At 69.7% G+C, this 57,671-nt stretch carries 45 protein-coding genes (1 of these 45 running past the window's edge); 20 read left to right on the forward strand and 25 right to left on the reverse strand.

Annotation, left to right across the window (positions count from 1 at the left end):
• The 3 genes from AB4Y80_RS06640 to AB4Y80_RS06650 form a co-directional block, all read right to left on the reverse strand.
• Positions 1–1,398 (reverse strand): HAD-IC family P-type ATPase (locus AB4Y80_RS06640; RefSeq protein WP_442212922.1); only part of this gene is annotated, 1,398 nt, incomplete at its 3' end.
• Positions 1,399–1,401: 3 nt separating this feature from the next.
• A complete protein-coding gene (locus AB4Y80_RS06645) occupies positions 1,402–2,859 on the reverse strand; it encodes a class I SAM-dependent RNA methyltransferase (RefSeq protein WP_442212924.1) in 1,458 nt (485 codons plus the stop codon).
• A 5-nt stretch (positions 2,860–2,864) separates the two neighbouring features.
• Positions 2,865–4,826 (reverse strand): APC family permease, encoded by a 1,962-nt coding sequence (locus AB4Y80_RS06650; RefSeq protein WP_442213067.1) that lies wholly within the window; start codon positions 4,824–4,826, stop codon positions 2,865–2,867.
• A gap of 233 nt (positions 4,827–5,059) precedes the next feature.
• Between AB4Y80_RS06650 and AB4Y80_RS06655 the strand changes: the two genes are divergently transcribed.
• Positions 5,060–5,731, forward strand: a complete 672-nt coding sequence (locus AB4Y80_RS06655; RefSeq protein WP_442212926.1) for a potassium channel family protein — start codon at positions 5,060–5,062, stop codon at positions 5,729–5,731.
• Position 5,732: 1 nt separating this feature from the next.
• Positions 5,733–6,404 (forward strand): potassium channel family protein, encoded by a 672-nt coding sequence (locus tag AB4Y80_RS06660; protein ID WP_442212928.1) that lies wholly within the window; start codon positions 5,733–5,735, stop codon positions 6,402–6,404.
• Between the two features lie 40 nt (positions 6,405–6,444).
• On the opposite strand, the gene AB4Y80_RS06665 is transcribed toward AB4Y80_RS06660, so the two are convergent.
• From AB4Y80_RS06665 to dut, 4 genes are read right to left on the reverse strand one after another with little or no spacing between them, the layout of a single operon-like run.
• Positions 6,445–7,200, reverse strand: a complete 756-nt coding sequence (locus AB4Y80_RS06665) for a DUF3159 domain-containing protein (RefSeq protein WP_442212930.1) — start codon at positions 7,198–7,200, stop codon at positions 6,445–6,447.
• A complete protein-coding gene (locus tag AB4Y80_RS06670; protein ID WP_442212932.1) occupies positions 7,201–7,536 on the reverse strand; it encodes a hypothetical protein in 336 nt (111 codons plus the stop codon).
• A gap of 3 nt (positions 7,537–7,539) precedes the next feature.
• Positions 7,540–8,316: a DUF3710 domain-containing protein gene (locus tag AB4Y80_RS06675; protein WP_442212934.1), complete on the reverse strand. Its 777-nt coding sequence runs from the start codon at positions 8,314–8,316 to the stop codon at positions 7,540–7,542.
• Between the two features lie 34 nt (positions 8,317–8,350).
• Positions 8,351–8,884 (reverse strand): dUTP diphosphatase, encoded by a 534-nt coding sequence (gene dut / locus AB4Y80_RS06680; protein ID WP_442212936.1) that lies wholly within the window; start codon positions 8,882–8,884, stop codon positions 8,351–8,353.
• Between the two features lie 110 nt (positions 8,885–8,994).
• Between dut and AB4Y80_RS06685 the strand changes: the two genes are divergently transcribed.
• Positions 8,995–9,474 (forward strand): DUF3093 domain-containing protein, encoded by a 480-nt coding sequence (locus AB4Y80_RS06685; RefSeq protein WP_442212938.1) that lies wholly within the window; start codon positions 8,995–8,997, stop codon positions 9,472–9,474.
• Positions 9,475–9,538: 64 nt separating this feature from the next.
• Here AB4Y80_RS06685 and AB4Y80_RS06690 read toward each other — a convergent pair whose 3' ends face one another.
• Positions 9,539–9,838 carry a DUF4193 domain-containing protein gene (locus AB4Y80_RS06690; protein WP_442212940.1) on the reverse strand — a complete coding sequence of 100 codons (300 nt, stop codon included), beginning with the start codon at positions 9,836–9,838 and terminating at the stop codon, positions 9,539–9,541.
• A gap of 283 nt (positions 9,839–10,121) precedes the next feature.
• Between AB4Y80_RS06690 and sepH the strand changes: the two genes are divergently transcribed.
• Positions 10,122–11,492, forward strand: coding sequence for a septation protein SepH (sepH, locus tag AB4Y80_RS06695; RefSeq protein ID WP_442212942.1), 1,371 nt, complete (start codon positions 10,122–10,124; stop codon positions 11,490–11,492).
• Between the two features lie 61 nt (positions 11,493–11,553).
• Here sepH and AB4Y80_RS06700 read toward each other — a convergent pair whose 3' ends face one another.
• The 3 genes from AB4Y80_RS06700 to AB4Y80_RS06710 form a co-directional block, all read right to left on the reverse strand.
• Positions 11,554–12,789, reverse strand: coding sequence for an alkaline phosphatase family protein (locus tag AB4Y80_RS06700; protein WP_442212944.1), 1,236 nt, complete (start codon positions 12,787–12,789; stop codon positions 11,554–11,556).
• A gap of 5 nt (positions 12,790–12,794) precedes the next feature.
• Positions 12,795–13,475, reverse strand: a complete 681-nt coding sequence (locus tag AB4Y80_RS06705; RefSeq protein WP_442212947.1) for a DUF5998 family protein — start codon at positions 13,473–13,475, stop codon at positions 12,795–12,797.
• A 120-nt stretch (positions 13,476–13,595) separates the two neighbouring features.
• Positions 13,596–16,271, reverse strand: coding sequence for a bifunctional acetate--CoA ligase family protein/GNAT family N-acetyltransferase (locus AB4Y80_RS06710; RefSeq protein ID WP_442212949.1), 2,676 nt, complete (start codon positions 16,269–16,271; stop codon positions 13,596–13,598).
• A gap of 85 nt (positions 16,272–16,356) precedes the next feature.
• Here AB4Y80_RS06710 and AB4Y80_RS06715 point away from each other — a divergent pair, with 85 nt between their 5' ends.
• Both AB4Y80_RS06715 and AB4Y80_RS06720 read left to right on the forward strand, forming a co-directional pair.
• Positions 16,357–18,963, forward strand: coding sequence for a DNA gyrase/topoisomerase IV subunit A (locus AB4Y80_RS06715; RefSeq protein WP_442212951.1), 2,607 nt, complete (start codon positions 16,357–16,359; stop codon positions 18,961–18,963).
• A gap of 59 nt (positions 18,964–19,022) precedes the next feature.
• A complete protein-coding gene (locus AB4Y80_RS06720; protein WP_442212953.1) occupies positions 19,023–19,541 on the forward strand; it encodes a DinB family protein in 519 nt (172 codons plus the stop codon).
• 70 nt (positions 19,542–19,611) lie between these two features.
• Here AB4Y80_RS06720 and AB4Y80_RS06725 read toward each other — a convergent pair whose 3' ends face one another.
• The 4 genes from AB4Y80_RS06725 to AB4Y80_RS06740 are packed head-to-tail and all read right to left on the reverse strand — an operon-like array spanning position 19,612 to position 26,840.
• Complete coding sequence (locus tag AB4Y80_RS06725; RefSeq protein WP_442212955.1) at positions 19,612–20,598, reverse strand: GNAT family N-acetyltransferase; 987 nt, start codon at positions 20,596–20,598, stop codon at positions 19,612–19,614.
• Between the two features lie 9 nt (positions 20,599–20,607).
• Positions 20,608–24,099: a thiol reductant ABC exporter subunit CydC gene (gene cydC / locus AB4Y80_RS06730; protein WP_442212957.1), complete on the reverse strand. Its 3,492-nt coding sequence runs from the start codon at positions 24,097–24,099 to the stop codon at positions 20,608–20,610.
• Positions 24,096–25,181, reverse strand: a complete 1,086-nt coding sequence (cydB, locus tag AB4Y80_RS06735) for a cytochrome d ubiquinol oxidase subunit II (protein WP_442212959.1) — start codon at positions 25,179–25,181, stop codon at positions 24,096–24,098. The genes cydC and cydB overlap by 4 nt, the downstream gene beginning before the upstream one ends.
• 42 nt (positions 25,182–25,223) lie before the next feature.
• On the reverse strand, positions 25,224–26,840 hold the full coding sequence (locus AB4Y80_RS06740; protein WP_442212961.1) for a cytochrome ubiquinol oxidase subunit I: 1,617 nt from the start codon (positions 26,838–26,840) through the stop codon (positions 25,224–25,226).
• Positions 26,841–26,987: 147 nt separating this feature from the next.
• On the opposite strand from AB4Y80_RS06740, the gene AB4Y80_RS06745 reads away from it, so the two are divergent.
• Together AB4Y80_RS06745 and AB4Y80_RS06750 are read left to right on the forward strand one after the other, a co-directional pair.
• On the forward strand, positions 26,988–27,362 hold the full coding sequence (locus AB4Y80_RS06745) for a BlaI/MecI/CopY family transcriptional regulator (protein WP_442212963.1): 375 nt from the start codon (positions 26,988–26,990) through the stop codon (positions 27,360–27,362).
• Between the two features lie 38 nt (positions 27,363–27,400).
• On the forward strand, positions 27,401–28,351 hold the full coding sequence (locus AB4Y80_RS06750; RefSeq protein ID WP_442212965.1) for a M56 family metallopeptidase: 951 nt from the start codon (positions 27,401–27,403) through the stop codon (positions 28,349–28,351).
• 28 nt (positions 28,352–28,379) lie between these two features.
• Here AB4Y80_RS06750 and AB4Y80_RS06755 read toward each other — a convergent pair whose 3' ends face one another.
• Positions 28,380–30,500, reverse strand: coding sequence for a DNA gyrase/topoisomerase IV subunit B (locus AB4Y80_RS06755; protein ID WP_442212968.1), 2,121 nt, complete (start codon positions 30,498–30,500; stop codon positions 28,380–28,382).
• Between the two features lie 194 nt (positions 30,501–30,694).
• Between AB4Y80_RS06755 and AB4Y80_RS06760 the strand changes: the two genes are divergently transcribed.
• The 3 genes from AB4Y80_RS06760 to AB4Y80_RS06770 all read left to right on the forward strand — a co-directional run bounded on the left by AB4Y80_RS06760 (position 30,695) and on the right by AB4Y80_RS06770 (position 34,233).
• Positions 30,695–30,919: a DUF7455 domain-containing protein gene (locus tag AB4Y80_RS06760; protein ID WP_442212970.1), complete on the forward strand. Its 225-nt coding sequence runs from the start codon at positions 30,695–30,697 to the stop codon at positions 30,917–30,919.
• Between the two features lie 182 nt (positions 30,920–31,101).
• Positions 31,102–31,308, forward strand: coding sequence for a hypothetical protein (locus AB4Y80_RS06765; RefSeq protein ID WP_442212973.1), 207 nt, complete (start codon positions 31,102–31,104; stop codon positions 31,306–31,308).
• Positions 31,309–31,371: 63 nt separating this feature from the next.
• Positions 31,372–34,233, forward strand: a complete 2,862-nt coding sequence (locus tag AB4Y80_RS06770) for an ATP-binding protein (protein ID WP_442212976.1) — start codon at positions 31,372–31,374, stop codon at positions 34,231–34,233.
• 108 nt (positions 34,234–34,341) lie between these two features.
• On the opposite strand, the gene AB4Y80_RS06775 is transcribed toward AB4Y80_RS06770, so the two are convergent.
• From AB4Y80_RS06775 to gcvT, 5 genes are all read right to left on the reverse strand, one after another.
• The gene (locus AB4Y80_RS06775) at positions 34,342–35,613 is read right to left on the reverse strand and encodes an RNA polymerase sigma factor (protein WP_442212978.1); all 1,272 of its coding nucleotides are present in this window, start codon (positions 35,611–35,613) and stop codon (positions 34,342–34,344) included.
• 286 nt (positions 35,614–35,899) lie between these two features.
• Positions 35,900–37,183 carry a DUF4192 domain-containing protein gene (locus AB4Y80_RS06780; RefSeq protein ID WP_442212980.1) on the reverse strand — a complete coding sequence of 428 codons (1,284 nt, stop codon included), beginning with the start codon at positions 37,181–37,183 and terminating at the stop codon, positions 35,900–35,902.
• A gap of 116 nt (positions 37,184–37,299) precedes the next feature.
• Positions 37,300–38,745: an MFS transporter gene (locus AB4Y80_RS06785; RefSeq protein WP_442212982.1), complete on the reverse strand. Its 1,446-nt coding sequence runs from the start codon at positions 38,743–38,745 to the stop codon at positions 37,300–37,302.
• Positions 38,746–38,749: 4 nt separating this feature from the next.
• Complete coding sequence (locus AB4Y80_RS06790; RefSeq protein WP_442212985.1) at positions 38,750–39,715, reverse strand: proteasome assembly chaperone family protein; 966 nt, start codon at positions 39,713–39,715, stop codon at positions 38,750–38,752.
• Positions 39,716–39,812: 97 nt separating this feature from the next.
• Entirely contained in the window at positions 39,813–40,940 is a 1,128-nt protein-coding gene (gene gcvT / locus AB4Y80_RS06795; RefSeq protein ID WP_442212987.1) for a glycine cleavage system aminomethyltransferase GcvT, read from the reverse strand.
• Between the two features lie 127 nt (positions 40,941–41,067).
• Between gcvT and AB4Y80_RS06800 the strand changes: the two genes are divergently transcribed.
• From AB4Y80_RS06800 to AB4Y80_RS06820, 5 genes are all read left to right on the forward strand, one after another.
• Positions 41,068–42,591, forward strand: coding sequence for a leucyl aminopeptidase (locus AB4Y80_RS06800; protein WP_442212989.1), 1,524 nt, complete (start codon positions 41,068–41,070; stop codon positions 42,589–42,591).
• 222 nt (positions 42,592–42,813) lie between these two features.
• The gene (gene lpdA / locus AB4Y80_RS06805) at positions 42,814–44,196 is read left to right on the forward strand and encodes a dihydrolipoyl dehydrogenase (protein WP_442212991.1); all 1,383 of its coding nucleotides are present in this window, start codon (positions 42,814–42,816) and stop codon (positions 44,194–44,196) included.
• 138 nt (positions 44,197–44,334) lie between these two features.
• The gene (gene sucB, locus AB4Y80_RS06810) at positions 44,335–46,083 is read left to right on the forward strand and encodes a 2-oxoglutarate dehydrogenase, E2 component, dihydrolipoamide succinyltransferase (protein ID WP_442212993.1); all 1,749 of its coding nucleotides are present in this window, start codon (positions 44,335–44,337) and stop codon (positions 46,081–46,083) included.
• An 89-nt stretch (positions 46,084–46,172) separates the two neighbouring features.
• A complete protein-coding gene (locus tag AB4Y80_RS06815; RefSeq protein ID WP_442212995.1) occupies positions 46,173–46,523 on the forward strand; it encodes a hypothetical protein in 351 nt (116 codons plus the stop codon).
• Positions 46,524–46,681: 158 nt separating this feature from the next.
• Entirely contained in the window at positions 46,682–47,110 is a 429-nt protein-coding gene (locus tag AB4Y80_RS06820; RefSeq protein ID WP_442212997.1) for an OsmC family peroxiredoxin, read from the forward strand.
• A gap of 87 nt (positions 47,111–47,197) precedes the next feature.
• On the opposite strand, the gene AB4Y80_RS06825 is transcribed toward AB4Y80_RS06820, so the two are convergent.
• Both AB4Y80_RS06825 and AB4Y80_RS06830 read right to left on the reverse strand, forming a co-directional pair.
• Positions 47,198–50,836, reverse strand: coding sequence for a S41 family peptidase (locus AB4Y80_RS06825; RefSeq protein ID WP_442212999.1), 3,639 nt, complete (start codon positions 50,834–50,836; stop codon positions 47,198–47,200).
• 85 nt (positions 50,837–50,921) lie between these two features.
• A complete protein-coding gene (locus tag AB4Y80_RS06830) occupies positions 50,922–52,526 on the reverse strand; it encodes a serine/threonine-protein kinase (protein WP_442213001.1) in 1,605 nt (534 codons plus the stop codon).
• Between the two features lie 103 nt (positions 52,527–52,629).
• Between AB4Y80_RS06830 and lipB the strand changes: the two genes are divergently transcribed.
• From lipB to AB4Y80_RS06845, 3 genes are read left to right on the forward strand one after another with little or no spacing between them, the layout of a single operon-like run.
• Positions 52,630–53,346: a lipoyl(octanoyl) transferase LipB gene (lipB, locus tag AB4Y80_RS06835; RefSeq protein WP_442213003.1), complete on the forward strand. Its 717-nt coding sequence runs from the start codon at positions 52,630–52,632 to the stop codon at positions 53,344–53,346.
• Positions 53,343–54,359: a lipoyl synthase gene (gene lipA, locus AB4Y80_RS06840; RefSeq protein ID WP_442213005.1), complete on the forward strand. Its 1,017-nt coding sequence runs from the start codon at positions 53,343–53,345 to the stop codon at positions 54,357–54,359. Before lipB ends, lipA begins: the two co-directional genes overlap by 4 nt.
• A gap of 48 nt (positions 54,360–54,407) precedes the next feature.
• Complete coding sequence (locus AB4Y80_RS06845) at positions 54,408–55,172, forward strand: DUF4191 domain-containing protein (RefSeq protein WP_442213008.1); 765 nt, start codon at positions 54,408–54,410, stop codon at positions 55,170–55,172.
• Positions 55,173–55,280: 108 nt separating this feature from the next.
• Here AB4Y80_RS06845 and AB4Y80_RS06850 read toward each other — a convergent pair whose 3' ends face one another.
• Positions 55,281–55,718 carry an RDD family protein gene (locus tag AB4Y80_RS06850; protein ID WP_442213010.1) on the reverse strand — a complete coding sequence of 146 codons (438 nt, stop codon included), beginning with the start codon at positions 55,716–55,718 and terminating at the stop codon, positions 55,281–55,283.
• A 181-nt stretch (positions 55,719–55,899) separates the two neighbouring features.
• Between AB4Y80_RS06850 and glnA the strand changes: the two genes are divergently transcribed.
• Complete coding sequence (gene glnA, locus AB4Y80_RS06855; protein WP_442213012.1) at positions 55,900–57,324, forward strand: type I glutamate--ammonia ligase; 1,425 nt, start codon at positions 55,900–55,902, stop codon at positions 57,322–57,324.
• Between the two features lie 228 nt (positions 57,325–57,552).
• Here glnA and AB4Y80_RS06860 read toward each other — a convergent pair whose 3' ends face one another.
• Positions 57,553–57,671, reverse strand: partial view of a glutaminase gene (locus AB4Y80_RS06860; RefSeq protein WP_442213014.1) — the final stretch only. 793 nt of this gene lie beyond the right edge of the window; 119 of the gene's 912 nt are visible here — the last part of the coding sequence; its start codon lies beyond the right edge, outside the window; it ends in the stop codon at positions 57,553–57,555.

Consider the following 57,671-nt stretch of genomic DNA (forward strand, 5'->3'; position numbering starts at 1 on the left):
GGGGTTGCCGGCGCCGCCGGGGTTGCCGGCGCCGCCGGGGTCGCCGGCGGGGCGGGCGAGGACGACGTCGGGCGCCCCGAGGACCCAGGTGCCGTGCAGCTCGCCGGCCGCCGGGCCGAAGGTGACGGCGCTGAACTTGCGGGCGCTGCTGAACGGCACCACCTCCTGCGGCTGCGCGTTGGGCACCTGCGCGTAGTCCGCGGCGAGGGCGGCGGCGGTGGCATTGGCGTTGGGGTGCGCGGCAAACCAGGCCAGGACGGGCTGCCAGCCGGGGACGGCGTCGAACCCGGTGGTGCCGGCGAGCTCCATCCGCCCTTCGGTCAGGGTGCCGGTCTTGTCCAGGCAGACCAGGTCCACGCGGGCCAGGCCCTCCACGGCCGGCAACTCCTGGACCAGCACGTTGCGCCGCGCCAAGGTCACGGCGGCCATGCCGAAGGAGATGCTGGTCAGCAGCACCAGGCCCTCGGGGATCATGGCCACGATGCTGGCCACGGCGCTCACGACGGCCACCCGCCACCTGCCGGAGGCGAGGGATTCGGCCCAGCCTCCGTGGGCGTTCATCTGGCCGTTGATGACCAGGAGGATGATGGGCACCAGCGCCCAGGCGATGTAGAGGATGATCCGGTTGATGGAGTTGCGGATTTCCGAGTTGACCAGGGAGAACCGGCGGGCCTCGGCGGTCAGCGCGCTGGCGTACGAGTCCGGGCCCACCCGGTGCACGCGCGCGGACCCGTGCCCGGCGACGACGGCCGAGCCGGACAGGGCGGTCGCGCCGGGGGACTTCGTGACGGGCTCCGACTCCCCCGTCAGCAGGGATTCATCGACCTCCAGTGCCTCGCACGCCACGATGAGGGCGTCGGCCGGGATCTGGTCGCCGGTGCGCAGCAACAGCAGGTCGTCGAACACGACGTCGGCCACGGCCACGTCGGTGTCGGCACCGCCGCGCCGCACTTTCGCCCGGGGCGCGTGCAGCACGGCCAGCTTGTCCAGGGTCCGCTTGGCCCGGTATTCCTGCACCACCCCGATCGCCGCGTTGGCCACGACGATGAAGCCAAAGAGGGCGTCGCGCGGATCCCCCACCAGCAGCACCAGGACCAGGCAACTGCCCAGCACGGTGTTGAACAGTGTGAAGATGTTCGAGCGCAGGATCGCCCAAAGGCTGCGGCTGCTCTCGTGCCGCACCGCATTGGTCAGCTCGGCGTCGCGCCGTTCCCGGACCTGCTCGGCATTGAGGCCGTCCCGGGCCAGCACCTCGGGGTCGACGGCGGCCAAGCCGGCCCGGGCCTGGGCCAGGGCCGCGCTGCGGCGTTCGTCACGGCGCTCGGCCAGCGCCGTGCGCGAGGGCTTGCTGTGCGTGAGGTCGCGGACCCTGGTCTTGCCGCCGGTCGCCTCACCCACGGCTCAGGAACTCTCCCCGTCCGGCGTCCGGGCCGCCGTCTGGGGCCGGGCCGGCGGTTCCGGGGTCAACAGGGCGACCGTTTCGATGTGGTGCGTGTGTGGGTACAGGTCAAAGGCCCGCACCGCCTGCAGCGTCAAGCCGGCGGCGGCAAAGTAGCGCACGTCGCGGGCAAAGGCCGCCGGGTCGCAGGAAACGTAGGCGACGGCGCGGGGTTGCGTGGCGGCCATCCGGCGCACCACGGCCCGGCCGGCCCCGGCGCGCGGCGGGTCGAGGACCACCGCGTCAAAGCTGCGGCCCCTCCCCCGCGGGGAGGCTCCCGCCAGGATCTTTTCGACCCGGCCCTGGACGATCTCGACCTGGCCGGCCGCGTGCAGGTTCTTGCGGGCGTCCCGGCTGGTTCCGGGCGCCCCCTCCACGGACAGCACTGACCCCTCCGGCCCCACCGCGTCGGCCAGCGGTGCGGTGAACAGCCCCGCACCGGCGTACAGGTCCGCCACGGCCGCGCCGTCGTCCAGGAAGCCGCCGCCGAGCAGGTAGCCGAGGGCGGCGTCGGTGAGGACCTGGGGGGCGCGGCGGTGGATCTGCCAGAAGCCGTCGCCGCTGACCCGGAACTCGTGGTCCCCGGCGGTCTCGGACACCCAGCCGCGGCCGTTCTGCACCACGGTCTCCCCCGTTTCCGGGTTCCACCGCGCCACGGACGGCGGGACGGGGCGGGCCGCCAGCGCCTTGGCCACGCGTTTGAGGGCCTGGCCGGCGGCCTTCTCCCCCAGCCCGGCCGCGGGGGCCAGCAGCACCAGCAGGGCGGTGCCGTTGGCCGGTGCCGCCACGTCGATGCGTTCGATGCCGGTGAGGTCCAGTTCCCACAGCCGGAGGTCGTCCACGGCGGGCACGGCCAGCGGCATTTCCCGGACGGGCAGGACCTGGTGCGAGCGGTGGGCGTGCATCCCGAGCCGGCCGGCGGGGGTGACGGCGAACCCCACGCGGGTGCGCCAGCCCAGGCCGGCCGCTTGGGCGGGCGTGCCGCCGGAGTCCACGTCCTCGACGCCGGCCGCGAACACGGCGTCCACCGCCTCCGCCGACAGGCCGCCGAGTCGCACCAGCTGCTCGCGCACCACCGCCGCCTTTAGGGCCAGCTGCCTTTCGCGGGACACGTGCCCGAATTCCGCACCGCCCACCGGCGCGGCGCCCCGGGCGCCGGCGCGCAAGGCGTCGGCCTCGGGCCAAAAGTGGGGAACCCGGTCCGGGGACGGTTCGAGCACCCGGGTGACGTCCGCGCGCCAAAACTTCGCGCCGTCGTCGTACTCGGTCAAGGCGATCTCCACGACCTCCCCGGGGATGGCGTGCCGGACAAAGATGACCCGCCCCTCGTGCCGGGCCACGCAGTGTCCGCCGTGGGCCACGGGCCCGACGGTGACGGTGAGCCGGCCAAGGCCGGCGGGGTTGGTGCGGGGTTCGCTCATGGGCTCTATTCCTGATATTTCTGGGCTTCGGCGGAGGACTTCAGCTGCCACGGCACGCTGGCCACCACCACGCCCGGTTCAAAGTGAAGTCTCGTCTTGATGCGCAGGGCGGTCTGGTTGTGCACCAGTTGCTCCCACCACTTGCCCACCACGTATTCCGGGATGTACACCACGATCAAATCACGGGGGGAGTCCCGCCGCATGGCCTTGATGTGGCTGATCAGCGGCGTCAGGGTCTCCCGGTACGGGCTGGCCAGCACCGTCAAAGGTACCGGAATGGCCAGCCGGTCCCAGTCGGCGATGGTTTGTTCGGTCTCCGCCGGGTCCAGGTCCACCGTGATCGCCTCCAGCGACGACGGCCGCGACGCCCGGGCGAACGCCAGGGCGCGCATGACCGGCTTGCGCACGTGTGAGACGAGGATCACGGCGTGGATGCGCGCCGGCAGGGCGCGGGTGGAGGAATCGGCGTCGACGGCCAGTTCCTGGGCCACGTTGCGGTAGTGGGCGTGGATGCTCCACATGATGGCGAACAGGACGCCCATGGCCAGCAGCGCAATCCAGGCGCCCTGTTCGAACTTGGTCACCAGCACGATCAGCAGCACCGTCAGCGTCATGCAAAAGCCCAGGCCGTTGATCACGCGCGAGCGCATCATGCGGAAGCGGATGAGGCGGTCCTTCACGGTGCGCAGCTCCCGCGTCCAGTGCCGGACCATGCCGAGCTGGCTGGCGGTGAAGGAGATGAACACGCCCACGATGTAGAGCTGGATCAGCCGGGTGACGTCGGCGTCAAAGGCGATGATCAGCACCAGCGCCCCGGCGGCCAGCAGCAGCACGCCGTTGCTGTAGGCGAGCCGGTCGCCGCGGGTGCGCAGCTGCCGGGGCAGGTAGCCGTCGCGGGCCAGGATGGAGGCCAGCACCGGGAACCCGTTGAAGGCGGTGTTGGAGGCAAAGACCAGGATGACGCCGGTGGCGGCGACGACGATGAAGAACAGGATCGAGCCGTTGCCGAAGATGGTCGCGGCGATCTGGCTGATGGACGGGTTTTGCACATAGCCGGCGGGCAGCGGCTGCCCGTTCGCCAGGAATTCGGTGGCCGGATTCGCCACGATGTGCACGCCGGTGGCGCTGGCCAAAAACAGGATGCTGGCCATCATGCCGGCGGCGATGGCGCCCAGCAGCAGCAGCGTGGCGGCGGCGTTCTTGCTCTTGGGCTTTTGGAAGTTGGGCACGCCGTTGCTGATGGCCTCCACGCCCGTGAGCGCCGCGGCGCCGGAGGAGAAGGCGCGCAGCAGCAAGAACGCCCCGGCCAGCCCCACCAGCCCCTGGTTGAACGCGGCCTCCGGGATGATCTCAAAGTTCGCCGACGGCGCCCGGCCCAGCGAGCCGGTGGCCGACTGGAAGATGCCCACGGCCGTCATGGCGAAGATGCTGAACATGAAAATGTAGGTCGGCACGGCAAAGACGCTGCCGGCCTCCTTGATGCCACGCAGGTTCACCAGCGCCAGGAGAATGACCCCGACGACGGCGACCCCGGCCTGGGTGCCGTGCCAGCCGGGCACCGCCGTGGCCAGGTAGTTCGCCGCCGAAGACATCGACACCGCGACGGTCAGCACGTAGTCCACCAGCAGCGCCGACGCCACGGTCAGCCCGGCGGTCTTGCCCAGGTTGACGTTGGCAATCTCGTAGTCACCGCCGCCGGACGGGTAGGCGTGCACGTTTTGGCGGTACGAGGCCACCACTGTGAGCAACACCACCATGACGGCCAGGCCCACCCACGGCGCCAGGGAGACCGCCGCGACCCCGGCCAGGGCCAGGGTGAGCAGGATTTCATCCGGCGCATACGCCACCGACGACAACGCATCGGAGGCGAAAACGGGCAGCGCAATGCGCTTGGGCAACAGCGTGTGGGCCAGCCGTTCGTTGCGGAAGGGCCGCCCCACAAGAACCCGCTTGACAGCGTTGAACATATTCAGCACGCGGGTAACGCTAGTCCCTCCGGGGACTAAAGTCATGACGGGCTATTCTCAAGACACCGGCCCCGACTTGACCTGCGGCCCCGCAACACGTCAGATTGGTAGCCGCACGGTATTTAGCGCCGGTCGGCGGCGGCCCCGTTTTGGTGGCGGCCAGCTGACGCGGCGCGCGGGACCACAGCGCCAACCCAGGCGAACCGTCATGGCCGCCGTATGAAGGAGCATCAGTGGCACATTTTGTGATCATGGGTTGCGGACGCGTGGGCGCCACATTGGCCCACACGCTGGAGGACTCGGGCCATTCGGTGGCCATCATCGATCAGGATGAGCGGGCCTTCCGGCGGTTGCGGACCGGGTTTGGCGGGCGCAAGGTCACCGGGGTCGGCTTTGACCAGGACACGCTCAAGGCCGCCGACATCGAGAACGCCTACGCCTTTGCCGCCGTCTCCAGCGGGGACAACTCCAACATCCTCGCCACCCGCGTGGCCCGGGAGACGTTCCATGTGGAGCACGTGGTGGCCCGCATCTATGACCCGGGCCGGGCCGAGATCTACCAGCGCCTGGGCATCCCCACGGTGGCCGCCGTGCGCTGGAGCGCCGACCAGGTCCTGCGTCGCATCTTGCCGGAGTCCGCCATCAAGGGCGATTTCCGGGAACCGTCCGGGCGGCTGATCCTCACCGAACTGTCCCTGGACCCGGGCTGGATCGGCCGGCACATCGTGGACATTGAGAACGCCGCCCGGGTCCGGGTCGCCTACCTGACCCGCTTCGGCGAGGGCATGCTGCCCCGTGCGGACACCAGCTACCAGGACGGGGACACGGTGCATGCGATGGTCCGCGGCGCGGACACCTCCGAGGTCACCCGCATCCTGGCCGCCGCACCCGTGAAGGAGAACTGAGATGTTGGTCGTCATCGTGGGGGCCGGCAGCGTCGGGTCCTCCATTGCCCGGGAACTGCTCTCCCACAACCATGAAATCCTGCTGATCGACCCCAAGCCGGAAGTGATCGGCAAGAGCGGGCTGCGCGGCGCCCGCTGGCTGGTCGGGGACGCGTGCGAGATCAGCACGCTCCGGGAGGCCCGGCTGGAGGAGGCCGACGTGGTGGTCTCGGCCACGGGCGACGACAAGGTCAACCTGGTGGTCTCCCTGCTGGCCAAGACGGAATTCGGCGTCGGCCGCACCGTGGGCCGGGTCAACAACCCCAAGAACGACTGGATGTTTGACGACTCCTGGGGAGTGGACGTGGCCGTCAACACCCCGCGCCTGATGACCGCCCTCGTCGAAGAAGCCGTGGAGATTGGCGACCTCGTCCGGCTGCTGACCCTCCAGACCGGGGTGGCGTCCCTGGTGGAGTTCACCGTGCCCGGGGAATCGCACATCATCGGACGCATGGTGGGCAGCATCGACTGGCCCCAGGACGCCGCCCTGGTGGCCATCCTGCGCGACGAGGCGCCCATCACGCCCAGCCCGGACGACGTCGTCGAGGCCGGCGACGAGCTGTTCTTCGTCACGACCATCCCGGCCGAGGACGAGCTCCGCGCCCTGCTCTCCTCCGGCGGGCACCGGCGCTAGCCGGACCCGGCGCTGACCGTATCTGGGACGCCGGCCGGCGTCAGTCCGTCTTGACGGGGCGGCTGACGAGCCAGGCGACCCAGAGTCCGAGTGCGTAGAGCGGGACCCCCATGATCAGGCGCATGGCGCCGAGGGCGTCCACCTGGCCCGCCAGGTAGAGCGGCACCTGGACGGCGAGGCGGGCGGCCATGACGCCGACGATGATCCAGGTGGCCACGCGGTAAGCCCGCAGCCGTTCGGGCTCACCGCGCCAGCGCAGGCCCTCGTTGCGGGCGTAGCCAAAGAGCAGCCCCAGGACGGGCCAGCGGACGGCGATGGAGACCACCATGGCGATGAGGTACCCGATGTTGGTGAAGAATCCGACGGCGTAAAAATTCTCGGCCTTGCCGGTCTTCAGGGCCAGGAAGGCGGACAGGGCCACCCCAAAGATCCCGGCCAGGGCCTGGGTCAGCGGCGTGCGCTGGGCCAGCCGGGCCGCCAGGAAGATCACGGCGATCGCCACGGAGCCGGCCAGGGCCCCCATGAGATTGCGGGTGAGGGTGAAAACCACCAGGAACACCAGTCCCGGCAGCACGCTTTCGGCAATGCCGCGCACTCCCCCGGCGGCGGCCAGCAGATCGATGTGCCCGTTGTCCGTGCGCATCGCGGTCGACTTGGCCGCCAGTTCCCGGGCCAGGCCGGCAAACGAGCCAGCCTCGGCCGGGGCCGTCGGGGCCGTCGGCGGCGTTTTTTGGGGCGGCGTCGCAGGCTCCGCGCCGGAGGTGTCGCGGGGTGTGTCGTTCCCGGGCTGTGTCAACTAGCTCTCCTGCGTTCCGATGATTTCATAACGGGGATTGTAGATGGTGGGCAGTCCGTCGCGCCGGGACACCATGCCTTCTATGCGAAGCCGGGTGCCGGCGACGATCCCGTGGACCCGGCGCCGGCCCAGCCACACGAGCCGGAGCCGGTGGCTGCCGCCGTCGGCCGCCACCCGGTGAAACTCCCGGTCGGTGACAATGGCGGAGAACTCCGGCGGAGCCGTGGCCGGCATGATCGTGACCGCATCAATGACGCCGTTGCAGACCACCCGGCCCCGCTCCGGCAGCTCGTTGATGGGCACGGCCGGCGGCCAGGCGCCTGGTGGCATGGGCATGGGTCAGCCGATCGCCGTGATCTCCGGGCCGCGGCGGAACGGTTCCCCGCCCTGGGCGGGGGCCGCATGATCGCCGGAGACCATGCCCTCCGGGCTCGCCATCGCGTCCTTGGGCAGGCGCAGCACCAGCAGGTCGCGCGGCGGCAGCGGGGTCTCCCCGCGCACCACCACCACCCCGCGGTACAGGTCCTCCAGCGCCGCCGCGGCGTCGCGGTTGACGGCGGCGTCGCCGCCGAGCACGCCGCGCAGGAACCAGCGCGGGCCGTCCACGCCGATGAACCGGGCCACCCGGAAGCCCCGGCTGCCGTCGGCGGTCTGGGCCGGCACTTTCGCCAGGACTTCCTTGCCAAAGGTCCCGTCCAGGATCTCAATTTCGCCGCCCTGGGAGCCGACCGACAGTCCGATCTGTTCGCGGATGTCCCGCCACAGCGGCTCCGAGCGGGACGCGGCGAAGGCCTGCAACTGCAGGCTGGAGCCGTCCAGGTCCAAGGTGACGGCAATGACCCGGGACGTGCTCTCCTCGACCTCCAGGCGCAGCTGCAGCCCGTCGCGGGGGGTGATCAGCAGCGCGCCGAGATCAACGTAGCCGTCCTTGCCGGTGATTTCCGAGACGTCGAACGGGCCGTGCACGGCACGGTCATAGGCGGTGTCCGCCGGATTGGGCGGCAGTACGGGCTGCCCGTCCGCGCCCACCGCACCCTCGCCGGCGCCGGCCGTGGTGGCGACGGCCTGATCGGAGAGGCTGTCATCTTTGTTTTTCTTGCCGAACCCAAAAACCATGGGGGAAAAACTCCTTATGAAAAATGGCGGGTGATTAGCCGTGGGTGGCTGCGGACGGGCCGGGGGCGGCGGGCCCGAACCCGCCGGTGGACCCAAACCCGCCGGTGCCCCGGGCGGAGCCGGGCAGTTCCGCCACCAGGTCAAACGCGGCCTGCTCAACACGCTGAAAGACCAATTGTGCAATTCTATCGCCCCTGGACAGGGAGATGCGCTGATGGGCGTCGGTGTTCAGCAAGGTCACCGAAATTTCCCCCCGGTAGCCGGCATCGACGGTCCCGGGGCTGTTGACGATCGTCAAACCGTGCTTGGTGGCGAGCCCGGAGCGCGGGTGCACGAGCGCCACGAAGCCGAACGGGAGGGCGATCGAGACGCCGGTGGGGACCAGGACGCGTTCCCCTGGCGCAATCACCACGTCGATGCGCGTGCGCAGGTCCGCGCCGGCGTCCCCCGGGTGCGCGTAGGCGGGCGCCTCGATGCCGTCGTCGAGCATGCGCAACTGCACCGTCAACGGCGGCGCGGGGGTCTCCGCGCGGGGATCCTGGGCGTGATTGCTGGTCTGGTTCGTCACAGGAACCAACTCTAGCCCGAGTTCCGGCGTGCCAGCCGCCGAAACACCCGTGAACGCCGGTGGAACCGGACGGGGATGAATAACCGGCGGAAAGATGAAAAACTATAGCCATGTCTTCCAAGCCGGCCGTCAACGCCACCCCCGTGTCCACCGCGACGTATACCGAGAAACTGTGGCCGAACGTGTGGCTCTGGGTCATTGTGCTGGGGCTCTCCGCCGCCGGCATCTTGATCTTCATCCCGATCAGCCCGCTGGCCGGCTACCTGGCGTTCGCCGGGCTGCTCGCCCTGCAGACGGTGCTGCTGGTGCTCTCCACCCCCACCCTCCAGGTCACGCCGACCACGCTGCAGGTCGGCCGGGCCGTGATCGAGCGCGAATTTGTCGGCAAGGTCACCGTCCACCACGGCGACGACGCCACGGCCCAGCGCGGCACCGAACTCAACGGCCTCGCCTACCTGTGCATCCGCGGCTGGATCAAGGCCGTGGTCAAGATTGAGATCACCGACCCCAAGGACACCACGCCCTACTGGCTGACCTCGTCCCGGAATCCCGAACGCCTGGCCGCCGCGCTGGGCGCCGCCCGCCCCTAGGCCCGCGGCAGCCGGGCCCGCGGATCAGCCCAGGCCCGGCGCCGCCGGCTCGGCGCCCGCCGGCTCAGCCCTCGCAGTCCCGGCAGAACAGCCGGCCGTCCTGCTCCCGGGCCAGCTGGGAGCGGTGCCGGACCAGGAAACAGGACGAACACGTGAATTCGTCCGCCTGGGGCGGGAGGACCTCCACCAGCAGTTCCTCCCCGGAGAGGTCCGCGCCGGGGAGCTCATAGCTGTCCGCGAGGTCGGTCTCGTCCAGGTCGACGATTGCCGAGGGCTTCCCGCTGGGGCGGGGCGCCAGGGTTTCAAAGGCAGGCCCCTCCGACTCCACGTCGGTCCTGCGCGGCGCATCGTAATCCGTTGCCATTTTCCCTTCCCACCACTCTTCACCACTGTTCCAAACGGGGCCGGCACTGTTGCGGCGTTAATTCCCGGCGGTGACTGCCAACACCCTAAGATGTGAAAGCGGATCGGGGCTCAAAATATGCCCGCGTTCGCAGCAGGCTTAAGACGGGTCTGGCGCGGGTGGGCTGGCACGGAAATGACGCCGGTTTTCGCATCCATTCACGCCACGCCTACCCCGGTAGTAGGAATTGCCGGCGTTCGGTGGCAAAGTTTCGAAGTGAAACTAGAAGACCTGGGAGGGCTGTATGGCGGATCTACGGCTGGTGGGTGTCCACGACGATGGCAAGCACCTGCTACTCAGTGGCGCCGACGGCGAAACTTACCTGCTTCCCATTGATGAGGCACTGCGCATGGCGACGACCCGCGCACCACGCCGGGCCCCCCAGGCCGGTACGGGCAGCACGCGGATGTCACCGCGGGAGATTCAAACCCAAATCCGCGGCGGCGCCACCGCCTCGGACGTGGCCGAACATTCCGGCCTGTCCCTGGAGCAGGTGCGCCGCTACGAGGGCCCGGTGCTCGCCGAGCGCGAGCATGTCTCCCGGCAGGCGCGCAACATGGAGGTGTCAGTGGCCCTGCCCGGCCACGACGGCCACCGGTCCGCCTTCGGTGACAACCCGGCCTCCCTGGAGGAGATGGTCACCCACCGCCTGGCCGCCTTCGGCATCGACCCCCGCACCCTCGTGTGGGACGCCTGGCGGGTGCACGACGGCTCCTGGACCGTCACGGCCGACTTCGAACTTGGCACCGACGCGGCGGCCAGCCGCATTGGCGAACCCGCCCCGGCCCGCTGGACGTTCCATCCCGGGCGCAAGTCCTTGCACAACGCGAACCGCTGGGCGCAGCAGCTCAGCGAGCTGGAGCCCCTGGACGGCCCCGTCCCGGAGCGCCGGCTCAGCGCCGTCGCCGACCGTCCCTTTGATTTTGAGAGCGAGAACGCCAAGGCCGGCGCGCCGGAATCGCCCGAATCGCCCGAACCCGGTGACGACTACCCGGGCGGAGGCCTGCTGGAGATGCTCCGCTCCCGCCGCGGCCAGCGCCTGGGCCTGGATGAGGACGGCGACGACGACCTGGCCGCGATGCTCGGCACGCACGTGCCGGCCGCCCATCCGCGCCATGGCGGGGATGAGCCCGGCGACGGGCACGGCGAAACCGACGGTCCAGCCGGCCAGGCCGATCCGGACGAGGACCTTCTGGAACCAGCCGGGGAGGAACTCTTCGAGGTGCCCCCAGGCGGCGACCAGCCCGACGCGGCCCCGCACGGACGCACGCGCCTGCGCGCCATTCCGTTCCTGTCGCTGGCACCGAGCCTGCACACTCACGACGACGCACCCGCCGTCGGCGTCGGTGAGGTCAGCACGGCGACACGGGAGATCACCGTCTCCGGCGCCCCGACGCTACGCCGCACCGCGGCGATGCGCGGCGTCGAAACCGTCGAGGACGCCCCTCACACACCGCCGGCCGCCCCCGGGGACGCACCCCAGCCGGCGGCCCTGGAAGACGGCCCCACGGACAGCGAGGTGGCCGCACGGCTCGAGCGCAAGGCCGCGGCGAAGCCCAAGCGCTCCAGCGTCCCCAGCTGGGACGAGATCGTCTTCGGCACCAAGGGCGACTGAGCGCCGCCGCCCCACCGGGGCCGGTGGCAGCCGGGGCGGCCGGGGCATGGCCGCCCGATGGTCAGCGGCGGCGCCCCCGGGCCGTGCGGGGCGTGACGGGGATGCGCAGCAGCGGCACGTCGCGTTCGGCCTTGGTGATGGAGCCGTGCTGGCCCACGACGTCCATGGCCTGCGCGCGGACCCGGCGCAGGTCGTAGAAGGCGATGGTTTCCCGGGCCACGATCAACAAGTCCCCGATCCGGGGCGCGGCCTCGGCGCTGACCGAACCGAAGTACCCGGCGGCGATCGCCTCGGCCCGGCTCACCACCCACGCCTTGGCGCCAAAGCGGTCCAGCCAGGCAGCGGCCAGGGCGTCGGCGTCGGTGTCGGCTTCCAGGTAGAGGTGGACCATGCGGGGCTCCCCCGCCGTGTGCCGGACGCCGGCGACGAGTTCGGGAAATTGCGAGTAGTCCACCCGGGCGCCCCGCGGCACGTCCACCATGCCGTGGTCGGCCGTCAGCAGGATCAGGGTGTCGGCGGGGGCGGTGGCCGCAAGCCGCTTCATGGCCGCGTCCAGCTCCTCCAGCTGGTGCTCCCACTGGGCGGAGTCGGTCCCGTGGGCATGCCCCGCCTTGTCCAGCTCGCTCCAATACAGGTACATGAGCATCGTGGGGTTTTCGGCCAGGGTGGCGGCGGCCAGCTCGATCCGCGCCTGGGGCGAGGTGGCACCCAGGAACGTGCTCCCGCGCAGGGCCGCGCTGGTCATGGGCGAGGACTTGAACCGGGGCAGGCTGACGGTGGCGGTGGGAATGCGCCCGTCCAGCTGCTCAAAGACCGTGGGCTGGGGCTGCCAGCGCAGCGGGTCCACGCCGGGGTCCCAGTTGCCCAGCAGGTTGACCACCTTGTCCTGGCCCGGGTCCAGGACGTCATAGCCGAGCATGCCGTGCCGTCCCGGGACCGTGCCCGTCCCCAGGCTGGTCAGCGACGTGGCCGTGGTGCTGGGGAAGGATGCGTGCAGGGTGCGCGGGTGGCCGCCGTCCCCGTCCGCCGCCATGACGGCGCGCAGGAAGGGGGCGTGCCCGGCCCGCTGCTTGAGCAGCCGCTTGCCCAGACCGTCCACCAGGACCACGCAGATCCGCCGGGCCGCGGGCAGGTGGAGCACATTCGTGAAGCCGTCCTCGCCCATGGCCGCCGCGGCGCTGGTGAGCACGTCGCCGATGCTGGCCCGGCCGTAGGCGGGCGCGACGGGAAGCTCGGGCTGCCCGGTTGCGCGCGGCTGCGCGGCGGAGTTCCGGGGGTCGGTGACTGGTTGCGCCACGGCGGTCAGCGCCGGTAGTGGGATCGGCCCATGCGCTGCCCCAGGGCGGGAAACTTCAGCCCGGCCGCGCCGGCGTGCGGCGCGGCGGTCGCTCCGGTGTTGACGGCCCGCAGGGCCCGGGCGAAGGACTTCGCGTCGGCCACGGCCTGCAGTCCCTCGGCCTCGGCGCTGATGCGCAGGGCGATGTCCTCCTGGGCGGTGGTGCCGGTGTAGCCGTGGTCGGCGTCGCAGTTGGGGTCCCCGCACGACGCCGGCAGCAGTTCTATCCGCTGCCCGCCGGACCAGGCGATGGAGACGGTCAGCTCCCGGGCGGGATCGGAGGGCTTGTAGTCCTGCGGCTGCGCATAGGTGTAGGAGAGGACGACGGAACGGATTTGGCGCACCGGCACCGACTCGGTGGAGACCTGCGCGACGATCTGCTCGCCGGCGTCGTCCAGCTGTTGGTCATCCACGTGGGTGATGACGAGCATTTCCTCGGTCAGCACCAGCACGGTGATGTGGCGGTGCACCTCGGTGCGGTCGAAATGGGTTTCCACATGCACCAGGTGGGCCAGGCAGTCCTGCCCGTCCAGGGCGTCATTGACCACGTCCGAGACCAGGCGGGGGTAGAAACCGGCCCGTTGGAGCGAGGCCTCCAGGTCGCGGCCCGTGGTATTGGCCGGGGCGCCGGCTCCGAAGCTGTTCATGGCCCCATTTTCGCACTTTGCCCCCGGCGTTGCGAACCGGGGCGCCCGCAGGAGGTCACATCGCGGCCCGTGCGCGCCCGCCGGCGGCGCCCGGGTCGGCTCCGCGGGGGAAGGCAGCGGCTAGGAGATCATGGCCCGCCGGGCGCTGTCGGTGCGTTGGGCGGGGTTGCCGATGCGCAGCTCCACGGCCAGGACGGTGACGTCCCGGGGGCCGACCAGCACCGGATTGCACTCGAGCCAGGCGATCTCGGGATGTTCGTCCTTCATCAGCGCCACCCGGGCCGCCAGGTCCTCCAGCGCGGCAATGTTGCCGGCGGGCAGTCCCTGGTAGCCGAACAGCTTGCGGGCCGCGCGCGGGGACCTGACCAGTTCCGCCGTGTCCCCGACGGAGAGGGGCGGGATGCGGTGCGCCCAATCGTCCAGGAGGTTGACGGCGTCCCCGGCCAGGCCAAAGGAGACCACCGGGCCCAGCAGCGGGTCCTCGATGGCGCGCAGCGTGCAGGACTGCCCCACCTCGGCCATGGACTGCACCTCCAGGTTGTAGTGCCCGTAGGGTTCGAGCAGCTTGCGCATCTGGGCGATGTTGCGGCGCAGGGAGGCGGCGTTTTCAATGTTGATGCGCACCCCGCCCAGATCGAGCCGGTGGCGCAGGGCGGCGTCCATCGCCTTGATCGCCACCGGCCAGCCCAGCCGCTCCGCCGCCGCCACGGCGTCGTCGGCGGTGTGAAACGGCACGGACTCCAGCACGCTGATGCCGTAGCAGCCCAGCAGCTCCCGGGTGTGGGCGGTGTCCAGGGTCAGCAGGCCGTCGCCGGTGACGCCCTCGAGCAGCCCCTCCAATAGCCGGGCGGCGGCGTCGGGGTCCACGCCGGCGGGCCGGTCAAAGGTGGGTTTTTCCTGTGTTCGCCACTGCGCGTAGCGGGTGATGGCCGCGAGCGCGGCGATGGCCGCCCCGGGCCGGGAGTAGGCCGGCTGCCCGCCGGCCAGCTGCCGGTCCACGGTGATGCGCGGATCCACGATGCCGGTGAAGACGGCGATGACCGGTTTGCCGGCGGCCTCGGAGCAGGCCCTGAGGGTGGCGGCGATCGCGTCAACGGTCAGGCCGGGGACCGGCAGCAGCATGACCACCGCGGAGTCGGTGCCCGGGCGCTCCAGCGCCTCGAGCAGGGTCCGGCGCAGCAGCGGCAGGGCCCGCGACTGGCCGGTGTCCAGGACCAGGTTGGCCGAGACGTTCGTCACGCCCAGCCCGTGCTGTTCGGCGGAGTCGGCCACCACGTTGCCCAGGGCCAGGGAGTTGCTGACGATCGCCAGGCCGGGCCCGCGCGGCAGCGGCTGGCTCACCAGGATCTGGGCGACGTCCACCAGCTCCTCGATGGTGTTGACCCGGATGACCCCGGACTGGCGGAGCATGGCATCCAGCGCGCCGGCGGGGGCCTGGGTGGTGCGCACGGCGTGGCCGGGCGGCAGGCGCAGCCCCATGGTGTCGGACTTGGCCACGATCACCGGCTTGCTGCGGGCCAGGCGCCGGCAGATGCGGGAGAACTTGCGCGGGTTGCCGATCGATTCCAGGTACAGCCCGCACGCAACGGTGTGGGGGTCGTCCTCCCAGAACTGCATCATGTCGTTGCCGGAGACGTCGGCCCGGTTGCCGGCGGACAGCACCGTGGAGACGCCGATGGCGCGCTGGTTGACGGCCGCGTACAAGGAGGCGCCCAGGGCCGCGGACTGGCTGAAGAGGCCGAGCCCGCCGGCCGGGGGCAGGGTCGGGGCCATGGAGGCGTTGAGGCAAATGGCGGGGTTGGTGTTGGCCAGCCCCAGCGACGCCGGCCCCACCAGCCGCATGCCGTTCGCCCGGGCGTGGCGGACGAGGGCGCGCTGGCGCGCCAGGCCGCGTTCGCCGTCGTCCGCGAAGCCGGCGGTGGCAATCACGAGTCCCTTCACGCCCGCGGCGCCGCACTGGTCCACGACGCCGGCCACCTGGGAGTACGGCACGGCGATGACCGCCAGGTCCACGGGGCCGGGGACGTCGGTGATCGCAAAGTAGGGGAGCATGCCGGAGACCTCCAGGGCGTCCGGGTTGACGGCATGGACGGGGCCGGTGAACCCGCCCTCTACGACGTGTTCGAGCAGCTGGCGGCCCAGGTTCCCCCAGGACCGGCCGGCGCCGATCACGGCGACGGAGCGCGGGGCCAGCAGCCCGGCCACGCTGCGGGCCTCGGCGCGGTGTTCGCGGGACTCCATGACGGCCCGGGACTTCTCGGTGGGGTCGATGTCGAAGGCGAGGGAGACCACGCCGTCGTCGAAGTGCCGGTCCACCTCGTAGCCGGCGTCGGAGAACACCTGGATCATCTTGCGGTTTTCCGGCAGCACCTCGGCGGTGAACCGGTCGATCCCGTTCTCCCGGGCGGCCGCGGCCAGGTGCTCGAGCAGGATGGAGCCCAGCCCGCGGCCCTGGTTGGCGTCGGAGACGTTGAAGGCGACCTCCGCCGTGGTGGGGTCATCGAGGCGGTCGTACCGGCCGATCCCGATGATCCCGCCGCCGCGGGTGATCACGAACGCCACCCGGTCGCGGTAGTCCAGCTCGGTGAAGCGGCGCAACTCCTTGGGGGTCAGCTGGGACTTGTAGGTGAAGAAGCGCAGGTAGATGGAGTTCTGCGACTGGGCCATGTGGAAGGCCTGCACGGCCGGCGCGTCCGCGGCCGTCATGGGGCGCAGATGGCCCGTGCCGCCGTCGCGCAGCACGACATCGGCCTCCCAATGTTCCGGATAGTCCGGCGTCACCCCTGGTTTCACCATAGAATCACTGTACCGACCTGCCGCCCCTTGTGGCCGCAGCCGTGCCCGCAATACCAGCAACTTAGGAAAAGGACCGTCCGCCACCATGGCCAAGCGCCAACGCCCCACAGATGACATTTTCGCCGAGGACTTCACCGAGAACATCGTGGAAATCGACGTCTCCCACGAGATGGAGGGCTCCTTCCTCGAGTACGCCTACTCGGTCATCTACTCGCGCGCCCTGCCGGATGCCCGGGACGGCCTCAAGCCGGTGCAGCGGCGCATCCTGTACATGATGAGCGAGATGGGCCTGCGCCCGGACAAGGGCCACGTCAAGAGCGCCCGCGTGGTGGGCGAGGTCATGGGCAAGCTGCACCCGCACGGCGACGCGGCCATCTACGACACCATGGTGCGCATGGCCCAGGACTTCTCCCTGCGCCTGCCGCTGATCGACGGGCACGGGAACTTCGGCTCGCTCGACGACGGGCCGGCCGCCCCCCGCTACACCGAGGCCCGGCTGGCCGCCCCGGCGCTGGAGCTCACCGGCAACCTGGATGAAGACGTCGTGGACTTTGTGCCCAACTACGACAACCAGATGATGCAGCCCTCCGTGCTGCCCGCCGCCTACCCCAACCTGCTGGTCAACGGCGCCAGCGGCATCGCCGTCGGCATGGCCACCAACATGGCCCCGCACAACCTGGGCGAGGTCATCGCCGCCGCCCGGCACCTGATCGCCCACCCCGACGCCACCCTCGAGGACGTCATGGCGTACGTGCCCGGCCCGGACCTGCCCTCCGGCGGGCGCATCGTGGGCCTGTCCGGGATCCGCGACGCCTATGCCACCGGCCGGGGCACCTTCAAGACCCGGGCCAAGATCGCCGTCGAACAGCTCTCCCCGCGCCGCGTGGGGCTGGTCGTCACCGAGCTGCCCTACCTGGTGGGCCCGGAAAAGGTCGTGGAAAAGATCAAGGACGCCATCAACGCCAAGAAGCTGGTGGGCATCAGCGACCTGGTGGACTTGACCGACCGAAAGCACGGGCTGCGCCTGGTCATCGAGGTCAAGAACGGCTTCAACCCGGCCGCCGTCATGGCGCAGCTGTACCGCTACACGCCCATGGAGGACTCGTTCGGCATCAACAACGTCTGCCTCGTGGACGGCCAGCCGCAGACCCTGGGCCTGCTGGAGCTGCTGCAAGTCTTCGTCACCCACCGCATCGAGGTGGTCCGCAGGCGCACCGCCTTCCGGCTGGGCAAGAAGCGTGACCGCCTGCACCTGGTCGAGGGCCTGCTCGTGGCCATCCTGGACATCGACGAGGTCATCCAGCTCATCCGCAGCTCGGACGAGGTGGCGGCCGCCCGCGAACGCCTCATGGCCGTCTATGACCTCTCCGAGATCCAGGCCGACTACATCCTGGCCCTGCGCCTGCGCCAGCTCACCCGCTACTCCATGGTGGAGCTGGAGGCCGAACGCGACGAACTCCGCAAGGAGATAGCGGCCCTGGAGGCCATCCTGGGCTCCCGGGAGCTGCTCCACGAGCTGGTCTCCCAGGAGCTGGGCGAGGTGGCGACCAAGTATGCCACACCGCGCCGGACGGTCCTGCTCGAATCCGAGGCCATGGCACCATCCCTGGCGAAGGCGCTCGCGGGGCCGAAGGGCAAGGCCGCGCCGCTGGCCCTGGAAATTGCCGACGACCCCTGCTGGGTGCTGCTCAGCGCCACCGGCCAGATCGCCCGCACGGCCACCGCCGATCCGCTGGTGGAAACCGGCGGCCGGAGCCGGCACGACGTCTTCTCCGCCGTGGTGAAGACCAGCGCCCGCGCCGAGATCGGGGCGCTGACCTCCCTGGGCCGGATGCTGCGCCTGCAGGTGGTGGACATGCCCGTCCTGCCGCCCACCGCCGCCCTGCCCAACTTGGCCGGAGGCGTCGCCGCCAAGGACTTCATCACCTTGACCAAGGGCGAGACCCTCATCGGCTTTGTGCCGCTGAACACGGTCTTCGCGGTGGGCACCGCCGCCGGCGTGGTCAAGCGCGTCACCCCCGACTACCCGCTGAACCGGGACGAATGGGAGTACATCGCCCTCAAGCCCCAGGACCGGGTGGTGGGGGCCGCCGTGGCCGCGGACGACGACGACTTGGTGTTCATCACCCAGGGCGCCCAACTGCTTCGGTACAGCGCCGCCAACGTGCGGGCGCAGGGCCGCACGGCCGGCGGCATGGCCGGGATCAAGCTCGGCACCGGCGACGCCGTGCTCAGCTTCACCGTGGTCTCCCCCGCGGATCCGTCGGCCGTGGTGGTCACGGTGGCCGGCGGGACGCAGGCCCTGCCCGGCACCACGTCCGGCAGCGCCAAGGTCACCGCGCTCGCCGAATACCCGGCCAAGGGACGGGCCACGGCCGGCGTGCGGGCGCACCGCTTCCTGAAGGGCGAGGACACGCTGCTGGTCTCCTGGGCCGGCCACGGGCCGGCCAAGGCGTCAACGGCGACCGGCGTGGTGCGCACCCTGCCCGTGGAGCACGGGCACCGGGACGGCTCCGGCGTCGCCCTGTCCGCCGCCATCGAGCTGATCGGGCCAAGCGTCAACGGGGCAGTCCCGGCCGCCGGGACGGGCGCGCAGGCGCCGGAGGCACCCGCGGGCCGGCCGGCGACGTCGTCGCCGCAGGCGCCGCTTCCCGCAGCCACCCAGGACGCCTTCGAGCTGCCCACGGAGTGACCGTGGGCGGCGCCGCCGTTCTCGGGGCGGGGGCCAGGGTGTCGGCATAGACTGGGCCCATGCCGATCATTCCTGATGACAAAGACTGGACCTGGGTGCTGGCCAGGCCGTGCCCCGAGTGTGGCTTCGAGGCCGCCAGCGCCACGCCGGCCACGGTGGCGACCGCGATTCCGGCGCTGCTCCCCCGGTGGCAGTCGGCGCTCATGGGCTCCGCGGTGGAGCAGCGGCCCAACGACGCCACCTGGTCCGTGCTGGAGTATGCCGCCCACGTGCGGGATGTGTGTGACGTGTTTGAGGCCCGGCTGGAGTTGATGCTCACCCGGGAGAATCCCACATTCGCCAATTGGGACCAGGACCAGGCGGCGCTGGAGGGCAACTACGCCGCACTCGACCCGGAGGAGGTGTCCAGGGGCCTGGTGCAGGCCGGGCTCGACGCCGCGTCCGCCTTTGCCGCCGTGTCCCCGGAAGAATGGGGCCGCCGCGGCCTGCGCAGCAACGGCGCCGAGTTCACGGTGCTGACCCTCTCCGGGTACTTCCTGCACGAGGTGATCCACCACCTGCACGACATCAACTCCTAGCGCCGGATCTGACCCGCAATAGATGTCGCAAATTCGCGAATTTCGTCGTTTTTTCGACATCTTTTGCGGGTCAGTCCAGGGCCTTGTCCCAGGCCAGGGTGCGCCGCAGCGGACGGTAGCCCATGCGCTCGTACAGGCCCAGGGCGCCGGTCGGATTCTCGGTGTCGACGTCCAGGCAGGCGTGGTCCATGCCGGCGGCCTTGTACCGGGCCATGGCGTCCGCGAGCAGCGCCCGGGCGATGCCGCGCCCGCGCCAGGCCCGGCGCACGCCCAACAGTTCCGTATACCCCTCGGCCCGGCCCTCCTTGGCGAAGCGGTCGGGGTCATACATGGACATCTGGTAGCCCGCGACCTCGCCCGTGGCGGCATCGACGGCCACGGACGACCAGTCCGGGCGGAAGCCGTCGTGGTTGAGCAGGAACCCCCATTGCTGGGGGTCTTCCGGTTCGGACCCCCAGTGGTCGGCAAAGGCCTCGTTGTGCGCCAGCCGCACGGGCTCGCCCAGCCCGGCCGCAAACGGCACCACCCGGACGCCGTCGGGAATCGGCACCACGGGCACCTCGGACAAGGGTCGGAGCATCTCGGAGAAATACCGCACCACCGCGAATCCGGCGCCGGTGAGCAGCGCCCGGTGCGCGGCGCCGGCCTCCGTGGTGTACGTGCGCAGCCTCGGTGCCGGCTGCCGGTCCGCGGAAAACCGGTGGCGGACCATCCCCTCCTGCCACGCGAGCACGGCGGCCCCGATGCCCCGCCGCTGCCATTGCGGATCGACCCCGCCAAACGCGTAGCCCGTCAGGCCGCCGGGGTTCTTGGCCAGGTACCCGTAGGCTCGCGGCACGCCCCCCGCGTCAACGCCCAGGAGCGAGTTTTCCGCGACCGGGTTGACCCGCGACTCAAGCACCTCCACGAGGTCAGAGCGCTGCTCGTGCCACGGCGCGTTTTCGGCGTAGGCGATCCGCACCACCAGGGCCAGCCACGGTTCCACGTCCCCGGGCGTGAGCGGCCGGAACGTCAACCCGGCGGCCACGGGCAAGGACGGCGCATCCGAAGCGGTCATGGGCCCAGCCTAGCCGCGGGCCCCCTGGCGCACCACGGTTTTCCGGTCCTGGGCTTCCGGCCCCAGGACCAGGCGGGTGTCGCCGGCGGAGGCCAGCTCGGCGTCGTGCGTCACGAGCACCACGGCGGCCCCGCGCAGGGCCCGGCGCAGGTCAGTCACCAGCGCGGCCGCCTCGTCCTCGCCCAGGTGCACGGTCGGTTCGTCCAGCAGCACGACGTCGGCCCCCGCCAGGAGCGTTCGTGCCGCCGACACCCGGGAGCGCTGGCCGCCGGAGAGATGGTGCCCGCCGGGGCCCACGCGCGTCGCCAGGCCCAGCGGCAGCCCGCGGAACCACGGGCCCAGGCCCACGGTTTCCAGCGCGTGGACCAGCTCGGAGTCCCCGGGCGCCGCGGCGGCCGGGCGGGCCAGGGCCAGGTTGGCGCGCAGGGTGGAGTTGAACAGGTACGCCTCCTGCGGGCACCAGGCAACGTGTTGCAGGCTCGCCCCGCGGGCCGGTTCGCCATTGTGCCGGTAGGTGCCGGTCTCCGGGGCGAGGAAGCCCAGCAGCACGGCCAGCAGGGTGGACTTCCCGGACCCCGACGGGCCGCTGACCGTCCACCAGCGCCCGCGCTGCGTCCCGCCGCACACCCCGGTGAACACGGGGTGCGCCGCCTCCGGGTAGCGGGCCGTGAGGTCCTCCACGCGCAGGGAGGTCACCGGAGCACCGGCGCGGGCCACCGTGGCCTCCATCCCGTCCACCACGGTGGGCGGGGTGTCGAGCAGGGGCATGGTGCGTGCCATCATGGCGGCCAGGATGGGAACCTCGGCCACGGCGTCAATGTACTGGCCCAGCGGTTCGGCCAGCGCCAGCATGAGCAGCGCGGCCACGGCGGCGGCGCGCGGGTCCGACCCGGCGGCCAGGGCGGCCGCCGTCACGGCCACGGCGGCCAGCGACGTCAGCAGGGAGACCGCCGACTGCCCCAGCCCGTTGGCCCAGGCGAGCCGGCGCAGCGGCGCCGACACGGTGAGGTCACGGGCCGTGAACGTCTCCGCCTGCGCGGGACCCACGCCGTTGGCGGCCAGCTGGTCCGCGGCGGCGAACAGGGTGGTGGTGCGGCTGGCCAGCCACGAGCGGTGGACGGCCGCGGCCGCCGAGGCCCGGCGCTGGGCCGCATAGGTGAGCACGGGAAGCACCGCCAGGGCCAGGATCCCGAGCACCACCACCAGCATCGCCACCGGGGGCACCAGCCAGGCGACGGCGGCCAGCACGGCCAGGAAGGACAAGATGGCGGCCGGAATGGGGACGACAGCCCGCGGCAGGGCGTCCCGAAGCTCGTCGACGTCGGCCACGAGAGTCCCCAGCGAGCCGCCGGAACGGGTCAGCCTGCCCCAGTGCCGGACGTTGGTGGCCAGCGCGTCCCACAGCTGCAGGCGCAGGGCGGCGGCCCAGCGGAACACGGCGTCGTGGGTGAGCAGGCGTTCGCTGTAGCGCAGCACGGAGCGGCCCACGCCAAAGGCGCGCACGCCCACAATGAGCGTCATCAGGTACAGCATGGGCGGCCGGTCCGCGGCCCACACGATCAGCCAGCCGGAGATGCCGGACAGTGCGGCCGCGCTCAGCGTCGCCAGCGCGGACACCACCACGCCCGCGGCAAAGCGGGGCGAGCACAGCGGCAGCCGCTTGAGCCAGCGCCACCGGAACGTGGCGGGACTCCCGTCGCCGGCTCCCTCCTCCCCTCCGGCGCCGGGCGCAGCCTGGGCACGGGCGACGGCGGTCGTCGCGGCCGCGTGCGTCTCCCCGGGCTGCGCCGCGGCGAGCTCGCCGGGCTCGCCGCCGGCGTGGAGCAGCCGGGCCAGGCCGGCGTCGTGGGTGGCCACGACCAGAGCCACGGTGCCGCGCAGGGATGCCAGGGCGGCCCGGACCGCCCGCGCCGACTCCGGGTCGAGGTGGGCGGTTGGTTCATCCACGAGGGCGAGCTCCACGCCGGGATCCGCGGCAATCCGGGCCAGTGCCCGGGCAACGGCGATCCGGCGCAACTCCCCCGGGCTGCACTCCTGCGGGGTTCGCCCGGCGAGGTGGCCGGCGTTGACCCGGGACAGCGCCGCGCCAACGACGGCGGCGGGCACGGGGCCACCGGCCGGGCCGGGGGCGTACAGGGCGACCTCCCCGGCAACGGTGTCCTCGGTGAAGACCGGGTGCTGGGGCACCCACACGACGCCGTCGCCCGGCGCCGTGAGCAGTTCGCCGCTCATGCGGGCCCCGGCTGGTCCGGCGTCAGGTTCGCCCGGCCCGGCTGGTCCGGCGTCAGGTTCGCCCGGTTCGGCGCCCGGCCCGGCGGGTCCGAGCAGGCCGGCCAGGGCGGCCAGCACGGTCGACTTGCCGGTCCCGCTGGCGGTGTCCAGGACCAGGACGCCCCCGCGGTGGACGGTGGCCGAGAAGTCGGCCAGGGCGGGTTCGGCCCGCCCCGGGTACCGCACGCAGAGGTGGGCGGCCCGCACGACGGGGGCGCCGGCGTCGCGCGTGCCCACCCCAGGTGTGGGCCCGGAAGCGGCCCGGGGTGCGGGCGCGGGCGTCCCGGCCAGGATGTCGCTGACGCGGCGCAGCGCCTCGACGCCGTCCTCGCTGCCGTGGTGGGCGGCGCCGACGTCGCGCAGGGGCCGGAAGCATTCGGGCGCCAGCATGAGCGCGAGCAGGCCCGCCTCCAGGGGCATGCCGCCGTAGACCAGCCGGACGCCGACGAACACGGCCACCACGGCGACGGAGATGGTGCTGATCAACTCCAGCGCCATGGCCGAGAGGAACGCGGTGCGCAGCGTCCCCATCGTGGCGCGGCGGTATTGCTCGGAGACGTCGGCCAGGGCCTGCCGCTGGGCGCCGGCGCGGCGCAGCCCCACCAGCACGGGCAGCCCGCGGGCCAGTTCGAGCAGGTGGTTGGAGAGCCGGTCCAGCCCGCGCGCGGCCCGTTGGACGCGTTCTTGGGTGTGGAAGCCGATCAAGACCATGAAGACCGGCACGAGCGGGACGGTGAGCACCACGATTAGCGCGCTGACCCAGTCGGCAACGAGGATTTGGATGCCGATCAGCGCCGGGAGCACGGCACAGGAGACGAGGGCGGGCAGGTAGGCGGTGAAGTAGTTGTCCAGCCCGTCCAGGCCGCGGCTGGCCAGCATTGCCTCGGCACCGGTGCCGGACCCGGCCCTCCCGCGCCCGGCGCCGCCGGGCAGCGAGAGCCGGTGCGCCACGAGCCTGGCCCGCAGCTCCTCCTTGGTGCCCAGCGCCGCCCGCCGGGCCAGGACCTGCTGGCCCCAGCCGGCGGCGCCCAGGAACACCGCGCCCAGAACGCCCTGCACGGCCAGCTCGGCGACGTCAGGGGCCGCCCCGGCGGTGGGTGACGCCAGCGCGTGGGCCAGCGCCCGCATGAGCAGCACCAGGCCGACGGCCTTGAGCGCGGCCAGTCCGCCGAGCCCGGCCAGGGCGGTGCGGGTGGACCTCCCCGCGGGCAGGACGGGACGCGGGCTCATGGTCGGGCCCCTCCCGCCCCGATGGCGCCGCCTCCGGTGGAACCCGGCCMGGCGGCGGGCCCGACGGCGGGGGCAAAGTCGTGCGGTTCGGGCAGGTGCGCGATGCTGATGCGCTTGCGGAAAATCCAGTACGTCCAGCCCTGGTAGGCCAGGACCAGCGGGACGCCGACGGCGGCCACGATCGACATCAGGCCCAGCGTGTACGGGGAGGAGGCCGCGTTGGCGACCGTCAGGTCCCAGGCCGGGTTCAGCGTGGAGGGCAGCACCACCGGGAACACGGCGCTGAAGATCGCGGCGCTGCCGGCCAGCAGGAACGCACCCATGGCCAGGAAGCTCACGCCTTCGCGGTCCGCCCGGTTGGCCAGCCACGCGGTCACGGCACCCGCCATCGCCACCGCCACCAGGACCGCGCTGAACCACTTGCCGTTGTGCACCGAGACCATGACCACCCAGGCGGCCAGGGGCAGCAGGCCGGCCGGCAACCAGCGGCGGACCAGGGCGCGGGCGCGGAGGCGGACGTCGCCGTCGGTCTTCAACGCCAGGAACGCCGCCGCCTGGATCAGGCAAAAGCCCACCACCGCGGCGCCGCCGAGCATCCCGGACCAGCTGAACCAGGCAAACGGGCCGCCCTCGCGGTCGCCGTTGGCGTTCAGCGGCAGCCCGGTGGTGGTCAGCGCCAGCATGGCGCCGATGCCGAAGGCGGCCACCAGGGAGCCGAGCGCGATGGCCCAGTCCCACGTCCGTCGCCAGGCATCCGAGTGCACCTTGCCGCGATATTCAAAGGCCACGGCGCGGAAGATCAGCGCCAGGAGCACGAACACGAGCGGGAGGTACAGGCTGGAGAACAAGGACGCATACCAGTACGGGAATGCCGCGAAGGTGGCGCCGCCGGCGGTGATCAGCCAGACCTCGTTGCCGTCCCAGACCGGGCCCACGGTGTTCAGCAGCAGGCGCCGTTCCTTTTCGTCGCGGGCAAAGGCCTTCATCAGCATGCCCACGCCCAGATCGAAGCCTTCCAGGAACAGGTACCCGGTCCACAGCACGGCGATGAGCACGAACCACAGGGTGGGAAGGAAATCCATTGTCTTTAGTCCTTAGGATCAGGTAGCGGGTCGAAGGCGGATCTAGTAGGCAAACGCGAGCACATCATCATCGGCCTCCCCGCCGGTGCCGCCGGTTCCGCCGCCGTCGTCCCGGGGGCCGCCCGGACCGGAGTCGCGCGGGCCGGGGCCGCCGAGCTCGGGCATGGCCGAGACCACCCCGCCGCGGATGTACTTGCCCAGCAGCGCCACCTCCACCACCAGCAGCACCGCATAGACCGAGCCCAGCGCCACGAGCGAGAAGATCATCTCGCCGGCGGAAACGCCCGGGGAGACGGCGGCGGCGGTGAACATGAACACCTGGTCGATGCCGCTCATGTCCGGATTGGGCGCCACCACAAAGGGCTGGCGGCCCATTTCGGTGAAGATCCAGCCGGCGGAGTTGGCGCCGAACGGGGCCAGGATGCCCACCAGGGCCAGGCGCATCAGCCAGGGGGCCCGCGGCACGGTGCCCTTGCGGGTGATCCACAGGGCGACGGCGGCGGCCAGCGCGGCCAGCCCGCCGAAGCCGATCATCATCCGGAAGCCCCAGTACGTGACGGGCATGACGGGCACGTAGTTGATGGCCTGCCCGGCCCGTTCGCCGTACATGGGATCGTCGGGCAAATGGGTGCCGTACTTGGCCTGGTATTGGGGCACCAGGGTATTCACGCCCGAGATGTCCGTGGTGAAGTCGTTGTGCGCCAGGAAGGAGAGCAGGCCGGGGACCTCGAACACGGCAACCACCTGCGAGCAGTCCCGGGCGCCAGGGTCGCCCAGGGACAGGATGGAAAAGCTGGTGCCGTCGTGGCAGGCGGCCTCGGCGGCGGCCATCTTCATGGGTTGCTGTTGGAACATCAGCTTGCCCTGCAGGTCCCCGGAGATGGCGGTGCCGGCAAAGGCGAGCATCGCGACCACGGCGCCGATGCGCAGGGACTTGATCCAGACGGAATGGTCCTTCTTGTCGCGGCCCGGGATGGTTGCCGAGGAACCGACGACGACGCGGCCGGCGGCGTCCACGGTGTCGATCCCGTCACGGCGGCGGCGCCACAGGTGGTACCAGGCGATGCCGAGCAGGAACCCGCCGGCGACCGCCAGGGCGCCGGTGACGGTGTGGAAGAACGCCACCAGGGCGGTGTTGTTGGTGAACACGGCCCAGGCGTCGACCATGTGCGGGCGGCCGTCGACCATTTCCACGCCGACGGGGTGCTGCATCCACGAGTTGGCGACCAGGATGAAGTAGGCGGAGACGATGGACCCGCAGACGGCGATCCACAGGCAGGCCAAGTGGATCTTGGCCGGCAGCTTTTTCCAGCCAAAGATCCACAGGCCCAGGAAGGTGGATTCAACGAAGAACGCCAGCAGCGACTCCATGGCCAGCGGGGCGCCGAAGACATCGCCCACAAAGCGGCTGTACTCGCTCCACGCCATGCCGAACTGGAACTCCTGGACGATCCCGGTGGCCACGCCCATGATGAAGTTGATCAGGAACAGCTTGCCCCAAAACTTCGTCATGCGCAGGTATTCCTCCCTGCCGGTCCGCTGCCACACGGTCTGCAGGATCGCCACCAGGGTGCCCAGGCCGATGGTCAGCGGCACCATCAGAAAGTGGTAGACCGTCACGATCCCGAACTGCCATCTGGCAATGTCCAGTGCTTCCATCAACTTCCCTCAATCCAAGAATTGCGGCACTCGTCGCCTAAATTCTACGTCTCGTAGAAGTCTTAGTTCTACCCTGCGTAGAACATTGCTGTCAAAAGCGGTACATTTAGAGGGAAGCAGAAACTATTTTCACGAAGAAGGATCTAAATGGCGACTCTTGGGGACCTCGAACGGGCCGTGATGGATCTCTTGTGGGAACATCCGGACGCAATCACGGCCAACATCCTGCGCGACCTGCTGGCGCGCCGGCACTCCGCCACGGATGCCGATGCCCGGCCGCTGGCCGTGACCACCGTGCTGACAGTGCTCTCGCGGCTGGAAAAGAAGGGCTTGGTCGAGCGTGAGCGCTCGATCCGCCCGCACCGGTACCGCGCCGTGACGAGCCGGGCCGACCACACCGCCGAACTCATGGTGGAGGTGCTGGGCTCGGCCCCGGACCGTGAGGCCGTCCTGGCCCGGTTCATCGGCACCGTCAGCGACGGCGAGGCGGAAACGCTGCGCAAGCTGCTCGGCCGCGGCTAGGCCCGCGACCGGAGCTGCTTTCACGGTAGCTTTAAGACATGGTGTGGACCTCGTGGTTCCTGGCCGTCATGGCCGTTGCCCTGGCATGGCCGGTGCCCGTGTTCCTTTCGCGCGCCCGGTGGACCTCCCGCGCGCCCTTTGCCGCCATGGTGCTGTGGCAGGCGATCGCCCTGGCCGGCGGGCTGTCCATGATCGGGGCCATGCTGTGCTACGGCCTAGTGCCGCTGGGCGGCAACCTGGTGGAGGGCCTGCACGGGCTGCTGCGGGTGGCCCTGGGCCAGGAGTCCCTGGACACCCTGGGCATCCCCCACGCCTTTGCGCTGAGCGCAGCGGCCCTGCTGTCCGCGCACCTGACCTTCACGCTGTGGCTGACCTACTTTCGCATCAACCGCCAGCGGCGCCGGCACCGCGAGCTGCTGATCCTGCTCAGCTCCCCCTCCGACGACCGCCCCGCGACGCTGGTCATCAACCACGAGGCACCCGTCGCGTACTGCCTGCCGGGCGGCTCACGCTCGGTGACGGTGCTCTCCGACGGGCTCATGGCGCTGCTGTCCCCGGATGAGCTGCGGGCCGTGCTGCTCCACGAGGAGACCCACCTGGCCCAGCGCCACCACCTGTTGTTGTGGGCCTTCGCGGCCTGGCGCTCGGCCCTGCCGTGGCTGCCGACGTCGCGGTTGGCCCAGCGGGCCGTCTCCTCGCTGATTGAAATCCTGGCCGACGACGTCGCCCTGCGGTCGGTCAGCAAGACCACCCTGGTCACGGCGATCGCCCTGGTGGCCAGCGGCTCGGCACACGTCCCGGCGACATCCCTGGTGGGTGGCGGTGCCGAACGGATTGACACGCCGGCCACGACGTCGGCCCGGCTGGGACGGCTGCTCACCCCGGCCCCGGCGCTGGGCCGGGCACAGCAGGCCCTGGTCCTGACCGCGGCGGCGCTGGTCATGGCCGCGCCGACCGCGCTCTTGCTGGTGCCGGGGACACTGCCCTAGCAAGGATCCCGGCGGGCTCGGCGCCCGGCTACGCGTCGATCCTTGCCGCGTCCAGCGTCTCGCTGCCGGCCACGATGAACTCCTTGCGCGGGGCCACGTCCGCCCCCATCAACAGCTCGAAGGTGCGTTCGGCCCGGTCCGCGTCATCGCTGGTGACCCGGCGCAGCATGCGGTGGCGCGGGTCCATGGTGGTCTCCGCCAATTGTTCGGCGTCCATCTCCCCCAGGCCCTTGTACCGCTGGATCGGTTCCTTGTACCGCTTGCCGGACGTCGCCAGCTCGGCCAGCAGGGCGTGGAGCTCCTTTTCGGAATACGTGTAGACCATGTCGTTGGCCTTGGTGCCGGCATTGATCACCTCCACCCGGTGCAGCGGCGGCACGGCGGCGTAGACGTTGCCGGCGTCGATCATGGGGCGCATGTAGCGGAAGAACAGGGTCAGCAGCAGGGTGCGGATGTGGGCGCCGTCGACGTCGGCATCGGTCATCAGGATGACCTTTCCGTAGCGGGCCGAGGCCAGGTCGAAACTGCGCCCGGAGCCGGCCCCAACCACCTGGATGAGCGCGGCGCATTCGGCATTGGCCAGCATGTCCCCCACCGAGGCTTTTTGGACGTTGAGGATCTTGCCGCGGATGGGCAGCAGCGCCTGGAAGTCCGAGGAGCGGGCGAGCTTGGCCGTGCCCAGGGCGCTGTCGCCCTCGACGATGAACAGCTCACTCTTCTTGACGTTGTTGCTGCGGCAATCGGCCAGCTTGGTGGGCAGGGAGGAGGTCTCCAACGCGTTCTTGCGGCGCTGGGTTTCCTTGTGGACGCGCGCGGAGATGCGCGACTTCATTTCGGCAACGACCTTTTCCAGCAGCGTCGCCGCCTGGATCTTTTCGCCGCGGGCCGAGGATTCCAGCTTCGCCTTCAGTTCCCGTTCCACCACCTTGGCCACGATGTTCTTCACGGCCGGGGTGCCCAGGATTTCCTTGGTTTGGCCCTCGAATTGGGGTTCGGCCAGCCGGACGGTCAGCACGGCCGTCAGGCCGGCCATGACATCGTCCTTCTCGATCTTGTCATTGCCGGCCTTAAGCTTGCGCGCATTGGTCTCGATGACCTTGCGGAACGTCTTGAGCAGGGCCTGCTCGAAGCCCTCCTGGTGCCGGCCGCCCTTGGGCGTGGCGATGATGTTCACAAAGCTGCGCATGGTGGTTTCATAGCCGATCCCCCACCGCAGGGCGATGTCCACCTCGCAGTCGCGGTTCACGGCGGTGCTTTCCAGGTGGCCGGCGGCGTTGAGCACCGGGACGGTCTCGGTGAATGTGCCGCTGCCCTGCAGCCGCCAGATGTCCGTCACGGGCCCGTCGGAGGCCAGGAAGTGCACGAACTCGGAGAGGCCGCCGTCGTGGTGGAAGACCTCCTCGTGGGTGGCGAACTCCCCCGGCGTGCCGGGCAGGCGCCGGTCGTCGCAGACCCGGATCTTCAGCCCGGGCACCAGGAACGACGTCTGCCGGGCGYGGGCCACCAGCTCGTCATAGGAAAACTTGGCGTCGGCGGTAAAGATCTGCCGGTCGGCCCAGTACCGGATCCGGGTGCCGGTGACTCCGCGCTTGGTGGTGCCGACGATGTCGAGGCTGGATTCCTTGGTGAACGGTTCAAAGTCCACGGACGGGCTGAGGGTCTTGCCCACGTCCTGGAAGTGGCCCGGCTCGCCGCGCCGAAAGCTCATCTGGTAGGTCTTGCCGCCGCGGTCCACCTGGGCGTCCATGCGGGCGGACAGGGCGTTGACGACGCTGGCGCCCACACCGTGCAGGCCACCCGATGCGGCGTAGGAGTTGCCGCCGAACTTCCCGCCGGCGTGCAGCTTTGTCAGCACCACCTCCAGGCCGGTGAGCCCGGTCTTGGGTTCGATGTCCACGGGGATGCCGCGGCCGTCGTCGTGCACCTCCACGGAATTGTCCTTGTGCAGGATCACCTTGATGTTTTGGCCGTAGCCGGCCAGGGCCTCGTCGACCGAATTGTCGATGATCTCCCACAGGCAGTGCATGAGGCCGCGGGAGTCGGTGGAGCCGATGTACATGCCCGGACGCTTGCGCACCGCCTCCAGCCCCTCCAGGACGGAAAGGTGGCGGGCACTGTAATCGGAACTAAGACGAGCCACGGTTGGCATACTCCTTGTGAAAAATCTCTTGTGCAACGGCCGGGCCGGAGGGCCCCTACCAAGGTTAACGTCTCGCGGCGGGAACTCCGGACAGGCGTGCCGCCGTCGAAATGCTACGCGGTGAGCGAAACACGGGCGGTCCCATGGATGGAAACGCTCTGGGCAATGGTTGTATGGGTATAGGAACTATGAAGGAGGCCATCATGACTACCACCGCCATTGCCAGCCCAGAGCTGAACACGATGGATCGTTGCGACCGCTGCGGCGCACAGGCCTATGTGCGTGTCGTGCTGGAATCCTCCGGCGGCGAGCTGCTCTTTTGCGGTCACCACGCCCGCGGCCTGGAAACTACGTTGAAGCCGCTTTCGAGCGAATGGCACGACGAGACCGGCCGCCTCCTGGAGAAGGCCCCCGTCCCCGTCGACTGACACACGGTGAATAGGAGGGTCCCGGCTAGTCCGGGGCCCTCCTTTTTGTTGTGTGCCCTCCCGGCCGCCTAAGGCGCCTTAGACGGCTGGGCGGGGCCAAAGATAGGGAATCCGTCCAATGTTCGCGGCCCGCTGCCGGAGCAGGATGGAGTCATCGGAACAAAGCTTCATCACTGAAAGGGATGACGATGTCGGACTTCTTGGCGCTGTTGATGGCCCAACAAAACGAACGTGAATTGGAAATCGCCCTGGAACGGCGGCGGCTGCTCATTGAAACAGCGGCAGCGCAGCCGCGCATGCGCACCCGGTGGGGCGCCTGGCAGCGGTTCCGGGCCCGGATGCACCGCCCCGCCCCGGTGCTGCGCGGCAGCGTCCGGCCCAGCCAATAAGTGGTGGGCGGGCGGCCCGTGGCAAGGCTAACGGCGGGCGGCGGATGGTGGCAGGATATTCCTATGCAGACGTCGCAGGCCAGTGCGCAGATGATCGGGCGAGAAGCCGAGCTGCGGGCCTTGGCCGCGTCCTACGCCGACGCCGTGGACAGCAAGCCCCAGGCCGTGGTCATCGGCGGGGAGGCCGGGCTGGGCAAGACCCGGCTCCTGCGCGAATTCCTCGCCGGCGTTGCCGGCGAGGCGCGCATCATCAGCGGCCAGTGCGTGGATCTGGGCACGCTGGCCCCGCCATACGCGCCCATTACGGGCGTGCTGCGCGCCCTGGCCGCCCAGGTGGGCCTGGCGGCCGTGGTCGACTATGCCGGGCCCGGCCGCGAAGCGCTGGCCCTGCTGCTGCCCGAGGCCGAAGTCGAGACGACCGGGCGCCCCAACGGCAACCGGGTCTTGGAGGCCGTCAGCACCATTTTGGAGCGGGCCTGCGCGGACCAGCCGACCGTCGTCGTGGTCGAGGACCTGCATTGGGCCGACGACGCCACCCTGGCGGTGCTGCGGTTCATCCTGCGGGCCTTTGGCGGCGGGCGCTTCCTGCTGGCCATGACCTATCGCAGCGACGAGGTGCACCGGGGCCACCCGCTGCGCGGCTTCCTGGCGGAGGTTGAGCGCGGACGGTACGCCAAGAACATTGAGCTCAGCCGGCTGACCAAGGACCAGGTGCGGTGCCAGGTGGAGTCGATCACCGGTGAGCCGGCCGGCTACCAACTCGTGGAGAACGTCTTTTCCCGCAGCGACGGGATCCCGTTTTTTGTCGAGGAGCTGCTGGGCCTGGGCGACTGCGACGCGGCCGGCGAGCTGCCGTCAACGCTGCGGGACCTGCTCCTGGCCCGGTACGAGCGGATGGAGGAGTCCGTCCAATACTTTTTGCGCGTGATCGCTGCCGGCGGCGTGAGCGTCCCCCACTCCTTGGCCGTGAAGGCCTTCGACCGGCCGGCCGCCGACCTGGAGCCCGCCGCACGCACGGCGCAACTGGCCAATCTGCTGCGCCTGGACGGGAACGCCTACGCCTTCCGCCACGCCCTGGTCCGCGAGGCGATCCATGCGGATCTGCTCCCGGGGGAACGCACCAGGTTCCACACCCGCTATGCCGAAGCGATCGAATCCGCGGACAACCCGGATGCCGTGGAGATTGCCTACCACTGGCATGCCGCAAATTTGCCGGAGAAGACGTTCCACGCCTCCATTGCCGCCATGGTCGAGGCCGAAGGGAGCTATGCCTACACGACCGCCGCGCGCATGGGCGAGCGTGCGCTGGAGCTTTGGGACCGGATCGCCGACGGCGACACCATTGCGGGAATGCCGCGGTTCGCGCTGATGGCCCGCACGGCGGCCGCACACAATCTGGCGGGGGACAGCGACAGATCGCTGGCGGTGATTCGGCTGGCGGTCGCCGACCCCGCCGCGGCGGGTCCGGACCTCGCCCGGCTCCTTGCCGACCAGGCCCGGTATCTGGGCTTCAACGCCCAGGCGGGTTCGGTGCCGCTGCTGCTGCGGGCCCTGGACCTCACCCCGTCGGGCACGGAGGAAAACCTGCGCGCCTCGCTGCTCAACCGGCTGGCCGCCCGGTACATGCTGGAGGCGCGCCTGGAGCAGGCCGTCGAGGTGGCAACCGAGGCCCTGGGCCTCGCCGCGTCCATTGGCAACGCGGCGGAGTCCTCCATCGCCTCCAACCTGCGCGGCGTCTCACGCATCATGGCTGGTGAGGTCGCCGGCGGCAAGGCCGATCTGCAGGCCGCCGAACCCCTGGCGGAAGGGAACCCCGAGGCCCTCCTGCGCTTCCGGATCAACTATTCGGACTCGCTGCACCTGCTGGGCCTGTACGACGAATCCATTCGCGTCGCCGAGGACGGCATTGAACGCGCCCGCGCCCTCGGGGTGGAACGGACGACGGGGGCGATGCTCTCCTCCAATGCCGTCGAACCGCTGTTTGCCCGCGGCGACTGGGCGCGGGCCCGTGCCTTGCTGGAACGCAACCTGGCGCTCTCCCCGCCGGGAGCCTTCCAGGCCTACCTGATGCGCTCGAAGATCTGGTCAACCCTGTGGGGCGGGGACCCGGAGGCCGCCCAGGCGCTGTTCCGCGACTGGCAGCCGCTGTTGCGGGACCTCTCGAGCGTGGAAATGCAGTCCCGCCTGCACCTGGTCGCCCTGGGCGCGGAACTGGCCTGGGCGCGGGGCGACCTTGACGGCGCCTGGCGTGAGGCCTGCTTCATCCTGGGCCCGGGCTTCCGGCCCCTGCCCGGCTACGACCTGCCCCTGTTGGTGATCGCCGCCCGGATACTGGCCGCCCGTCGCCGCGACAGCGAGGCGTTTGAGGGTGCCGCCGGGGCCGAACCACAGCTGCGCACCATCTTGGCCCGGCAAGCGTTCTGGCCCACCCATCGGGCCTGGTCCGCGCTCTTTGACGCGGAGCTTGGCGGACCCGCCGGAACGGGCACCGACCCCGGCGCCTGGGAGTGGGCGGGGACATTCGCCGATTCGCTGCCGTCCCATTTGCGCTTCTACATGGCCTTGCGCCGCAGCCAGGCCGACCTTGCCGCGGGCCACCGGCCCGAGGCGCTGGCCGCCCTGCGGGCCGCCATCAAGGGGGCCGAAGACCTCGGCGCCGGCCTGATCGCCCAAATGGGCCGGGAATTTGCCAACAGGACCGGGCTGCCGCTGACCGGCACCCTTCTGCGCCCGCACGCCGAGGATCTGACGGCGCGGGAGTCCCAGGTGCTGGCGCTGGTCGCGGGCGGGCTGACGAACCGGCAAATCGGGGCGGAACTTTTCATCAGCGCCAAGACGGTCAGCGTCCATGTCTCCGCCGTCATGCGCAAACTGGGCGCCGCGACCCGCACCGAGGCCGCCACCCGTGCCCGCACCAAAAACTGACCCGCAATAGATGTCGAGTTTCCCCCAAAATTGGGGGAAACTCGACATCTATTGCGGGTCAGTTCCGGCGGGGGCTCGTTGCGGCGGGGCGGCTAGTCCAGGCGGCGGCTAGTCCAGGTAGTCGCGCAGGACCTGGGAGCGGGATGGATGACGCAGCTTGGACATCGTCTTGGATTCGATCTGGCGGATGCGCTCACGCGTGACGCCGTAGACCTTGCCGATTTCATCTAATGTCTTTGGCTGGCCGTCGGTGAGCCCGAACCGCATGGCAACGACGCCGGCCTCGCGTTCGGACAGGGTGTCCAGCACGGAGTGGAGCTGTTCCTGCAACAAGGTGAAGCTCACCGCGTCCGCCGGGACGACGGCCTCGGAGTCCTCGATCAGGTCGCCGAACTCGGAGTCGCCGTCTTCACCCAGGGGGGTGTGCAGCGAGATGGGCTCGCGGCCGTACTTTTGGACTTCGACAACCTTTTCCGGCGTCATGTCCAATTCCTTGGCCAGTTCTTCGGGGGTGGGTTCGCGGCCCAGGTCCTGAAGCATTTGGCGCTGCACCCGGGCCAGCTTGTTGATCACTTCCACCATGTGGACCGGGATGCGGATGGTGCGGGCCTGGTCGGCCATGGCGCGGGTGATGGCCTGGCGGATCCACCAGGTGGCATACGTGGAGAACTTGAAGCCCTTGGTGTAGTCAAACTTCTCCACGGCGCGGATCAGGCCCAGGTTTCCCTCCTGGATCAGGTCCAAAAAGAGCATGCCGCGGCCGGTGTAGCGTTTGGCCAGGGAGACCACCAGACGCAGGTTGGCCTCGAGTAGGTGGTTCTTGGCCCGCTTGCCGTCGTGGACAATTCGCAGCATGTCCCGCTTGAGCTGATCGTCCATGGTCTCGCCCTCGGTGGCGAGCTTTTCCGTGGCAAAAAGACCGGCCTCAATGCGCAGCGCCAAGTCAACTTCCTGCTCGGCGTTCAGCAGGGCAACCTTGCCGATCTGCTTCAGGTAGTCCTTGACGGGGTCGGCGGTGGCGCCGGCGGACATGACCTGCTGGACCGGGGCATCGTCGTCGTCGGAGTCCGAGTACACGAATCCGGTGCCGGTGGCCGCCGGCAGTGCCGGCTTGCCGGGCGCGCCCTCCTCGTCATCCTCGACGACGGCGGTCTCGGCCTGGAGGTCGTCGGCATCCTTGGCGGCCGCCTTCGACCGTCGGGCGGTGGGGGCCTTCTTGGCGGCGGCCGGGGCCACGCCGCCATTGGCCGCCAGGGCAGCCTTCTTGACGGCCAGCGTGGCCGCCCTCTTCTGCGCCGGGGTCAGCGGCACGGCGGCTGACGTTGCGGGGTCCTTAAGCTCGTTTGTAGCGGAGTCTTTGCTCTTGGAAGTAGCAGACACAGAAAACCTTTCTTGCGGCGGTCTGTGGAGTCACCTTCGGGCAACACCACTATGACCCTGTCAAGTCCGTGTTGCTTTCACGCAGCAGCCGCTTGGAGGGTCACAGGGTATAACTCCCGGCGTGACGGCATTGTTCCCGCGCACGACCCACGAAGTGATTTCCCTCCACCCACCCAAGAGCAGGGCGCATGAAACACGGACCCAACCGGGTCGCGACTCATATTGTCTCATGTTTCCGGCGCCCATGATTCGGGGAAATGCTCGCATGCCCGGAGCAACCCCCGTGCTAGGCGGCGTCCTTGTGGTCCAGGGAGCCGTGCCACGCCGTCCCCTGGTTCTTCGCCCAGGCAGCGATGCAGCCGGCATCGAGCAACTGTTCCAAGAGTGCCGCCAGTTTGTAGCCCGGCGACGCCGCCAGGGAGAGTTGGAAGTACGTCCCGGCCCAGGTGCCCCGGCCCTTGCACCAGTGAATCCAGCCCAACATGCACAGGATTGCCGCCTTGTCCCGCCCCATGGACGACGCAGCCAGGAATTCGAGCAGCTCCTGGGCCCGGTCCAGTCGCGGCCAGTTGGGTGCCACGGTCGGTGCCGGACGGCCGCCGCCGACCCCACCGACAGCCCCACCGCCACCGCCGACCAGCACGTCGCCAAAGGCTGCGGCGGCCGCCACCAGGGCGGCGTCGGACTCATCCTGGATTCTGATGTCGTAGGCGGCGGCCTGGCTGCCGCCGTGCCAGGCCATCGGGACCACCATGCCGTGGCTGTCCTCCACGAGCCGGCCGACGCCGAGGACGCCGGCAAGCGCCTGCTCGGGCGTGACGGCCAGCGAGACCAGGACCGCGTCCCGCACGGTGGTGTTCGCCAGGCTGCTGAGCAGGAACGCGGTCATCACCGTATCCGGCGCCGTGGGCCACTGCGCCAAGGCATGCTCCCATGCGCCCAGCGTTGCGCAGAGCTGGCTTTCCGCCTGCCCGAACTCCTCCAACGCCTGACGGAACGGGCGGGCGGCCCGGGCCACCGCGTCAACATGCGCCTGGTCCCTGACGGCGACTACCTCGGCGATCCGGGTCCCCGGATTGGCGTCGATGGCGCTCCCCCGATAGACCAGTTCGGCGTTGACGAAGCTACCGGCGATGCTCTCGTTGCTCCTTCCGGGCCAGGGGCAGCAATCGGCGTCGGTGCAGCCGATGCTGCGCCAATGGTTCGCCCCGACATACCAGGCCTCCCGCACCGGCATGCCATGGGCGTGGAAGGCGCGGCGCAGGGCCGCATGCACATCCCCGAAGGGGGGCGTGTCCGGATCGGTCCAATCGGCGCCCGCGAAGATGGCGATCAGACAGCCATCGGCCGTGGTGTCGCTGGCCAACTGGGCCGAGGCGATCCGGGCAAACCTGTCCAGGTCGGCCGTCCCGTGCCGTGGCAGGTCCAGGCGCATGGTGGCCCGGAGCCTCTTGCCGCACATGCCGATGCACACCACGCTGTTTTCCGGCCAGTAGCCGATGATGTGCGGGATGAAGGCCAAGAGGTCCTCGCCGGCGCTGACTTTGATCGTCTCTTTTTGTTTTCCCATGGTCCAAGGCTGGTCCGCCGATCCGCCCGGGAACAGGGCAAAAGCCGAAATCCGGGGAAACTGTGGATAACACCGCCCGCTTTCCGCAGAAAGGCGGTGGGCCGTGGGCAGTACAGCTAGCGAGCGTCGTCGACCGGCAAGGCCGGGTCGTCCTTGGCGGACAGGGAAGGCGCGGCCGGCAGGGACAGCGGGGGGCCGGCGTCGGCCCCCTTCCGGTGGGCGCGTTCGGCGCGACGTTCGCTGCGGAACTGGGTGCGGCGTCTCTGGTTGTCCGCCAGTGCGATCCGCAGCGGCGGGACAAATTCCCCCGCCAGGGCCATGCGTCGGCGGACCTCGCGCCGCGCGGCGATGACGGCAACGGTGCCAAAGGCGATGATGACGAACTGGAAGGACAACGCGATGCGAAATGAGTCGAGCGAATACAGGTGTCCACCGGAGAACCCGCTGTTGTTGAGCAAGTCGAGGATCAGGCCCACCACATACATGGTGACCAGGGAGGCCACGAACCCGCCCACGTTCACGATCCCGGTGGCCGTGCCGATGCGATGTGACGGGTTGTAGGTGCGGGCAAAGTCAAAGCCGATCATTGACGCCGGGCCGCCGAGGGCCAGCGCCAGCACCAACACCACCAGCAGCCACAGCGGCGCGTGGCCCGGATAGAGCAGAACGGCACCCCAGGCGGCGGCGATCGCCAGGGTGACGGCCAGCACCATGGTGGAGCGGCGAAGGGGGTGCCGTCCCACCCAACCACCCAGCAGCGGGCCACAGACCAGCCCGACCACCACGAACAAACTCAGCACCACGCTGGCCTGGGCGGCGTCCAGCCCCTGCCCGGACACCAGGAACGGATACCCCCACGTCATAATGAAGACGGTGCCGGCGAACTGCGTCGTGAAATGGCTCCACATGCCCAACCGGGTGCCGGGCTGCAGCCACGCCCTCGCCAAATCCTGGGCCGTTTCCTTGATGCCGGACGGGACCGGGGTCACCGCGGGAACCTCCGGGGCGTTGCGCACAAGGGCGGCGGCCAGCACACAGCTAAGCAACGCCAGCGCGGCCAAGCCCAGGAAGGCCGGGCTCCAGCCCCACACATGGAGCACAATCGCGAACGGCGCAATGCTGATGAGCTGCCCGAATTGGCCCAACTGCCCGGTGAGCTGGGTCAGCAGCGGCGCCCGCCTGGCGGGGAACCAGACCGGAATCAGGCGGATCACGGCGATGAACGTCATGGCATCGCCGGCCCCGACAAAGACGCGCCCCACCACTCCGCCGGGCACCGAGGTCGCGGCGGCGAGCTGGATTTCCCCAATCGTCATCAACGCCGCGCCGGAGGCAATCATGACGCGCGGGCCGAACCGGTCCACGAGGACGCCGACGGGAATTTGCAGCACCGCATAGACAAGCAGCTGAATGACGGTAAACGCCGACAAGGCCGATGCACTGGCGTTAAACCGCTCCGTTGCCTGAAGCCCGGCGATGCCGAAGGACGTTCTTTGCGTGACCGCGATGAGGTAGGCGAAGACGCCGACGCCCCAAACCAGCCATGCCCGTCTACTATCCACCGCCCTAGCCTATGCCAGGGCCGGTCCCATCCGCCGATCCGGCGTCCCGGCTGGCCAGGTAGGCTTCCACGGCGGCACCGAGTTCGTCGGCGTCGGGAAGTTCATCGCCGTCGCCGGCCAGCAGGGAGCGGCGGGCCGTGCCGTCGCTGTGGTCGTCGTACTGTTTCTCCAGATTGGCAACCACCGCCTGCACGTCCGCGGAGCTTTCGACCTGCTCGGCGATCTGGCGCTCCACCGCCCGCCCGGCCTCGCGCAGCCGTTCGCTGGGCAGCATCAGGGCGGCGGCGGCGCCAAGATATTCCAGGCCGGCGACGGCGGCGGGCGGGTACTCGGCGTCGGAGAGGTAGTGCGGGACATGGATGGCGTAGCCCACCACGTTGCGGTTCTCCTTGGCCAGCCGGTATTCGAGCACGTGGCCGATCATGGACGGGATCTCCAAGGTGGTCTTCCACGCCGAAATGCCCTCGATCAAGTCCGGCCGGTTTCCGTGGACGGTGGCGCCGATGGGTCGGGTGTGCGGCACGGGCATGGGCACCGAGTGCACCCACGCGGTCAGGTTCACATCCAGGCGGCGCACCAGGCCCAGCACGGCCAGCGTGAACCGCTCCCATTGCAGGTCCGGCTCGCTGCCGGTCAGGAAGAGGAAGGGCTTGCCGAGGGCGTCGATGAAGCGGTACAGCACCAGCGACGGCGGCCGGTAGTCGCTGAGGTGGTCTTCCGTGAAGGTCATCCGCGGCCGGCGCGAACGGTAGTCGACGAGCTGGTCGATGTCGAAAATCGCCACCGGCTCGGCGGGCAGGTGCTCGCTGAGTTCCGTGGCGATTTGGTGCACCACGTGCCCGGCGTCGGAGTATCCGGTGAAGGACATCAGCATGTTCAACCCGCGCAGGTCCTCGGCCTCCAGCAGCGTCTCATTGAGGGCATAGAGGGACTCCGGGTCCTGAAATGGCGTGTACGAAATGACGTTCATATTCTTCCTCACAAACTTGCGTCTCTATGTAGACAACGCTGTGGGCGCCCGGAATCATCCCGGGCACCCGCTAGGGGATGGCCGCAGTGGTGCCCTGTCAGTTCTTGACGTTGACCTGCACAAACGGCGGCTTGACGACGGTGACGCCGAGCCGGCGCCCGCGAATGTCCAGGGCCAGCGTGTCCCCGAGCTGGACGGCCGGGTCCACCAGGGCCAGTGCGACGCCGTTGCCCAGGGTTGGCGAAAACGTCCCGGACGTCGTGCGGCCCACGACGGCGCCGGCGGCGTCGAGCACGTGCACGTCGGCGCGGGGCACGCCGCGGTCGATGGCCAGCAACCCCACGGACTTGCGCGGCGCCCCGGCCGCCTTTTGCGCCAGGAGCGCCTCCCGGCCCCAAAACGCGTCCTTTCGCCACCCCACGGCCCAGCCAATTCCGGCCTCCACGGGGGAAATCCCGGTGGAGAGCTCGTGCCCGTGCAGTGCGTAGCCCATCTCGGTGCGCAGGGTGTCGCGGGCGCCCAGCCCGGCGATGAGACCCTGGGCCTTGGCCACCTCGGCGGCCAGCGCGTCCCAGACGGCGGGGGCGTCGCCCCAGCGGGGCACAATCTCATAGCCGTGCTCGCCCGTGTAGCCGGTGCGGCACACGGTCAGGTCGACGGCGGCCCCGCCGATGGTGAGGGTCGCGTCCACGAAGGACATATAGGCGGCCGGCTCGGGCAGGCCCAGCGCCGCCATGACGGCGGCCGATCGCGGGCCCTGGAGGGCGAACACCCCAAAGTCGCGATGCAGGTTGGTGATGGACAGCCGGCCGTCCTCGGCCTGGTTGGCGGCCTCCAGCGCGGCGACCACGGCGGCGTTGTTGGCGGCATTGGGGATCAGGAACACATCGTCCTCGGCGCGCAGGTAGGCGATGAGGTCGTCGGTGACCGTGCCCTCGTTCGTCAGGGCCAGCGTGTACTGGGCGCTACCGGGCCCGATGCGGTGGAGGTCGTTGGAGAGGCACCGGTTGGCGAACTCCGCCGCCCCGGGGCCGCGAATTTCGGCCTTGCCGAGGTGGGAGACGTCAAAGAGGCCCACCGCCGTGCGGACCGCGGTGTGCTCGGCCACCACGCCGTCGTACTGCAACGGCATCAGCCAGCCGCCAAACTCGGCCATTTTGGCGCCGTGATCAACATGCCACTGGTGCAGCGGGCCGTGCAGAAGTTCCGCGGAATTTTCACTCATGGGTCAAACGCTACCCCAGCGCAGCCTTGCGCCCCATCCCCGTTCCGCCCGCAACGGCCCCCGGCGGAGACTACGATCGATACCAGTGCCACCATTCCCAACCACCACCACGTGAGGATTTGATTTCGTGACCGCAACCGAAAACATCACCTTTAATGTCATCTCCGCGGACTTGAAAAAGGTCTCCGCCGATGCCCTCGTCATCGGCATCGGCAAGGGCACCGACGGCCCCGTCATTCTCGACTCCCCCCTGTCCGCCTCGGCCGTGAATTCGCTCAAGGCGTCCCTGACGGCCCTGGGCGTCACGGGCGCCGCCGACGAGCTGGTGCGCCTGCCCGGCCTGCCCGACACCGGCGCCAAGGTCCTGGTGTTGGCCGGCGTCGGCAAGCTCTCGGGGACGGAAATCACCGAAGAGTCCCTGCGCCGGGCCACCGGCTCCGCCATCCGCCAGCTTGCCGGCCTTGCGCATGTTGTGCTGGCCCTGCCGACGACGGCGGTCACCCAGGTTTCGGCCATCGCCGAAGGTGCCGCGCTGGGCGGCTACCAATACGCGAGCCTGCACACCAACCCCAACGGCCGCAAGGCCCCGGTGCAAAAGGTCACCATCTACTCGGCACTGGCCAAGGACCCGGCCCTGGCCGCCGCCCTGCTGCGCGCGTCCGTCGTCGCCCGGGCCGTCAACGCCACCCGCACCCTCGTCAACGAGCCGCCGAGCCGGCTCTACCCGGCCACCTTTGCCGACGCCGCCAAGGATCTGGCCAAGGGCCTGCCGGTCAAGGTGACCGTCATGGATGAAAAGCGCCTGCTCAAGGACGGCTACGGGGGCATCATGGGCGTCGGCCAGGGCTCCTCGCGCCCACCGCGCCTGGTCAAGGTCGAATACAAGGCGGACAAGGCCGTGGCCGACCTCGCCCTGGTCGGCAAGGGCATCACCTTCGACAGCGGCGGCATCTCGATCAAGCCCGGGGCCGGCATGATCACCATGAAGTGCGACATGGCCGGCGCCGCGGCGGTGCTGAACACCGTGCTGGCCGTGGCCGGGCTGGGCCTTCCCGTCAACGTCACCGCCTGGCTGTGCATTGCCGAGAACATGCCCTCCGGCACGGCCATCCGGCCCTCCGACGTGCTGACGATGTTTGGCGGCAAGACCGTCGAGGTGCTCAACACCGACGCCGAGGGCCGCCTGGTCATGGCCGACGGCCTGGTCGCGGCATCGGCGGAACAACCAGACGTGATCATCGACGTCGCCACCCTCACCGGCGCCCAGGTGATGGCCCTGGGCCACCGCACCGCCGGGGTCATGGGCGACGACGGCGTCGTCGCCGCGCTCAAGGCCGCCGCCGACCGCTCCGGCGAGCTCATCTGGCCGATGCCGCTGCCGGAGGAGCTGCGCCCCTCCCTGGACTCCCCCGTCGCCGACATGGCGAACATTGGGGAACGAATGGGCGGCATGATGACCGCCGCGGTGTTCTTGCAGGAGTTCATCGGCAAGGACGACGACGGGGAAACCATCCCCTGGGCGCACCTGGACATCGCCGGGCCGGCCTTCAACGAGGGCAGCCCGTACGGCTACACCCCCAAGCAGGGCACGGGCATGGCCGTGCGCACCCTGGTGGCGTATGTGGAGGATGTGGTGGCGCGCAGCCGCTGATCCGTCCGCCGTGATCTTTCCCATAGTGAATATGACCACAATGGGCTTTACTGTGACCGGCGGCTGGTGGAGCATGGAACAACTGACCTATAAGGTGAATGCTGAAAGTATTTGTCCTTGACGCAGGAAGGCGCCGTCCCGCTTCAGGGGGCGCGGTCCTGCGAACAATTGATGAGATGGCGCGCGGATTCGCGCGCCACCCGAACGCGAGGGAGCGTCTAAGTGGCCGAACAGGCAGCTGGACAAGAATTCGACATCCTGATTCTCGGTGGCGGCAGCGGCGGGTATGCCGCGGCCCTGCGGTCCATCCAGTTGGGAATGACCGTGGGACTGGTGGAGAAGAACAAGTTGGGCGGCACCTGCCTGCACAACGGCTGCATCCCCACCAAGGCCCTGCTGCACGCCGCAGAGGTTGCCGACCATGCCCGCGAAGGCGCCAAGGTTGGTGTCAACGTGGAGCTGACGGGCATCGACATGAACGCCGTCAATGCGTACAAGGACGGCATCGTCGCCGGCAAGTACAAGGGCCTGCAGGGGCTCATCAAGGGCAAGGGCATCACCGTCATCGAGGGCGAGGGCAAGCTCACCGCCGCCAACACCGTCACGGTCAACGGGGTGAACTACACGGGCAAGAACATCGTGCTGGCCACGGGCTCCTACTCGCGCAGCCTGCCCGGCCTGGAAATCGGCGGCAAGGTCATCACCTCCGACGAGGCCCTGACCATGGACTACCTGCCCAAGAGCGTGATCGTCCTGGGCGGCGGCGTCATCGGCGTCGAATTTGCCTCCGTCTGGAAGTCCTTCGGCGTGGACGTCACCATCGTGGAGGGCCTGCCGTCACTGGTCCCCAACGAGGACGCCGCCATCATCAAGGTCCTGGAGCGGACCTTCCGCAAGCGCGGCATCAAGTTCAACACCGGCACCTTCTTCCAGGGCGTGGAACAGGGCGCCGACGGCGTGAAGGCCACCCTGGTCGACGGCAAGACCTTCGAGGCGGACCTCATGCTCGTCGCCGTGGGCCGCGGACCGTCCACCGCCGGGCTGGGATTTGAGGAAGCCGGCGTCACCATCGACCGCGGCTTCGTCATCACCAACGAGCGCCTCCACACCGGGGTCGGCAACATCTACGCCGTCGGCGACATCGTCCCCGGCGTCCAGCTGGCCCACCGCGGCTTCCAGCAGGGGATTTTCGTGGCCGAGGAAATTGCGGGCCTGAACCCGGTCGTGGTCCAGGACATCAACGTCCCCAAGGTCACCTTCTGCGACCCCGAGATCGCCTCCGTCGGCCTGAATGAAAAGCAGGCCAAGGAAAAATTCGGCGACGCCAATGTGGAAAGCACCGAATACAACCTGGCCGGAAACGGCAAGAGCGCCATCCTGGGCACCGGGGGCATCATCAAGTTCGTCCGCGAAAAGGACGGCCCCGTGGTCGGCGTCCACATGATCGGCACCCGTGTGGGTGAGCAGATCGGCGAGGCGCAGTTGATCGTGAACTGGGAAGCCTATCCGGAGGATGTGGCCGGCCTAATCCATGCCCACCCCACGCAAAACGAGGCACTGGGAGAGGCGGCCATGGCCCTGGCCGGCCGCCCGCTCCACGGCTAGCACCGCTCTCCTTAGTGCACCCGGCGCCCGCGCCGGGTGCACTAAGCTCAAATGAACATCTCATTATTTTATTAACACTCATGAATTTCATGTCTGGTGCACAGATATGCACTGCACAAAAAGGAGAACGGGGACGAAATGTCTGAATCCGTGAACTTGCCCGCCTTGGGTGAAAGCGTCACCGAAGGTACCGTCACGCGATGGCTCAAGCAGGTCGGCGATCGAGTGGAAGTCGACGAGCCCCTGCTGGAGGTGTCCACCGACAAGGTCGACACCGAAATCCCGTCGCCGTTTGCCGGCATCCTTGAGGAGATTCTCGTCGCCGAAGACGAGACCGCCGAAGTCGGCGCCACCCTGGCCCGCATTGGCTCCGGCGATGGCGCCGCAGCCCCCGCGGCCGAGACCGCCCAGGCGCCCTCCGAGACCGCCGCGGCACCCGAGCCCGCTTCTCCCGCCGCCGAGGCACCCGCCGCCGAGCCAGCTCCCGCCGCCGAGGCCCCTGCCGCCTCCGGCGATTCCTTTGAGGTCAAGCTCCCCGCCCTGGGCGAAAGCGTCACCGAGGGAACCGTCACCCGCTGGCTGAAGGCCGTCGGTGACTCGGTTGCCGTGGATGAGCCCCTGCTGGAGGTTTCCACGGACAAGGTCGACACCGAGATCCCGTCCCCCGTGGCCGGCACCTTGCTGGAGATCCGCGTTCCCGAGGACGAAACCGCCGAAGTGGGCGGGGTCCTGGCCGTGATCGGCTCCGGCGCCCCCGCCGCCCCGGCGGCACCCGCCGCCCCGGCCGAGACTCCGGCAGCCGCCCCGGCGGCGCCCGTCGAAACCCCGGCCGCCGCACCGGCCGCCCCGGCCGCACCCGTAGAGACGAAGGCGGCCGCGCCCGTCGAGACGAAGGCAGCCGCGCCCGCGCCCGCGGCCCCGGCGCAGGCACCGTCCGTACCAGCCACCGGCGCCGAGTCCAATTACGTCACCCCGCTGGTGCGCAAGCTTGCCAACCAGCAGGGCGTTGACATCTCCGCCGTCACGGGCACCGGTGTTGGCGGACGTGTCCGCAAGCAGGACGTCCTGGCCGCCGCGGAGGCGCGGAAGGCCGCGACAGCGCCGGCCGCCAGCGCTGCTGCCGGAACTCCGGCGCGGGCAGCCGCCGCCGTCGTGCCTTCCTCCCTGCGCGGCACCACGGTCAAGGCGCCCCGGATCCGCCAGGTGATCGCCCGCCGCATGCGCGAATCACTGGACCTCTCCACGCAGCTGACGCAGGTGCACGAGGTTGACATGACGCGCATCGTGAAGCTGCGCAACCAGGCCAAGGGAGCCTTCCAGGCCACCAACGGCACCAAGTTGACGTTCCTGCCGTTCATTGCCAAGGCCGTGACGGAGGCGCTCAAGCAGCACCCCAAGGTCAACGGCGAGTACAACGAGGAAACCCAGGAGATCACCTACCACAACGCCGAGCACCTGGCGATCGCGGTGGACACCGACAAGGGCCTGCTGGTCCCGGTCATCTCCAACGCCGGAGACCTGAACCTGGCCGGCCTCGCCGGACGGATCGCCGACGTTGCCGCCCGCACCCGCAGCGGCAAGATTGGACCGGACGAGCTCTCCGGCGGCACGTTCTCGATCACGAACATTGGTTCGGTGGGCGCGCTGTTCGACACCCCGATCATCAACCAGCCCAACGTGGCCATCCTGGGCACCGGCGCGATCGTCAAGCGCGCCATGGTGGTTGCCGACGCCGACGGCGATGACACCATCGCCATCCGCCACATGATGTACCTGTGCCTGACGTACGACCACCGCCTGGTGGACGGCGCGGACGCCGGCCGCTTCCTGCAGACCTTGAAGGCCCGGCTCGAAGAGGGCGCGTTCGAGGCCGACCTCGGACTGTAGTTTCCGCCAGCACCGCGTCAATGGGTTGCCTTCCGCACGGGAAGGCAACCCATTGTTGTTTATTGACACTTTGTCGCTAAACTACGGGTATGACTATTGTTACGAGCATCCTGGTTTTCCTGCACGTCCTTGGGGCGGCGGCAATCGTTGGCGGCTGGTTCGCCACCTTCAAGAAGCCAACCGTCCTGCCCGTCCAGCTCTATGGTGCGATCGCCCAGCTGGTGACCGGGCTGGCCCTGGTGGGCCTCGCTGAGGCGGGGACGGATCCGGTGAACCACGCCAAGGTCGCCGTCAAGCTCGTCATTGCCGTCGCCGTCCTCGTCCCGGCCATCATCGGCTACCGCAAGGCCAAGGCCGGCGGCGACGTTTCCACCGGCCTGGCCCACGCCGTCGGCGGCATGGCGCTGGTCAACATTGGCGTGGCGACCCTCTGGAACTAACACCGGCACCACAAAGCGTGAACGTCCGGGCCGTGTAGTGCAGCTCACACACGTAGTCCCGCCCGCGGCGCCGGTTCGGCATAGGGTGGGAGGGGGCGCCGCCACGGCGACATCCCCTCCCACCCTATGAAAACATCATCATCAATCAAGGAGTGCACATGGCTACGACTCGCAACGCCCACGCCGGCTGGATCGGCGACCTTCCGACAGGTGCCGGACAGGTTTCGCTGGACAGCTCGGGACTGGGCACCTTCGACGTCTCCTGGCGGGCCCGTACCGAGGCTGCCGAGGGCAAGACGAGCCCGGAAGAGCTGATCGCCGCCGCACACTCGGCCTGCTTCGCCATGGCGTTCAGCCACGCCCTCAGCGCGGAAGGCAAGGCCGCCGACTACGTCAACACCTCGGCAGCCGTCACGTTCCAGCCTGGCGAAGGCATCACCGGCAGCCACCTGACGCTCCATGCCAGGATTCCGGGCCTGAGCCAGGAGGAATTCGCCCGCATCGCGGAAGGCGCCAAGGCCGGCTGCCCCGTCTCGGCCGCCCTCGCGGGCGTTGCGATCACCCTGGACGCGACCCTCGACGCGTAGTCCCGTTGCGCCATCCCGGCCCGCACCGGAAGCAGATGAAACCGCCTCTCGGCGAATTCTCCCGCTTCCGGTGCGGGCCGAAGGTGTTTAAGGGCGCGGCGGCAGCTTGGCCGGGGCGACGCTGCGGTAGCCGTCCAGCTCCGGTGCGTGCACCGTGGGGATCTCCTGCTGCATCTCCAGCAGCACCCCCAGGGCCGCCTCCAGCTGGGGATCGTTGCCGGCCACATAGTCGTGCGGCGCGTACGGGACCGTGATGTCCGGGTCCACACCGTGGTTTTCCACGTGGAAGCCCTGCCCGTCGCGGAACCAGAAGGCGTAGCGCGGCTGGGTCACACCCGTGCCGTCGGCGAGCTTGAACCTGCCGTCGATGCCGACCACCCCGCCCCAGGTCCGCATGCCGATGACCGGGCCGATCCCGCGCAGCTTGGCCACGGCGGTGATGATGTCCCCGTCGGAGCCGGCAAACTCGTCGGCGAGGATCACCACGGGGCCGCGCGGCGACTGGGCCGGGTAGATCTGCGGCCCGTGTCCGCGGGAGACGCTCCACGCGTCCATGCGCCGGCTGATGACCTCGGCCACCAGCTGCGAGGTGTGGCCGCCGCGGTTGCGCCGCACATCCACCACCAGGGCGTCCGCGGCGGTCTCGGTGTCAAGGTCGCGGTGCAGCTGCGCCCAGCCGCGCGGCATCATGTCCGGAATGTGCAGGTAGCCGAACGCCCCATGGGAAGCCTTGCGCACCAGGGCGCGGTTGGCGGCCACCCACTGCTGGTAGCGCAGCCGTTCCTCGCTCTTCAGGGGCACGACGGCGACCCTGCGCCGCGCGGGCATCTCCCCCGCGGTGCCGGGCCGGCTGCGCAGGGTCAGCTCCACGACCTTGCCCGCCGTGCCGGCCAACAGTGCCTCCGGGCCCTCCGCCGGGACGGGGACGGCGTTGATGGCCTCCAGAACGTCGCCGGGGCGGGCGGCGACGCCGGGTGCTTCAAGCGGGGAGAACGCCTGGGGATCGGAGGACTCCCCCGCCAGGATGCCGGCGATGATCCAGCCGTCGGCCGTGTGTTCGAAGGTGGCGCCCAGGTGGCCCTGCGCGCCGGCGCAGTCCTCGAGAATCGGTGCTGGGTCCACGTAGGCGTGGGAGGTGCCCAGTTCTCCGTGCATTTCCCAGAGCAGGTCCACGAGGTCGTCGTGGCTGCCGAGCCGTTCCACGATGGGCCGGTAGCGCGCATGCACGCCGGGCCAGTCGGTGCCGGCCATGTCCGGGGTGTAGTAGAAGTCCCGTTGCAGCCGCCAGGCCTCGTCAAAGGCCTGGCCCCATACCTTGACGGGGTCAAGCCTGAGGGTGATCCTCTCAAGGTCAATGTCCGTGTGGTCGCCGGCATCCTCCGGGGCCGCGGCCGGCGTGGCCGCCACCGGGACCAGGCGGACGTGCTCGCCGTGGACGGTCACGATGCACTTGCCGTCGCCGCTGACCCTGAAGTCGCTGAGTTCCTCCACGATGCACGTGGTCTTGGCGTCGGCAAACGTGAAGCGGTCCAGGCGGGCCGCGGCGGGCTTGTCGGTGACCGTGGCCAGGCCGTCGCCGGTGGCCCCGGCGGCCCCGTCCACCTGCCAGAGCAGCCCGCCGTCAATGGCGCTCAACCTCGTGTAGCGGTCCTGCGCGACCGGGACGGCGATGATCCGCGCGGCCAGTCCCTCCGGATCCACCACGACGGGGGCCGGCGGCCGGTCCGTGGCAGTGTCCGTGACCGTGCCATTGTCTGCGTTTTTCCGCGGCGCGCCGTCCGGCTCGGGGCCGAAGGGCGACGGCGTGGTGGCCGCCAGCGCGATCAGGTAGGGCTTGGCGGAGACCGGGAAGCTCAAGTCAAAGGAATGTGTGTCATACACCGGGTCAAAGCTGCGCCGCGAGAGGAAGGCCACGAATTTTCCGTCGGGGGTGAAGTCCGCGCTGAAATCGGCGAACCGGCCGTCGGTCAGGTCGATGATGTCCGGCCGGCCGGCGCCGCTCCCCTGGTCGGCCGGCGTGCCGCCGGCCCGGGCCAGCCGGATTTTCGAGTGCTGCTCGTCGGGGGCCAGCGGCTCGGTCCACAGCAGCCACGCGGAGTCGTGGCTGAAGGCCAGTTCCTCCACCGCCCCGGCCGAGGTTTGGGCCAGCAGCGTCATCTCCCCCGTTTTCACCTCGACCAGCAGCACCTCGCCAAATTCGGTGCCGACGGCAATCCTGGTGCCGTCCGGGCTGGCCACGGCCTCCGCCGCCCGGGTGCGGGCGGGGAATTCCAGCCGGCGCACCTGCCGCTCGTCGGGCTCACCGGGGGCACGCTCGGGCGAGGTTGAGGTGCCGGTTCCCGCGCCCTCGGCGGTGGTGCCGTCGGCCGGGGCGGCGGCGCCGCCCGCCTGGCCCGCCGCGGGCCTCGCCGGCCCGGATTCGTCCACCCCGGAGGCGGGCGGAACGGAGGCGGGTGGAACCGTGACGTGGAAGGTCTCGACGTTGACGGCCTGCGCCGAGACGGGCCGGGGCAGCTGGCCCTCGCCGGGCTCCGGCGCGTCGGCCGCCGCCTCACTCGCGCCGCCGGGAACGGCTCCGGAGGGCTGGCCGGGGGCCGGGGAACCGGGCGCCGTGCCGGCGGCATCGGGTGCCGGGGACGGCTCAAACATGGCCCGAATGTACAGGGCCTCCTCGCCGCCGTCGTCGGCGATGTAGAAGACGTGCCGATCATCCAGCGGCCGGGCCAGCCGGGCCCGCACGCCGGGGTCGGCGGCCACCACACGCGCCGGCCCGCCCTGGTGGGTCAGCCAGTGGACGGTGCCGTGGGATTCCACCACGCTGGCGCGGCCGTCCCGGTTCGGCGCCACCTCATGGAGATGCTCGGCAACCCTCAGGGGGTGCGGCCGGCGCTGGGAGGAAACGGAGCCCAGTGTGATGTCCAATTGGACGGCCTCGGAGTCCAGGGTCTCGAGCATAAAGAGGTTGCCGGCGGACTCAAACACGATCCGGGCACCATCCGTGGCGGCGTGCCGCACGTAAAAGCCCTCAAAGTCGGTGTGCCGGCGCAACCCGGTGCCGTCCGGCAGCACGGAGTACAGGTTGCCGTGGCCCTCGTGGTCGGAGAGGAATGCGATCCGCCCGGACACCCACATCGGATCGCACAGGTTGCCGTCCAGCTCGCGGGCCAGCCGGGTGAAGTCACCGGAGCCGTCGCCGTCGATCCACAGCTTGCCGGCGGTCCCGCCGCGGTAGCGCTTCCAGGCGGCGGGTTCGCGGGAGAGCACGGAGGAGACGACCAGGGGGCGCTCGTCCCCCACCTCCGGGCCGAACGCGATGCTGTCCAGCGGGCCGTAGGGCAGGCGCCGGCGTCCTCCGTCCGCCAGGGTGAGCGCGTAGGCCCATGTGAGCCGGGAGTCCGGTTCCTCGAAGGCGCTGGTGACCAGGACCTCGCCGGCGGCGGTGAACCCCTTCACCTTGGTGCCGGCGTGCCCCCAGTGGGTCAGCTGCGTCAGCTCGCCGCCGTCGACGGGTGCGCTCACGACCTCGGGGGCCTCGCCCCGGGTGACCGTCCACACCAGGGCCGACCCGTCCGGGGTGAACCGTGGGTTCCGTGGCGGGGACTGCTGGGCCGAGACGCGCCAGGCGCGGCCGCCGGCCAGCGGGGCCACCCAAACATCGTCCTCCGCCACGAATGTGACCAGATCATTGTGCACGTGTGGATACCGAAAATAGCGTGAGGAGGTCATTTACGTATCTTAGCCACAGCGCCCCGTTTGTCCGGCGAAGCCAGCCGCACGACATTCGCGGTGCCGGGGCGGCGGGCGGGGCAAGTCAGGCGGCGGGAAGCACTTGCTGGATCACCCACCGGGAGTTGACCCTGACCAGCAGGAAGCGCAGTTCCTGCCGCTGGGCGCGGGCGTATTCGCGCACCACCGCGCCGGCCGCGTCCTGCTCCGCAAAGGGGCCGGTGGTGACGGTGGCGGCCACGGTGGCCGTGGCCTCCGGTTCCTCGGAGCCGGCCGCGAGCAACTTCACGGCGGCGGCGGCCGGTGCAACGGTCGTCTCCAATCCGGTGTAGCTGTGGTTGGCCCGCTCCAGCGCCCGGACAATCGTCCGGTCCGCCTGCATGGCGGGGGAACCGGCCGCGTTCACGGCCTCCAGGAGAACCTGGTCCCGGCTCGAGAGCGCATAGGTGCGCACCCACGCCAGCGCCGCCAGCGCCGCCGCCGGATCCCGGGACAGCAGGGAGTCCCGGATGCCGGGCGGGACCTTGGCGGCCACCGCGCCCAGGGTCGACCAGGCCGGGCCCGCCCGCCCGGGCACGGGCGTGCCGGTACCGGGCGTGCCGGTAACAGGAGTGCCGGATACCGTGGGCGTGCCCGTGGGCGGTTCCACGGGCTGCCCGGCGGCGAACCGCACCCCTACCACCGCGCCCGCCGCCACGACGGCAACTGCCGCGGCAACGGCCGCGGCAACGGCCACGGCACCCGGGCGCCGCCGCCACCGTCGCAGCCGGCGGTTGGGGCGGAGCTCCCGCCGCGTCAACAGCTCCGGGATCACGCTCGGATGCACCGACTGGGCCAGTCCCACGGGCTCGGCGGGGGCGCTGCGGAAGACCGCCCGGGCGAGCTCGGCCGCCGTCGGGCGCTCGAGCGCATTTTCATTCAGGCCGGCTTCCAACGCCGCCGTCAGTTCGCCCGGGACGCCGGGGACGAACATGCCCAGCGGCATCCGTTCCCGGGTGGCCGGCGGCGGCGAGCCGGTCAGCGCGTACCAGCCCACGGCCGCCATCGCATAGACGTCGGAGGCGGAGCCGGGGCCGGCATCCAGCCGGCAGCTGAACCCGGGGGTGCCGCCGCCGTCGTCCCGCTGGCCGACGATCCGGCCCAGGCCAAGGTCGGCCAGCACCGGTTTCCCCTGTGCGGTGAGCAGGACATTGCCGGGGGAAACATCCCCGTGGCTCACGCCGCGCCCGTGCAGGAAGGACAGCACCTGGCCCAGCGGGGTCAGCACCGTGACGACCTCCCCCACGGACAGCGGCCCGCGGGCGGCCACAATTTCTTGCACCGAACCACCGGCGGCGTAGTCCATGATGAGCGCCAGGCCGCCGGCAAACGGGTCCGCGGGCGAATCGGGCTCCGGCCCGGGCAGGGGCACCAGGTCATGGACGGCCACCAGGTGCTCATGGCCGAGCTGGGACAGCGCCCGCCATTCCCGTGTGATCTCGCTCTCGTTGGCGCGGTGCGCGGCGCCCCCGCCCGCCCGGACCTGCGACCGGCGCGGGCCGACGCACTTGGCCGCCAACGGGGCCCCGCCGTCGCGGGCCTCCACCAGCCACACCTCGCCGGTGGCGCCCGCGCCCAGCCAGCGCACCACGTCGTAGCCGGGGATGGTGGGTGGCTGCCCGCCCCGGCGGCATTCCCTGTCACCGTCCATACTCCAGTGATAGTCCACTTTCGCGTATGGTGCCCGGAGTTATCCACAGGCCGGCGCGCTTTTCGGATTTAGGCGAAGTTCCATCATCCTCTAAAGTGGCTACATGAGTGTTGAGTTCCTAGAGGTCGGATTTGCCCCGGATTTTGTCGACTACAACGGCGCATGGGATCAGCAACGCCAAGTGCACGACGCCGTCGTCGCCGGCACGTCGGGGAATACCGTGCTGTTGCTTGAGCATGCCGCCGTCTATACGGCCGGCAAACGCACCGAAGATCACGAACGTCCCTTCGACGGCACCCCCGTGGTGGCCGTGGATCGCGGCGGCAAGCTGACGTGGCACGGCCCCGGCCAGCTGGTGGTCTACCCCATCGTCCGGCTCAAGGACGCCCACGGCATTCGCGAGTACGTCACCACGCTCGAGGAAATCATCATTGAGACCCTGGGCCGGTTCGGCGTCGCCGGCGTCCGGGTCAAGGGCCGGGCCGGCATTTGGCTGCTGGCCGACGAAAAAGGCCCGGACCGCAAGGTCGCGGCCATCGGCATCCGTGTCCACGATGGCGTGACGATGCACGGGATCGCCATCAATGCCAACAACGACCTCAACCCCTATGCGCAGATCATCGCGTGCGGGATCCAGGACGCCGGGACCACCTCGATCGCGGCCGAGACCGGCAAAGACGTCGGTCCCACGGATTTGGTCCCCGTTCTCGTGGAGGCGGCGCGCCGCCTGCTCACCCCGATCATCACGGACTTTCACCCCGACCTAGCAACAACCGGTGACGCGGCCGCGCCGCGCCTGGTAGAAGGAGCATCACTGTGACTTTGGCACCCGAGGGACGCAAGATGCTGCGCATCGAACAGCGGAACGCCGCYGTCCCCGTAGAGCGCAAGCCCGACTGGATGAAGGCCAAAGTGGAGATGGGGACCGAATACATCGCCATGAAGAACCTGGTCAAGAGCCAGGGGCTGCACACCGTATGCGAGGAAGCCGGCTGCCCGAACATCTTCGAGTGCTGGGAGGATCGTGAGGCCACGTTCCTGATTGGCGGCTCCGCCTGCACCCGCCGCTGCGACTTCTGCCAGATCGACACCGGCAAGCCCTCCCCCATTGACATGTTCGAGCCCACCAAGGTGGCCCAGTCCGTGGTGCAGATGAACCTGCGCTACGCGACCGTCACCGGCGTGACCCGGGACGACCTCGCCGACGAGGGCGTGTGGCTGTACGCCGAGACGGTGCGCAAGATCCACGAACTCAACCCGAACACCGGCGTCGAGCTGCTCATCCCGGACTTTTCCGGCAAGCCAGAGTACATCTCGGCGATCTGCGAGTCCGCCCCCGAGGTGTTCGCGCACAACGTCGAGACCGTCCCGCGGATCTTCAAGCACATCCGCCCCGCCTTCCGCTACGACCGCTCCCTCGACGTGCTCACGCAGGGCCGCGATGCCGGCATGGTCACCAAGTCCAACCTGATCCTGGGCATGGGCGAGACCCGTGAGGAAGTCTCCCAGGCCCTCAAGGACCTGCACGACGCCGGCACCGACCTGATCACGATCACCCAGTACCTGCGCCCCACCGAACGCCACCTGCCCGTGGATCGCTGGGTCAAGCCGCAGGAGTTCTTGGAATTGTCCCAGGAGGCGGAGGAAATCGGTTTCCTGGGCGTCATGAGCGGGCCGCTGGTGCGCTCCTCCTACCGTGCGGGGCGCCTGTGGGCGACGGCCATGCGCAAGAAGGGCCGCGACATCCCCGAACACCTCGCCCACATTGCCGAGGGCATCGAGGATTCCGGGCACACCCGCCAGGAAGCCGCCTCGCTCATCGCGGCGCAGTAGGCCCCCGGCACGATCATCCCGCCCGACACCCGCTAGAATTGATGTACTATGGCCAAATCCCCTGACTCCGCACACACCGCCGCTGACAAGCCCAAGCGTTCATTGTTCTCCCGCCGCCCCAAGGACGGGGCGGCGAAGAAGGCCAAGAAGCCGGGCCGTCTCAAGCAGATGGTGGACATCTACAAGATGACCCGCCGCCACGACCCGAACGTGACGTGGCTGATGCTGGGCGCGTTCCTGGGCGCGATTGCGCTCTGCCTTGGCTTGGGCTTTGCGTTCAACAACTGGATTACGGGCCTGATGGTGGGCCTGCCGCTGGGTGTGCTGGGTGCCTTGCTGATCATGTCCCGCCGTGCCGAGCGCGCCGCCTACGCCCAGATTGAGGGCAAGCCCGGTGCGGCCGGGGCCGCGCTGAGCGCCCTGAAGAAGGGCTGGATCTTTGATGAGCAGCCCGCATCCGTCAATCCGCGCACCCAGGACGTGGTGTTCCGCGCCATCGGCAAGCCCGGCGTGGTGCTGATCACCGAGGGCCCGTCCACCCGGGTCAGGGGCCTGGTTGATGCGGAACGACGCCGGTTGTCGCGCATCCTGCCCAATGTCACCGTCACTGTCATCGAGACCGGCCGCGGCGAGGGCCAGGTGCCGATCGCCAAGGTCACCAAGACCATGAACAAGCTCAAGGGCGAGTTGACCAAGGTTGAGGTCAGCGCCGTCAACAAGCGCATCTCCTCGATGGGCAACAAGCTGCCGATCCCCAAGGGCATCGACCCCTTCAAGGCCCGCCCCGACCACAAGGCCGCGCGCGGCCGCTAGAGGCAGTCATGACGGGAAGGGCCCGGCGGGAATTCCCGCCGGGCCCTTCCCGTCTTGTTCGGTTTCTGTACGGCACGGCACGGCACGGCACGGCGCCGTCCCGGCGCCTTAGCGCCGCACCAGGATCGTTCCCATGGCCTTGTCGTGCAGGCCGCGCTGGTCGGCGTCGGCGATGATCGCCGGGATGACCAGGCACAAGAGCACGGCGCGAACGACGCCCCCGAGCAGGCCGGGCGTGCCGCCGTCGAGCCGTTGGACCGCAAGGCCCATGACCCGGTGGCCGATGCTGTACCCCAGCGTGCCCACCAGCACCATTTGCTCCACGGCGAAAATGGCCAGGATGGCGGTGGAATTGGCCTGGAAAAAGGCGGCGGCGATGAGGTAGCACAGGGCCCAGTCGATGCAGATGGCCAGGATCCGCCGGCCCGCCCGGGCCATGGAACCGCGCCCGGATTCGGGCAGGCCCAAACGCTCGCCCGGGTATTTGGATATATTGGATGTGTCCGGGCCGCTGAGCCAGGACCCGATGTCTTTACGATTGACCACGACTCAAGCCTACCGGTGCGCCACAAATGTCCACCGCCCGGGGGTGGTTGGGGGCCGTTGTAACGTGCCGGAAACATTTCCGACACCCTTGAGTAATGGCGTCGACATAGCCTTGTGTCAGTTGCTGATGCACCCATGGCCGTAAAAACCGGCCGAAACCCCATAGCGCCAAGGAGCATAGATGTTCAAGAACGCGGACGAAGTCCTCAAGTTCATCAAGGACGAAGATGTAAAGTTCGTCGATATCCGATTCACCGACCTGCCCGGCGTCCAGCAGCACTTCAATGTCCCCGCAAAGACGGTCGATGCGGACTTCTTCGTCAATGGCCAGTTGTTTGACGGCTCCTCCATCCGCGGCTTCCAGGGCATCGCAGAATCGGACATGCAGCTGATCCCGGATCCCAAGACGGCGTTCATTGACACGTTCCGGATCGAAAAGACGCTCGCGCTGAACTTCTCCATCGTGAACCCCCGCACGGGCGATCCCTACCACCGGGACCCGCGCGGCGTCGCCGAGAAGGCCGAGGCCTACCTGGCCTCCACCGGCATCGCCGACACCGCCTTCTTTGGCGCCGAGGCCGAATTCTTCGTCTTTGACAACGTCCAGTACGAGTCCTCCCCACAGGGCTCCTTCTACAAGATCGACTCCGAGGAGGCGAACTGGAACACGGGCCGGAAGGAAGAGGGCGGCAACCTCGGGTACAAGACCCCGGTCAAGGGCGGCTACTTCCCCGTGGCCCCGGTTGACCACCAGGCCGATCTGCGCGACTCCATGTGTGTTGAGTTGGACAACGCCGGCCTCGAGGTTGAGCGCTCCCACCACGAGGTGGGCGCCGCAGGCCAGGCGGAGATCAACTACAAGTTCAACACGCTGGTGCACGCGGCCGATGACCTCCAGAAGTTCAAGTACGTCATCAAGAACGCCGCCTGGGCCTGGGGCAAGTCCGTCACGTTCATGCCCAAGCCCGTCTTTGGCGACAACGGCTCGGGCATGCACTGCCACCAGTCGCTGTGGAGCAACGGCACCCCGCTCTTCTACGACGAGAAGGGCTATGCCGGCCTGTCCGACCTTGCCCGCTGGTACATCGGCGGCCTGCTCAAGCACTCCTCCGCCGTGCTGGCGTTCACCAACCCGACGGTCAACTCCTACCGCCGCCTGGTCAAGGGCTTCGAGGCTCCCGTGAACATGGTGTACTCGCAGGGCAACCGCTCCGCCGGCATCCGCATCCCGATCACCGGTTCCAACCCCAAGGCCAAGCGCCTGGAGTTCCGCGCCCCGGACCCGTCGTCCAACCCGTACCTGGCATTTTCGGCCCAGCTGATGGCCGGCCTGGACGGCATCAAGAACCGGATCGAACCCCCCGCCCCGATCGACAAGGACCTGTACGAGCTCCCCCCGGAAGAGGCCAAGGACATCCCCAAGGCCCCGGAGTCCCTCGAGGAGGCCCTCATCGCCCTGGAGAACGACAACGAGTTCCTCCAGGCCGGCGGCGTCTTCACGCAGGACTTGATCGACACGTGGATCGACTACAAGCGCGAGTACGAGATCAAGCCGCTGCAGCTGCGCCCGAACCCGTACGAGTTCGAGCTCTACTACGGCTGCTAGCCGCCACCCTGAAGTGGCACCTCACCACGCTGTTGCCAGGTGGTGAGGTGCCCCTTCAACGTTTCCCGTATTTCTTGTGCACGGCCTGCCTGCCCGTGCAACCAAACGGTGGCCCCGGCCATAAGCGCTGCCTACCCGCTCAAACGCTGTCGGGAAACAGCGCCTGAGCCGGTAGGCAGCGCTCAAGTGCGCCGGCAGCGTTCATGTGCAGCGTCCGCAGCCGCGCGTCTAGAAGATCGACCAGCCGGTGCGGGTGGTGAACTCGTCCAGGGCCGCAATGCCGGCCACGGAGTTGCCGCTGGGGCCCAGGGCGGGGCCCCACACCGTGATGGCACAGCGGCCGGGGA

The organism is Specibacter sp. RAF43, assembly GCF_052114065.1.
Lineage (GTDB): Bacteria > Actinomycetota > Actinomycetes > Actinomycetales > Micrococcaceae > Specibacter.

Bases quoted from the DNA above. Each gene is read 5' to 3' on its own strand.
- AB4Y80_RS06790 (WP_442212985.1), bottom strand. From the start codon at position 39,715: ATGAACGTCATTTCGTACACGCCATTTCAGGACCCGGAGTCCCTCTAT.
- glnA (WP_442213012.1), top strand. From the start codon at position 55,900: ATGTTCAAGAACGCGGACGAAGTCCTCAAGTTCATCAAGGACGAAGAT.
- sucB (WP_442212993.1), top strand. From the start codon at position 44,335: ATGTCTGAATCCGTGAACTTGCCCGCCTTGGGTGAAAGCGTCACCGAA.
- AB4Y80_RS06760 (WP_442212970.1), top strand. From the start codon at position 30,695: ATGACTACCACCGCCATTGCCAGCCCAGAGCTGAACACGATGGATCGT.
- AB4Y80_RS06705 (WP_442212947.1), bottom strand. From the start codon at position 13,475: ATGAACAGCTTCGGAGCCGGCGCCCCGGCCAATACCACGGGCCGCGAC.
- AB4Y80_RS06725 (WP_442212955.1), bottom strand. From the start codon at position 20,598: ATGACCGCTTCGGATGCGCCGTCCTTGCCCGTGGCCGCCGGGTTGACG.
- AB4Y80_RS06710 (WP_442212949.1), bottom strand. From the start codon at position 16,271: ATGGTGAAACCAGGGGTGACGCCGGACTATCCGGAACATTGGGAGGCC.
- AB4Y80_RS06720 (WP_442212953.1), top strand. From the start codon at position 19,023: ATGCCGATCATTCCTGATGACAAAGACTGGACCTGGGTGCTGGCCAGG.
- gcvT (WP_442212987.1), bottom strand. From the start codon at position 40,940: ATGAGTGAAAATTCCGCGGAACTTCTGCACGGCCCGCTGCACCAGTGG.
- AB4Y80_RS06690 (WP_442212940.1), bottom strand. From the start codon at position 9,838: ATGGCAACGGATTACGATGCGCCGCGCAGGACCGACGTGGAGTCGGAG.
- AB4Y80_RS06830 (WP_442213001.1), bottom strand. From the start codon at position 52,526: ATGGACGGTGACAGGGAATGCCGCCGGGGCGGGCAGCCACCCACCATC.
- AB4Y80_RS06815 (WP_442212995.1), top strand. From the start codon at position 46,173: ATGACTATTGTTACGAGCATCCTGGTTTTCCTGCACGTCCTTGGGGCG.
- AB4Y80_RS06770 (WP_442212976.1), top strand. From the start codon at position 31,372: ATGCAGACGTCGCAGGCCAGTGCGCAGATGATCGGGCGAGAAGCCGAG.
- AB4Y80_RS06670 (WP_442212932.1), bottom strand. From the start codon at position 7,536: ATGCCCATGCCACCAGGCGCCTGGCCGCCGGCCGTGCCCATCAACGAG.
- sepH (WP_442212942.1), top strand. From the start codon at position 10,122: ATGGCGGATCTACGGCTGGTGGGTGTCCACGACGATGGCAAGCACCTG.
- AB4Y80_RS06740 (WP_442212961.1), bottom strand. From the start codon at position 26,840: ATGGAAGCACTGGACATTGCCAGATGGCAGTTCGGGATCGTGACGGTC.
- AB4Y80_RS06745 (WP_442212963.1), top strand. From the start codon at position 26,988: ATGGCGACTCTTGGGGACCTCGAACGGGCCGTGATGGATCTCTTGTGG.
- AB4Y80_RS06820 (WP_442212997.1), top strand. From the start codon at position 46,682: ATGGCTACGACTCGCAACGCCCACGCCGGCTGGATCGGCGACCTTCCG.
- AB4Y80_RS06675 (WP_442212934.1), bottom strand. From the start codon at position 8,316: ATGGTTTTTGGGTTCGGCAAGAAAAACAAAGATGACAGCCTCTCCGAT.
- AB4Y80_RS06645 (WP_442212924.1), bottom strand. From the start codon at position 2,859: ATGAGCGAACCCCGCACCAACCCCGCCGGCCTTGGCCGGCTCACCGTC.
- lipB (WP_442213003.1), top strand. From the start codon at position 52,630: ATGAGTGTTGAGTTCCTAGAGGTCGGATTTGCCCCGGATTTTGTCGAC.
- cydC (WP_442212957.1), bottom strand. From the start codon at position 24,099: ATGAGCCCGCGTCCCGTCCTGCCCGCGGGGAGGTCCACCCGCACCGCC.
- AB4Y80_RS06845 (WP_442213008.1), top strand. From the start codon at position 54,408: ATGGCCAAATCCCCTGACTCCGCACACACCGCCGCTGACAAGCCCAAG.
- AB4Y80_RS06660 (WP_442212928.1), top strand. From the start codon at position 5,733: ATGTTGGTCGTCATCGTGGGGGCCGGCAGCGTCGGGTCCTCCATTGCC.
- AB4Y80_RS06825 (WP_442212999.1), bottom strand. From the start codon at position 50,836: ATGACCTCCTCACGCTATTTTCGGTATCCACACGTGCACAATGATCTG.
- AB4Y80_RS06715 (WP_442212951.1), top strand. From the start codon at position 16,357: ATGGCCAAGCGCCAACGCCCCACAGATGACATTTTCGCCGAGGACTTC.
- AB4Y80_RS06685 (WP_442212938.1), top strand. From the start codon at position 8,995: ATGTCTTCCAAGCCGGCCGTCAACGCCACCCCCGTGTCCACCGCGACG.
- AB4Y80_RS06780 (WP_442212980.1), bottom strand. From the start codon at position 37,183: ATGGGAAAACAAAAAGAGACGATCAAAGTCAGCGCCGGCGAGGACCTC.
- AB4Y80_RS06765 (WP_442212973.1), top strand. From the start codon at position 31,102: ATGACGATGTCGGACTTCTTGGCGCTGTTGATGGCCCAACAAAACGAA.
- AB4Y80_RS06650 (WP_442213067.1), bottom strand. From the start codon at position 4,826: ATGTTCAACGCTGTCAAGCGGGTTCTTGTGGGGCGGCCCTTCCGCAAC.
- AB4Y80_RS06750 (WP_442212965.1), top strand. From the start codon at position 27,401: ATGGTGTGGACCTCGTGGTTCCTGGCCGTCATGGCCGTTGCCCTGGCA.